Source organism: Aureimonas glaciei (genome assembly GCF_014643375.1).
In the GTDB taxonomy this organism is placed as follows: Bacteria; Pseudomonadota; Alphaproteobacteria; order Rhizobiales; family Rhizobiaceae; genus Plantimonas; species Plantimonas glaciei.
In genome coordinates this window covers 338,251-392,996 of record NZ_BMJJ01000003.1, presented here as the reverse complement: position 1 = coordinate 392,996, position 54,746 = coordinate 338,251, and the positions used below count along the sequence as shown (strand labels likewise).

58 protein-coding genes and 1 tRNA gene (2 of these 59 only partly in view) are annotated in these 54,746 nt (G+C 67.3%); 20 read left to right on the top strand and 39 right to left on the bottom strand.

Annotated features, from left to right (window positions below):
* Nucleotides 1-204: the 5' portion of a cupin domain-containing protein gene (locus IEX88_RS08605; protein WP_188850164.1), read on the bottom strand. It extends 144 nt beyond the left edge of the window; only the first 204 of its 348 coding nucleotides appear in the window; its start codon is at nt 202-204; its stop codon lies beyond the left edge, outside the window.
* Nucleotides 205-330: 126 nt separating this feature from the next.
* On the opposite strand from IEX88_RS08605, the gene IEX88_RS27040 reads away from it, so the two are divergent.
* Entirely contained in the window at nt 331-465 is a 135-nt protein-coding gene (locus IEX88_RS27040; protein ID WP_274604581.1) for a hypothetical protein, read from the top strand.
* Between the two features lie 6 nt (nt 466-471).
* On the opposite strand, the gene IEX88_RS08600 is transcribed toward IEX88_RS27040, so the two are convergent.
* From IEX88_RS08600 to IEX88_RS08580, 5 genes are all read right to left on the bottom strand, one after another.
* Nucleotides 472-1,752 (bottom strand): O-acetylhomoserine aminocarboxypropyltransferase, encoded by a 1,281-nt coding sequence (locus tag IEX88_RS08600; RefSeq protein ID WP_188850163.1) that lies wholly within the window; start codon nt 1,750-1,752, stop codon nt 472-474.
* 184 nt (nt 1,753-1,936) lie between these two features.
* A complete protein-coding gene (locus tag IEX88_RS08595; RefSeq protein WP_188850343.1) occupies nt 1,937-2,437 on the bottom strand; it encodes a CoA-binding protein in 501 nt (166 codons plus the stop codon).
* 23 nt (nt 2,438-2,460) lie between these two features.
* Nucleotides 2,461-3,282, bottom strand: coding sequence for an enoyl-CoA hydratase (locus IEX88_RS08590; RefSeq protein ID WP_188850162.1), 822 nt, complete (start codon nt 3,280-3,282; stop codon nt 2,461-2,463).
* Between the two features lie 121 nt (nt 3,283-3,403).
* Nucleotides 3,404-3,811, bottom strand: coding sequence for a type II toxin-antitoxin system HicB family antitoxin (locus IEX88_RS08585; RefSeq protein ID WP_188850161.1), 408 nt, complete (start codon nt 3,809-3,811; stop codon nt 3,404-3,406).
* Nucleotide 3,812: 1 nt separating this feature from the next.
* Nucleotides 3,813-4,022, bottom strand: a complete 210-nt coding sequence (locus IEX88_RS08580; RefSeq protein ID WP_188850160.1) for a type II toxin-antitoxin system HicA family toxin — start codon at nt 4,020-4,022, stop codon at nt 3,813-3,815.
* 273 nt (nt 4,023-4,295) lie between these two features.
* Here IEX88_RS08580 and rplM point away from each other — a divergent pair, with 273 nt between their 5' ends.
* From rplM to argC, 5 genes are all read left to right on the top strand, one after another.
* Nucleotides 4,296-4,760, top strand: coding sequence for a 50S ribosomal protein L13 (gene rplM, locus IEX88_RS08575; protein ID WP_188850159.1), 465 nt, complete (start codon nt 4,296-4,298; stop codon nt 4,758-4,760).
* Nucleotides 4,760-5,230 carry a 30S ribosomal protein S9 gene (rpsI, locus tag IEX88_RS08570; RefSeq protein ID WP_188850158.1) on the top strand — a complete coding sequence of 157 codons (471 nt, stop codon included), beginning with the start codon at nt 4,760-4,762 and terminating at the stop codon, nt 5,228-5,230. Before rplM ends, rpsI begins: the two co-directional genes overlap by 1 nt.
* Before the next feature lie 164 nt (nt 5,231-5,394).
* A complete protein-coding gene (locus IEX88_RS08565; protein ID WP_188850157.1) occupies nt 5,395-6,525 on the top strand; it encodes an FKBP-type peptidyl-prolyl cis-trans isomerase in 1,131 nt (376 codons plus the stop codon).
* Between the two features lie 122 nt (nt 6,526-6,647).
* Nucleotides 6,648-7,607 (top strand): agmatinase, encoded by a 960-nt coding sequence (speB, locus tag IEX88_RS08560; protein WP_188850156.1) that lies wholly within the window; start codon nt 6,648-6,650, stop codon nt 7,605-7,607.
* 132 nt (nt 7,608-7,739) lie between these two features.
* The gene (gene argC / locus IEX88_RS08555) at nt 7,740-8,795 is read left to right on the top strand and encodes an N-acetyl-gamma-glutamyl-phosphate reductase (RefSeq protein WP_188850155.1); all 1,056 of its coding nucleotides are present in this window, start codon (nt 7,740-7,742) and stop codon (nt 8,793-8,795) included.
* Between the two features lie 66 nt (nt 8,796-8,861).
* On the opposite strand, the gene IEX88_RS08550 is transcribed toward argC, so the two are convergent.
* Nucleotides 8,862-10,034 (bottom strand): COX15/CtaA family protein, encoded by a 1,173-nt coding sequence (locus tag IEX88_RS08550; RefSeq protein ID WP_188850154.1) that lies wholly within the window; start codon nt 10,032-10,034, stop codon nt 8,862-8,864.
* Nucleotides 10,035-10,211: 177 nt separating this feature from the next.
* Between IEX88_RS08550 and IEX88_RS08545 the strand changes: the two genes are divergently transcribed.
* On the top strand, nt 10,212-10,430 hold the full coding sequence (locus tag IEX88_RS08545) for a DUF2842 domain-containing protein (RefSeq protein ID WP_188850153.1): 219 nt from the start codon (nt 10,212-10,214) through the stop codon (nt 10,428-10,430).
* A 54-nt stretch (nt 10,431-10,484) separates the two neighbouring features.
* Here the strand turns inward: IEX88_RS08545 and IEX88_RS08540 are convergent, their stop codons facing one another.
* Complete coding sequence (locus IEX88_RS08540; RefSeq protein ID WP_188850152.1) at nt 10,485-11,579, bottom strand: polysaccharide deacetylase family protein; 1,095 nt, start codon at nt 11,577-11,579, stop codon at nt 10,485-10,487.
* A 182-nt stretch (nt 11,580-11,761) separates the two neighbouring features.
* On the opposite strand from IEX88_RS08540, the gene IEX88_RS08535 reads away from it, so the two are divergent.
* Nucleotides 11,762-12,871 carry a GNAT family N-acetyltransferase gene (locus IEX88_RS08535; protein WP_244640008.1) on the top strand — a complete coding sequence of 370 codons (1,110 nt, stop codon included), beginning with the start codon at nt 11,762-11,764 and terminating at the stop codon, nt 12,869-12,871.
* Nucleotides 12,872-12,908: 37 nt separating this feature from the next.
* Here the strand turns inward: IEX88_RS08535 and IEX88_RS08530 are convergent, their stop codons facing one another.
* Nucleotides 12,909-14,975, bottom strand: a complete 2,067-nt coding sequence (locus IEX88_RS08530; protein ID WP_188850150.1) for a GumC family protein — start codon at nt 14,973-14,975, stop codon at nt 12,909-12,911.
* Between the two features lie 188 nt (nt 14,976-15,163).
* Between IEX88_RS08530 and IEX88_RS08525 the strand changes: the two genes are divergently transcribed.
* From IEX88_RS08525 to IEX88_RS08510, 4 genes are all read left to right on the top strand, one after another.
* Entirely contained in the window at nt 15,164-15,709 is a 546-nt protein-coding gene (locus IEX88_RS08525) for a polysaccharide biosynthesis/export family protein (RefSeq protein ID WP_244639961.1), read from the top strand.
* 117 nt (nt 15,710-15,826) lie between these two features.
* Entirely contained in the window at nt 15,827-17,044 is a 1,218-nt protein-coding gene (locus IEX88_RS08520) for a glycosyltransferase (RefSeq protein WP_188850149.1), read from the top strand.
* Between the two features lie 122 nt (nt 17,045-17,166).
* Complete coding sequence (locus IEX88_RS08515) at nt 17,167-18,702, top strand: undecaprenyl-phosphate glucose phosphotransferase (RefSeq protein ID WP_188850148.1); 1,536 nt, start codon at nt 17,167-17,169, stop codon at nt 18,700-18,702.
* Nucleotide 18,703: 1 nt separating this feature from the next.
* A complete protein-coding gene (locus tag IEX88_RS08510) occupies nt 18,704-19,999 on the top strand; it encodes an O-antigen ligase family protein (protein ID WP_373289561.1) in 1,296 nt (431 codons plus the stop codon).
* A gap of 97 nt (nt 20,000-20,096) precedes the next feature.
* Here IEX88_RS08510 and IEX88_RS08505 read toward each other — a convergent pair whose 3' ends face one another.
* The 5 genes from IEX88_RS08505 to IEX88_RS08485 all read right to left on the bottom strand — a co-directional run bounded on the left by IEX88_RS08505 (nt 20,097) and on the right by IEX88_RS08485 (nt 23,069).
* Nucleotides 20,097-20,552: a DUF305 domain-containing protein gene (locus IEX88_RS08505; RefSeq protein ID WP_244639959.1), complete on the bottom strand. Its 456-nt coding sequence runs from the start codon at nt 20,550-20,552 to the stop codon at nt 20,097-20,099.
* A 91-nt stretch (nt 20,553-20,643) separates the two neighbouring features.
* Entirely contained in the window at nt 20,644-21,225 is a 582-nt protein-coding gene (locus tag IEX88_RS08500; RefSeq protein ID WP_188850147.1) for a DUF3291 domain-containing protein, read from the bottom strand.
* A gap of 107 nt (nt 21,226-21,332) precedes the next feature.
* A complete protein-coding gene (gene fae, locus IEX88_RS08495) occupies nt 21,333-21,872 on the bottom strand; it encodes a formaldehyde-activating enzyme (protein ID WP_188850146.1) in 540 nt (179 codons plus the stop codon).
* A 296-nt stretch (nt 21,873-22,168) separates the two neighbouring features.
* Nucleotides 22,169-22,453, bottom strand: coding sequence for a hypothetical protein (locus IEX88_RS08490; protein WP_188850145.1), 285 nt, complete (start codon nt 22,451-22,453; stop codon nt 22,169-22,171).
* Between the two features lie 454 nt (nt 22,454-22,907).
* Nucleotides 22,908-23,069, bottom strand: a complete 162-nt coding sequence (locus tag IEX88_RS08485) for a DUF3563 family protein (protein WP_188850144.1) — start codon at nt 23,067-23,069, stop codon at nt 22,908-22,910.
* Between the two features lie 323 nt (nt 23,070-23,392).
* Between IEX88_RS08485 and IEX88_RS08480 the strand changes: the two genes are divergently transcribed.
* The gene (locus tag IEX88_RS08480; RefSeq protein WP_188850143.1) at nt 23,393-23,602 is read left to right on the top strand and encodes a hypothetical protein; all 210 of its coding nucleotides are present in this window, start codon (nt 23,393-23,395) and stop codon (nt 23,600-23,602) included.
* Between the two features lie 96 nt (nt 23,603-23,698).
* On the opposite strand, the gene IEX88_RS08475 is transcribed toward IEX88_RS08480, so the two are convergent.
* The 9 genes from IEX88_RS08475 to IEX88_RS08435 all read right to left on the bottom strand — a co-directional run bounded on the left by IEX88_RS08475 (nt 23,699) and on the right by IEX88_RS08435 (nt 31,235).
* Nucleotides 23,699-25,276 carry an aldehyde dehydrogenase (NADP(+)) gene (locus IEX88_RS08475; RefSeq protein WP_188850142.1) on the bottom strand — a complete coding sequence of 526 codons (1,578 nt, stop codon included), beginning with the start codon at nt 25,274-25,276 and terminating at the stop codon, nt 23,699-23,701.
* Between the two features lie 154 nt (nt 25,277-25,430).
* Nucleotides 25,431-26,360, bottom strand: a complete 930-nt coding sequence (locus IEX88_RS08470; RefSeq protein ID WP_188850141.1) for a dihydrodipicolinate synthase family protein — start codon at nt 26,358-26,360, stop codon at nt 25,431-25,433.
* A 429-nt stretch (nt 26,361-26,789) separates the two neighbouring features.
* Nucleotides 26,790-26,866 (bottom strand) — tRNA-Pro (locus tag IEX88_RS08465).
* A 98-nt stretch (nt 26,867-26,964) separates the two neighbouring features.
* Nucleotides 26,965-27,528, bottom strand: a complete 564-nt coding sequence (locus tag IEX88_RS08460; RefSeq protein WP_188850339.1) for a MerR family transcriptional regulator — start codon at nt 27,526-27,528, stop codon at nt 26,965-26,967.
* A 13-nt stretch (nt 27,529-27,541) separates the two neighbouring features.
* Entirely contained in the window at nt 27,542-27,892 is a 351-nt protein-coding gene (locus tag IEX88_RS08455; RefSeq protein ID WP_188850140.1) for an integration host factor subunit alpha, read from the bottom strand.
* 113 nt (nt 27,893-28,005) lie between these two features.
* On the bottom strand, nt 28,006-28,977 hold the full coding sequence (locus IEX88_RS08450; protein ID WP_188850338.1) for a beta-ketoacyl-ACP synthase III: 972 nt from the start codon (nt 28,975-28,977) through the stop codon (nt 28,006-28,008).
* A gap of 7 nt (nt 28,978-28,984) precedes the next feature.
* Nucleotides 28,985-30,049 carry a phosphate acyltransferase PlsX gene (gene plsX, locus IEX88_RS08445; RefSeq protein WP_188850337.1) on the bottom strand — a complete coding sequence of 355 codons (1,065 nt, stop codon included), beginning with the start codon at nt 30,047-30,049 and terminating at the stop codon, nt 28,985-28,987.
* An 89-nt stretch (nt 30,050-30,138) separates the two neighbouring features.
* Complete coding sequence (locus tag IEX88_RS08440; RefSeq protein ID WP_188850139.1) at nt 30,139-30,708, bottom strand: DUF177 domain-containing protein; 570 nt, start codon at nt 30,706-30,708, stop codon at nt 30,139-30,141.
* Between the two features lie 5 nt (nt 30,709-30,713).
* A complete protein-coding gene (locus IEX88_RS08435; protein ID WP_188850138.1) occupies nt 30,714-31,235 on the bottom strand; it encodes a ubiquinol-cytochrome C chaperone family protein in 522 nt (173 codons plus the stop codon).
* A 177-nt stretch (nt 31,236-31,412) separates the two neighbouring features.
* On the opposite strand from IEX88_RS08435, the gene IEX88_RS08430 reads away from it, so the two are divergent.
* Complete coding sequence (locus IEX88_RS08430; RefSeq protein WP_373289560.1) at nt 31,413-31,931, top strand: outer membrane protein assembly factor BamE; 519 nt, start codon at nt 31,413-31,415, stop codon at nt 31,929-31,931.
* A 104-nt stretch (nt 31,932-32,035) separates the two neighbouring features.
* Here IEX88_RS08430 and IEX88_RS08425 read toward each other — a convergent pair whose 3' ends face one another.
* The 14 genes from IEX88_RS08425 to IEX88_RS08360 form a co-directional block, all read right to left on the bottom strand.
* Entirely contained in the window at nt 32,036-34,186 is a 2,151-nt protein-coding gene (locus IEX88_RS08425) for a sodium-translocating pyrophosphatase (protein WP_188850137.1), read from the bottom strand.
* Nucleotides 34,187-34,322: 136 nt separating this feature from the next.
* Entirely contained in the window at nt 34,323-35,546 is a 1,224-nt protein-coding gene (locus IEX88_RS08420) for an MFS transporter (protein ID WP_188850136.1), read from the bottom strand.
* Nucleotides 35,547-35,548: 2 nt separating this feature from the next.
* Nucleotides 35,549-36,034, bottom strand: coding sequence for a transcription antitermination factor NusB (gene nusB / locus IEX88_RS08415; protein ID WP_188850135.1), 486 nt, complete (start codon nt 36,032-36,034; stop codon nt 35,549-35,551).
* A gap of 1 nt (nt 36,035) precedes the next feature.
* Entirely contained in the window at nt 36,036-36,482 is a 447-nt protein-coding gene (locus IEX88_RS08410; protein WP_188850134.1) for a 6,7-dimethyl-8-ribityllumazine synthase, read from the bottom strand.
* Nucleotides 36,483-36,674: 192 nt separating this feature from the next.
* Nucleotides 36,675-37,433 carry an amino acid ABC transporter ATP-binding protein gene (locus tag IEX88_RS08405; protein WP_188850133.1) on the bottom strand — a complete coding sequence of 253 codons (759 nt, stop codon included), beginning with the start codon at nt 37,431-37,433 and terminating at the stop codon, nt 36,675-36,677.
* Entirely contained in the window at nt 37,430-38,110 is a 681-nt protein-coding gene (locus tag IEX88_RS08400; protein ID WP_188850132.1) for an ABC transporter permease subunit, read from the bottom strand. Before IEX88_RS08400 ends, IEX88_RS08405 begins: the two co-directional genes overlap by 4 nt.
* 162 nt (nt 38,111-38,272) lie before the next feature.
* A complete protein-coding gene (locus IEX88_RS08395) occupies nt 38,273-39,034 on the bottom strand; it encodes an amino acid ABC transporter substrate-binding protein (protein WP_188850131.1) in 762 nt (253 codons plus the stop codon).
* A gap of 242 nt (nt 39,035-39,276) precedes the next feature.
* Nucleotides 39,277-39,891: a riboflavin synthase gene (locus IEX88_RS08390; protein WP_188850130.1), complete on the bottom strand. Its 615-nt coding sequence runs from the start codon at nt 39,889-39,891 to the stop codon at nt 39,277-39,279.
* 8 nt (nt 39,892-39,899) lie between these two features.
* The gene (gene ribD, locus IEX88_RS08385) at nt 39,900-40,979 is read right to left on the bottom strand and encodes a bifunctional diaminohydroxyphosphoribosylaminopyrimidine deaminase/5-amino-6-(5-phosphoribosylamino)uracil reductase RibD (RefSeq protein ID WP_244640004.1); all 1,080 of its coding nucleotides are present in this window, start codon (nt 40,977-40,979) and stop codon (nt 39,900-39,902) included.
* 88 nt (nt 40,980-41,067) lie between these two features.
* On the bottom strand, nt 41,068-41,649 hold the full coding sequence (gene nrdR, locus IEX88_RS08380) for a transcriptional regulator NrdR (protein WP_188850128.1): 582 nt from the start codon (nt 41,647-41,649) through the stop codon (nt 41,068-41,070).
* Nucleotides 41,650-41,655: 6 nt separating this feature from the next.
* A complete protein-coding gene (glyA, locus tag IEX88_RS08375) occupies nt 41,656-42,969 on the bottom strand; it encodes a serine hydroxymethyltransferase (RefSeq protein ID WP_188850127.1) in 1,314 nt (437 codons plus the stop codon).
* Nucleotides 42,970-43,165: 196 nt separating this feature from the next.
* Nucleotides 43,166-44,488: a L,D-transpeptidase family protein gene (locus IEX88_RS08370; RefSeq protein ID WP_244639955.1), complete on the bottom strand. Its 1,323-nt coding sequence runs from the start codon at nt 44,486-44,488 to the stop codon at nt 43,166-43,168.
* A 339-nt stretch (nt 44,489-44,827) separates the two neighbouring features.
* Nucleotides 44,828-45,337 carry a transcriptional regulator LdtR gene (ldtR, locus tag IEX88_RS08365; protein ID WP_188850126.1) on the bottom strand — a complete coding sequence of 170 codons (510 nt, stop codon included), beginning with the start codon at nt 45,335-45,337 and terminating at the stop codon, nt 44,828-44,830.
* Nucleotides 45,338-45,524: 187 nt separating this feature from the next.
* Entirely contained in the window at nt 45,525-45,950 is a 426-nt protein-coding gene (locus IEX88_RS08360) for a DUF6163 family protein (RefSeq protein WP_188850125.1), read from the bottom strand.
* A gap of 303 nt (nt 45,951-46,253) precedes the next feature.
* On the opposite strand from IEX88_RS08360, the gene hemB reads away from it, so the two are divergent.
* The 3 genes from hemB to IEX88_RS08345 all read left to right on the top strand — a co-directional run bounded on the left by hemB (nt 46,254) and on the right by IEX88_RS08345 (nt 48,883).
* Complete coding sequence (gene hemB, locus IEX88_RS08355; RefSeq protein WP_188850124.1) at nt 46,254-47,276, top strand: porphobilinogen synthase; 1,023 nt, start codon at nt 46,254-46,256, stop codon at nt 47,274-47,276.
* Nucleotides 47,277-47,406: 130 nt separating this feature from the next.
* Complete coding sequence (locus IEX88_RS08350; protein WP_188850123.1) at nt 47,407-47,871, top strand: RDD family protein; 465 nt, start codon at nt 47,407-47,409, stop codon at nt 47,869-47,871.
* Between the two features lie 187 nt (nt 47,872-48,058).
* Entirely contained in the window at nt 48,059-48,883 is an 825-nt protein-coding gene (locus tag IEX88_RS08345; protein ID WP_188850122.1) for an arginyltransferase, read from the top strand.
* A 506-nt stretch (nt 48,884-49,389) separates the two neighbouring features.
* Here IEX88_RS08345 and IEX88_RS08340 read toward each other — a convergent pair.
* On the bottom strand, nt 49,390-49,842 hold the full coding sequence (locus IEX88_RS08340; protein WP_188850121.1) for a DNA polymerase III subunit chi: 453 nt from the start codon (nt 49,840-49,842) through the stop codon (nt 49,390-49,392).
* Nucleotides 49,843-49,869: 27 nt separating this feature from the next.
* A complete protein-coding gene (locus IEX88_RS08335; protein ID WP_188850120.1) occupies nt 49,870-51,372 on the bottom strand; it encodes a leucyl aminopeptidase in 1,503 nt (500 codons plus the stop codon).
* A 285-nt stretch (nt 51,373-51,657) separates the two neighbouring features.
* Between IEX88_RS08335 and IEX88_RS08330 the strand changes: the two genes are divergently transcribed.
* The 3 genes in view from IEX88_RS08330 to IEX88_RS08320 are tightly spaced (at most 1 nt apart) and all read left to right on the top strand, a layout consistent with a single transcriptional unit that may run on beyond the window.
* A complete protein-coding gene (locus IEX88_RS08330) occupies nt 51,658-52,854 on the top strand; it encodes an LptF/LptG family permease (RefSeq protein WP_188850119.1) in 1,197 nt (398 codons plus the stop codon).
* Nucleotides 52,851-53,930, top strand: coding sequence for an LPS export ABC transporter permease LptG (lptG, locus tag IEX88_RS08325; RefSeq protein WP_188850118.1), 1,080 nt, complete (start codon nt 52,851-52,853; stop codon nt 53,928-53,930). Before IEX88_RS08330 ends, lptG begins: the two co-directional genes overlap by 4 nt.
* Before the next feature lies 1 nt (nt 53,931).
* Nucleotides 53,932-54,746, top strand: partial view of an LPS-assembly protein LptD gene (locus IEX88_RS08320; protein ID WP_188850117.1) — the beginning only. The gene runs 1,627 nt beyond the window's last position; only the first 815 of its 2,442 coding nucleotides appear in the window; its start codon is at nt 53,932-53,934; its stop codon lies off the right edge, out of view.

Genomic DNA, 54,746 nt, shown 5'->3' with positions numbered 1-54,746 from the left:
GATGTGGCAGAACTCCCATTCGGTGTACTCGATCCGCCACTCGCCGGGCGTCGATTCCCAGATGCCGGCGAAGAGGCCGTCGGCGGTCTCCTCGAGGTTCCAGGTGCGGTGGCGGGGGGCGCCCTCCGTCACCTTGGACGGGTCGGGCGCGCCGGGTTCCGGCGCGATGCCGGCAAGGTCGAAGCTCATCAGGAGACGGGCCATGGAAAAATCCTCGCGCAGGGTAGTGAACAAGTTCGGCGAGGCCGCGTTTGTCCTGCAGTGGGGCGCCTGGTCAACTCAGCGCAAGCTTGTGAAGCCATCATGGGCGACCAATCGGAGGAGACGTCCATGACTGCAGGAGACTTTGCACAGTTCGTCGGTTTCTTCGTCGCCATGACCGGGGTCGCCAGCTGTCTCGGCTGCCTCGTCGACCGTGGCCTCATCGCCTGGCGATTGAGCCAACGGGTCGACGAGGAGTACTGACGCCCGTCAGACCTTGGCCAGCGCCTGATCGAGATCGGCGATGATGTCGGCGACGTTCTCGATGCCGACCGAGAGACGCACCACGTCGGGCCCGGCGCCTGCCGCCACCTTCTGAGCGTCCGTCAGCTGCTTATGGGTGGTGGACGCCGGGTGGATGACCAGCGACCTGGTATCGCCGATATTGGCGAGATGCGAGAACAGTTCCAGCGCCTCGACGAAGGTGACGCCGGCGTCGTAGCCGTCCTTGAGGCCAAAGGTCAGCACTGCGCCCGCCCCCTTCGGCGCATAGGTCTGCATCGCCTGATGATAGCGGTCGCCGGGCAGGCCCGCATAGGACACCCAGCCGACCTTGTCGTGACCCTTGAGATAGTCGGCCACTTTCAGCGCGTTGTCGCAATGGCGCTGCATGCGCAGCGGCAGGGTTTCGATGCCGGTCAGGATCATGAAGGCGTTGAACGGCGAGATCGCCGGCCCGAGATCGCGCAGGCCGAGCACCCGGCAGGCGATGGCGAAGGCGAAATTGCCAAAGGTCTCGTGCAGCACGACGCCATTGTATTCCGGCCGCGGCGCCGAGAGCATGGGATAGTGATCGGTCGCCGACCAGTCGAAGGTGCCGGCGTCGACGATTGCCCCGCCCATCGAATTGCCGTGTCCGCCCATGAACTTGGTCAGCGAATGCACGACGATGTCGGCGCCGTGCTCGATCGGCCGGCAGAGATAGGGACTGGCCATGGTGTTGTCGACGATCAGCGGCAGGCCGTGCCGGTGCGCGATCTCGGCGATTCCGGCGATGTCGCAGACGATGCCGCCGGGATTGGCGATGGATTCGATGAAGATCGCCCGCGTCTTGTCGGTGATCGCCGCCTCGAAGCTCTGGAGATCGTCGGGATCGCCCCACTTGACGCGCCAGTCGAACGACTTGAAGGCGTTGGTGAACTGGTTGATCGACCCGCCGTAGAGGCGACGGGAGGCGACGAACTCGTCGCCTGGCTGCATCAATGTCTGGAAGACCAGGAGCTGGGCGGCGTGGCCGGAGGCTACCGCCAGCGCCGCCGTGCCGCCCTCCAGCGCGGCGACGCGCTCCTCCAGCACGGCCTGGGTCGGGTTCATGATGCGGGTGTAGATATTGCCGAACTGCTGCAGGCCGAACAGAGCGGCGGCATGGTCGACATTGTCGAAGACGAAGGACGTCGTCTGGTAGATCGGCGTCGTGCGCGCCCCCGTCGACGGATCCGGCTGCGCGCCGGCATGGATGGCCAAAGTCTCGAAACCGGGCGTCGTCGTCATGGCTCTTGATCCTCCCTGATCATTGGTGGCGCCCGTCGATCTTGGACGCGGGCTTTTCCCAGATGAAGCGGACCAGCGTCCAAAAGGAAAGGGCGACGGGGAATATCTTTGCGCGCCCGGCCTGCCGCCGCCCCCGTCACCCCGCCGGCCGGTACTGTCCGAGGTCATTTGCCGAGGAGTGTTCTCAGCCTTTCGGCGGACGGATGCCAAAGCTCTGGAAGCCGCTGCGCAGGGTCGGCTTCTTCGAGGAGAGGATGCGCGAATTCACCCCGTTCCAGCCGATCTCGCCGGAGAGCCGGGCATATTCGATCTTCGGGCAGCGATCCATGACGACGGCAAGCCCCGCCGCCTCCGCCTTCGACGCGGCCGCCTCATGGCGCACGCCGAGCTGCATCCAGACAACCTTCGGCAAGGGGTCGAGGGCCAGGGCCGCGTCGACGATGCCGGGGACGGCGTCCGGGCTGCGAAAGATGTCGATCATGTCGACCGGCTCCGGGATAGCGGCAAGGTCCGCGTAGCAGGCCTGGCCGAGAATGCTGCCGCCGGCCTGGCCGGGATTAACCGGGATTACCCGGAATCCCTTGCCGAGGAGATAGCGCATGACGAAGTAGGACGGCCGCTGCTCCTTTGGGCTGGCCCCGACCATGGCGATGGTCTTGACGCTCGACAGAACGCCCCGGATCATCTCGTCGTCATAGACGAGCGGCGTCACTGCCCGGTCCACACCGGCTTGCGCTTGCCGAGGAAGGCGGCGATGCCCTCGCCGGCATCCTTCGCCAGCATGTTCTCGACCATCACCCCGGCGGCGTAGTCATAGGCGTCGGCAAGGCCCATCTCGGCCTGGCGGTAGAAGGCCTCCTTGCCGGTCTTCACCGTCAGCGCCGACTTCGAGGCGATGGTGTCGGCGTATTTGTCGACGACGGTGGCGAGATATTCCGGCGGCACGACGCGGTTGACGAGGCCGAAATCGCGGGCCGAGCGCGCGTCGATGGTCTCGCCGGTGAGCAGCATCTCCATCGCGTGCTTCGGGCTCATATTACGCGACAGCGCCACCATCGGCGTCGAGCAGAACAGGCCGATATTGACGCCCGGCGTGCAGAAGGCCGCTTCCTCCGAGGCGATGGCGAGGTCACAGGAGGCGACGAGCTGGCAGCCGGCAGCGGTGGCGAGCCCCGCCACCTCGGCGATCACCGGAACGGGATGGCGCACGATCGCCTGCATCAGGTCGGCGCATTTGCGCATCGTCGCCTCGAAGAAGGCGCGGCCGGCATCCTCGTCGGCACGGTGGGCGGTCATTTCCTTGAGGTCGTGCCCGGCCGAAAACACCCGGCCGGCGGCGGCGATCACCACCACGCGGCAATCGGGATCTTTCGCCGCCTCGGCGAGCGCTTCCATCAGCGCGTCTATCATCGCCATCGACAGCGCGTTCGTCGGCGGGCTGGACAGGCGGATGCGGTGCAGGCCCCGCGCCCGCTCGACGGAAACCGGATGGGCAAGGCCGGCATCCGGCAGTGTGACGATATCGGCCATGTCGTTCTCCTCTGGGCTCACCGGCGCGTCGTGGCAGCCAGTCGGTCGCGTCGCGGACATCTGTAGCCAACCCGCGCCAAAAAGTCGTTCGCCGCGGTTGATCCTAACCGACGCGCGGCGATCAACGCGCGTTGACGATCTTCTCCCGTGCCGCCTGCGCGAGAAAGCCGCTGCGCCCTCCTGGAAAGGTTTTGGCAGCGACGTCGATCGCCTCGAGCAGGTCGCCGTCCAGTGTGATGTTCACCCGCTGTGTCTTGCGGCCGGGAACGAAGGCTGGAACGGATGCCACGATGGCCCCCTCGAAATCGACGGCGAATTCGGGATCGCCGCGCAGCGCATCGAGGCTTCGCGCAGCCGGCACCGTATCGCCGTCTTCCAGCATCAGCGCGATGTGACCGTTGAGGGCGTCGGTGCCGCGCGCAAGCACGTCATCCAGCGTATCGCCGCCGCTGACGCAGCCGGGAAAATCGGGAAAAGAGATGCCGAAGCCGCCGCCCTCGGCCGCGTGGATGACCGCGATCACGCGCATGCTATCTCCTCTGGCCCCAATCCCAGCCGGCCTGGCGATAGATCGAGCGCAGCGTGCCGATCGGGATCGTGTCGACCGGGTGAGTGACCGTGACCTTGCCCGGCTTGTCGGGGGGGACGTAATGGCGATGATCGCCGGTGGACTTGCGGTAGGTCCATCCCTCCGCCTCCAGCATCCGGATCAGCTCCCGGCTCGAAAGCGCCTTCGTCATCGCCACCCCGCACATGATCATACACACGCGAAATTTGTCGGTCAAACACCACCCGTGGACGCCGCGAAAGCCGCCGACTAAATTGCGGTATTATGATACCACTATGGTTATCCCGTTGTTTTTACTGCTATAACCTCTTCTTCAACGCTTAAAGCCGTCTTGACGAATGCCACAACCCCCGCTACAGACCGTCCCAGAGAGCGGCAAGTGCCGCGCTTTTCGTTTGGCGCCCGTAAAGAGCGCCGCATTGACGCTCATCCAAGGGTAGACCTTATGAAAACCTTCTCGCAGAAGAACGAGACGGTGGTGAAGAAGTGGGTCCTGATCGACGCCGAAGGGCTCGTCGTCGGCCGCCTCGCCTCCATCATCGCGCTTCGCCTCCGTGGCAAGCACAAGCCGACCTTCACCCCGCACATCGACGACGGTGACAACATCATCGTCATCAATGCCGACAAGGTGGTGTTCACCGGCAAGAAGTTCACCGACAAGACCTATTACTGGCACACCGGCTATGCCGGCGGCATCAAGCAGCGCAAGGCGCGGCAGATCCTCGAAGGCCGCTTTCCCGAGCGCGTCGTCGAGAAGGCCGTCCAGCGCATGCTGCCAGAGGGCCCGCTCGGCCGCCAGCAGCTGAAGAACCTGCGCGTCTATGCCGGTTCGGAGCATCCGCACACCGCGCAGACGCCCGACACCCTCGACGTCGGCGCGATGAACACCAAGAACCGGAGGGCTGCATAATGGCCGATCTGAATTCGCTCCAGAGCCTCGGCAGCGTCGAGACCCTCGTCGAAGCCCCGGTCCACGTCCAGAAGATCGACTCGCTCGGCCGCGCCTATGCGACCGGCAAGCGCAAGGACGCGGTCGCCCGCGTCTGGGTCAAGCCCGGCTCGGGCAAGATCATCGTCAACGGCAAGGAATTCGCGGCCTATTTCGCCCGTCCCGTGCTGCAGATGGTGCTGCGCCAGCCGATCGTCGCCGCGGCCCGTGACGGCCAGTTCGACATCATCGCCACCGTCGCCGGCGGCGGTCTGTCCGGCCAGGCCGGCGCGGTTCGCCACGGCATCTCCAAGGCCCTCACCTATTACGAGCCGGGCCTGCGCGGCGTCCTCAAGAAGGGCGGCTTCCTGACCCGCGACAGCCGCGTCGTCGAGCGCAAGAAGTACGGCAAGGCCAAGGCCCGTCGTTCGTTCCAGTTCTCCAAGCGCTAAGCTTTCGGGGTTCGAGTTTTGGAGAGGCCGGCGGCAACGCCGGCCTCTTTTTTGTTGATGAGAAGTCCCTTCAGACGGTCTATAAGCCCTCTTGAATTTCCGAACAAAACATGAACATATAGGTGCGCCTGCGGTACTTCGAATGTCTCTCCAGGGAGCCAGCGATGACGCCTGCCGTTCGACTGATCGTCCTCATCCTGATCTCCCTCTTCGCCCTGCCGTCGACGGGTCGGGCCTTCGCCCCCGCCGCGACGCTCGCCGGCGATGCTGGTGGGGCGCGACGCTGCAGAGCAGCCGATCCGCCCGCAGGCTTCGATGAAGTATCCTCCAGCGCGGCGGACTCGAGCAACCGGAGCCTCCGGCGTATCTCCGCGGCAGATGTCTTGAGAAGCTCGCCCCTCGCTCTCGGCAATCCGTTTTACCCCGCCGATATCGTGGCCGCCGAACTCGGCGTTGACGCTTGGGCGCTTGAGAATCTCGATTTGCTGAGCCTCGATGAAATTCTCTGGCGGTGGGATGGGCTCTACGGTTTTTTCCTCTTCCCCGCCGCGGACGACGCCCCCGAGATCGCCCTTGCCATGGGCCGAGCCGGTCTTCAGCGCCAGCGGGCGGCCCTGCAGGCCGCCATGCGGCTGTTCGGAAACCCCTTTCCCCGAGACAGCCAGGAGCGCAGCCGCCGCAACGCCTTCATGACAAGCCCGGCTGGCATCCCCTCGCCTTTCGACATCGCCCTGCGGTTCCAATCGCAAGCCTCCGGCTCGCTCGACGCGTACGACCAGGAACTGGAAGAGGCGATCGCCCGCGACCGCTGTTTATCGGCTGCCGTTGCGGCGCTTCGCGCCATGCTGCGGGATCACCAGCGACTCTTGCGCCTGATTGACTGGCTGTCCCGGGATATCGATGTCGATGCGAGTACGCCGGCCTATCGCGAAGCGGTGCTGAGCCTTCCGCTGGAATTCCGCACGCTTTACCTGGCGAGCAGGCCCACGATGACTCACGCCAGCGGCCTGCAGGGTATGTTTGCCGGCGGCGACGGCGCGCTCGCGCCCGAAATCGCGCAGGCGTTGGAAGACCTCAGACTGGCACAACAGGCCGCAGTCATCCGTGAAGGAATTGCGATGTTCGGACCGAGCTTTCCGATCTCCACGGTGGAGCGGCGGGAGTTGTTCTTCGCCTCCGCCGGGATATCGCCCCTCGACCGCAATCTCCTGGACCTCAGCGCGCGCATCGACCGCGGCGCCATCGTCGACGCAATGGTCCTGCGCGCTCGAGCCGACGGCGTGCTACCGCGCTGACGGGCCGATGATCAGCCGCACCGTCTGGTCCCCGACGACGGCGCGAACGGAAGCCATCGCCCGGCTTCATTCTCCGCCCGCTTTCGGCTACAGCGCGGGGCACCAGCAGCGGAGCGCAGCCCATGGCCTCGAAATCGATCGACAACGCCTTTACCGCCACCGATATTCTCGGCGGCGCCAGCGACCCGACCTATGCCGGCATCGCCTCCTTCATGCGGCGCAAGCTCAGCAAGACGCCTGCAGGCGCCGACGTGACGGTCTGGGGCATTCCCTTCGACGCTTCGGTATCGAACCGGCCGGGCGCGCGCTTCGGCCCCGCGGCGCTCCGGCGGGCCTCGCAGATCTTCGACAACGATCCGCAATATCCCTTCCACCGCGACCTGTTCGAGGCGATGAGCGTCGTCGACTATGGCGACTGCCTCATCGACTACCGCACGCCCGAGACCGCGCATGCGCTGATCCGGGCCGAGGCGCAGGCGATCCTCGACCAGACCGGCTTCCTCCTGACGCTCGGCGGCGACCACTCGATCACCTTCCCGCTTCTGCAGGCGCATGCCGACCGGCACGGCGTGATGTCGCTGGTGCATTTCGACGCGCACCAGGACACCTGGCCGCTGGCGCAATCGGCCGCCGGCGAGCGCGTCGACCACGGCTCCTTCCTGACGGCGGCGGTGAAGCACGGCCTCGTCGATCCCGCGACCTCGATCCAGATCGGCATCCGCACCCATGCGCCCGAGACGCTCGGGCTGGAGATCATCCACGGCAACGCCGTCGAGGATCTCACGGCCAGCGAGATCGCCCGGCGCATCCACGAGCGGACGAAGGGAAGGCCTGTCTATCTCTCCTTCGACATCGACTGCCTCGACGTCGCCTTCGCGCCCGGCACCGGCACGCCCGTCGCCGGCGGCCCATCGAGCGCGAAGATGCTCGGCGTCCTGCACCGGCTGAAGGACCTCGGCATTGTCGGCGCCGACGTGGTCGAGGTGTCGCCGCCCTACGACCATGCCGACATGACGGCCATTGCGGGCGCGACGGTCGCCCTCTATGTCCTCGGCATCCTGGCCGAACGCAAGGCGGGATGACGAATCCACGCAGGCCCTTGCGGGACCGAACTGACAGGCCGATTCACCCTGTTCAGAAACTGATTCAACGGGCTGACCGTCCTGAGTCAGGAAAATCCCGCAACCCATTGATCAGCAAGACGGAGTAAGGCGATGGCGGACAAGATCAGGATCGGCGTGCTCGGCGCCAGCGGCTATACCGGGGCCGATCTCGTGCGCCTCGCCGTCCGCCATCCCAACATGGAAATCGTCGCGCTCACCGCCAACAGCCATGCCGGCAAGCCGATGCGGCAGGTGTTCCGGCACCTCGCCCACGTCCCCCTGCCCGACCTGGTGAAGATCGAGGACGCCGACTGGGGTTCCGTCGACGCGGTGTTCTGCGGCCTGCCGCACGGCACCACGCAGGCGATCACCAAGAAGATCTTCGAGACCTATCCGCAAGTGAAGATCATCGACATGTCCGCCGATTTCCGCCTGCGCGACCCCGCGACCTACAAGGAATGGTACGGGCTCGACCATGTCGCCACCGACATCCAGCCGGAAGCCGTCTACGGCCTCACCGAACACTACCGCGCCGACATCGCGAAGGCGCGGCTGATCGCCTGCCCCGGCTGCTATCCGACCGCCGTGCTCTTGGCGCTGCTGCCGCTGGCGGGCGCCGGTCAGATCGACTTCACCGATCTCGTCATCGACGCCAAGTCGGGCGTCTCCGGCGCCGGCCGCAGCCTGAAGGAGAACGTCCTGTTCTGCGAGGCGGGCGAAGGAATGTCGCCCTACGCCGTCGGCAAGCACCGGCACATGGCCGAGATCGAGCAGGAGATCGGCAAGGTCGGCGGCATTCAGGATCTGCGCGTCAATTTCACGCCGCACCTCATCCCGATGAGCCGCGGCGAGCTGTGCACCAGCTATGTCAAGCTCGTCGGCGGTGCCACCGCGGCGGACCTGCGCAACACGCTCGTCGAGGCCTATGCGGACGAGCCCTTCGTCACCGTCGCCGACGAGGGCGTGCTGCCGCAGACGCAGATGGTGCGCGGCTCGAACTATGTCGTCGTCAACGTCGTGCCCGACCGCATCCCCGGCCGCGCCATCGTCATCTCGACGCTCGACAATCTGGTGAAGGGCTCGGCCGGCCAGGCGATCCAGAATTTCAACGTCGCCTACGGCCTGACCGAGACGACCGGCATCGAGCAGCTGCCGCTGTTCCCCTGAGACCTCGCGGCGTGCCGGGTCCCATGGCCCCGGCACGCCGGTCGAGTCGGGGCCCGGCGGGCCGGTCTACGGCGTCATGCCGGCGGCGTTCTCGATCGGCGCCCGGCGCCCCTCGGTCACCTTCGGTCGCACCCGGCCCGAGGGCCTCGTGTCAACGGCGTAAGGCCCCTTCAAGGCGCGGGCATGGGCGACGGCGAAGCCGAGCACGACCAGCCCGCCGGCCTGGTGCATCAGGCCCCAGCCGATCGGGATCGCGCCTTCCGCCAGCAGGAGCGTGGTGATGCCGATGCCGGCCTGCACCAGCACCAGCGCCAGCAGCACCGCCGAGCGACGGGCATGGGTGCTCTTCGGCGCCTGCCGGAAACTGGCGAAGACATGCATGAGGACGACGGCCAGGAGCAGATAGGCGCCCATGCGGTGCATGAACTGCACCGTCATGACGTTTTCGAAGAAGTTGCGCCAGGCCGGCTGCATGATGAGCAGACCCTCGGGCACGACGGCACCGTCCATCAGCGGCCAGGTGTTGAACGAAAGCCCGGCGTTCAGACCGGCGACGAGGCCGCCGAGATAGATCTGCAGCAGCGCCAGGAACAGGATCAGCAGCGACGCCCGCGCCGACTTCGCCGATGGCGGCGCATCGGGCGAATGCTGCGCAAGGCCGCGCGCCACCCAGAGGGTCGCGGAAAAGATCAGGCAGGCGGTCGTGAGATGCACGGCGAGGCGGTACTGGCTGACATCGGTGCGCAGGACGAGGCCGGAGGCGACCATCCACCAGCCGATCGCCCCCTGCAGGCCCCCGAGCGCCAGGATACCGACGAGTTTCGGCTTTAGCCCGGCGGGAATGCGGCCGCGGATCCAGAAATAGGCGAGCGGCAGCGCGAAGACGAGGCCGACGAAGCGGGCGAGGAAGCGGTGCGCCCATTCCCACCAATAGATCGTCTTGAAGGCCGACAGCTCCATGCCCCGGTTGATCTCCTGATATTGCGGGATCTGACGGTAGAGCTCGAACTCCTCCTGCCACTCGGCGTCCGACAGCGGCGGCACGATGCCGTGGATCGGCTTCCATTCGGTGATCGACAGTCCGGATTCGGTGAGCCGCGTCGCGCCGCCGACGACGACGAGCGCGAAGACGATCGCCGCCACGACATAGAGCCAGATCCGGATCGCGCGGCGATCCCGGCGCGCCTGTGCGGACATGGCCGCGGAATCGGCCGATACGCTCTCGGATGCAGTCGCCATGAGATCCTCGCTCTATCGCTCGCCGTGGCAGCCGGCCTCGGTCCCGGCCGCGGAAGTCCGGGTGATGTGACCCGAACGGCCGGATGATTCAAGCGACACAAGCGTCGCAGGCGCAAGGCTGGTGTTTTCCAACCGACCTGACTAAGCCTCAGATAGCGTCACAGGGGGAAAGAGCCCATGTCCATCCGAATGAAGAAGCTCATCGGCACGGTGGTGATGATCATCCTCGTCTGCCTGTACGCGATCTTCGCGACCGCCTACGCCTCGCTCTATCTGGCCGATTCCAGCGGCCTAACGCACCTGGCCTTCTTCTCGATTTCCGGGCTGCTCTGGGTGGTGCCGGCCATGCTTCTCATCCGGTGGATGGAAGGCTATCGCGGCAAGCCGCGCCCCTGAAGCGGGACGCCGGCCCCTTCCGGGCACGGCCGCAGCCGCGGCGTATCGGCGCCGTCAGCCGGGCAAATGAGGGTCGGTGCCGCGTTCCTTCCACAGGCCGGGCAGACCGGACATCAGCACGTCGACATAGCGCGGGTCCTGATAGTAGCCGTTGAGCGACAGGCGCGGCAGCGCGTGCATGTTGACGGCGGACCGCGCCGTCAGCGCATGCAGCCGTGTGGTGAAGGCGGCGCGGTAGCCGAGGCGCGCGGCCATGTCGAACTCGCGCGGCCCGCAGGCATCGCGGAAGCCGTAGGGGTAGGCGAAGAAATCGGGACGGCGCCCGAGCTCCTGGCCGATGACCTCGCGGGATTTTCCCATTTCCTCCGCGAGGTCCGGCTCCGACAGGCGGGCGAGCCGCGGATGCGTCATGGAATGGGCGCCGATCGTGCAGAGCGGATCCTGCGAGAGCGCCCTCAGCCTGTCCCAGTCCATCACCCGCGCGCCCGGGTCGAGCTCGGCAATGCCATTGGCGGCGGCGATCCGGCGCACCTCGACGTCGATGTCGCGCTCGGCGCAGCGGCTCCTCAGATAGATGCTCAGCTGGTCGAAGACGCCACACTTCTCCGGCGCGGTGCGGGCGGGAAGCGGCTGGGCGGAAAACGGCACCACCACCGCCGGGTTGTCGCGCACGACCTTCTCGATCATTTCCCACCAGGGCAGGATCGAGCCGTCCGAGAGGCCGGGGGCGACGAAGATCGCGTAGGGGACAGCCTCCCGGCGGAAAACCGGCGCGGCGTGCTCGTCGTTGTCGCAATAGCCGTCGTCGAGCGTGAAGGCGGCGAAGAAGCGGCCGGTGTCCCGTCCTTCGGCCTTCGCCGCAACGCGCTGGGAAACTTCGGCAAGGTCGACGAACTCGACGCCGCGGTCGCGGAGATGCCCGATCACAGCCTGGAGAAAGGCCGGCACGACGCGCAGATGCCCGTTCGGCGGGAAATTGCCGTTCGGCTCCGGCGTCACATGGTGCAGCGTGAAGATCGCGCCGAAGGGCCGCGTGCGCCGACGGGCGAGTCCCGCCGCGCCCGACCGCCAGAGGGCGTTCAAGACGCCCCGTCCGCCCCGTGTCTTCCAGTCGGCCATGTCGCCTTCCGAGGCAAGCGATCGCGACATGCGATTCTCCCGCGCCTTTCGCTCTTCAACGTCGTTCCGGCAAGCCGACGGGCCGTTGTGGCTTCGCTCGTCGGCCGATCGCACCCTGAGACCCTAGAAGGCGATTGTTAAAATTTCTATGGCAAGAGAAGTGTCGTCGGCAGCGCAACCTCGGGAGGCAGGCCATCACTTCCTTGCAGGACATGCCGCCCGCCTTCCCCTCGCCGCCCAGACTGCGCTTTCAGGCCGCCGGGCCCAGCGAAAGCTGGCCGACGGCCCCCCTCGCCGGCACGCCGTTCCAGTCGCCCGGCTTCGTCGCCGCGTGGCAGAGGACGCGGGGCGCCGCCATGCGGCGGGCACCGCTGCTGCTTCTGGCGGAAGACGCGGACGGCCTTGCCGCCGCCCTGCCGCTGGAGATCGACCGCCGCGGCCCCTTTCGCGTCGTCCGCTTTCCCGCGGAGACCCACGCCAATGCCAATGGCTGGTGCCTGCGCCCCGGCGCCGGCGCGCCGGTGCTCGACGGCGCCTCGATCGCCGCGGCGTGCGACGCCGCCGGGATTCGCATAGACGCGCTCGACCTGCACCGCATGCCGGACACTTCCAGCCTCGGCCCGGGCTTCGCCATTCGCCCGGCGCCGGAGGAACGTTTCGCCATCTCGCTGGCGGGCGGCATCGAGACCGTCCTGGCGCGGGGCAATGCCAAGCGCAAGCGCAAGAAATTCCGCTCGCAGCAACGTTTCTTTGAGGCGCAGGGCGGCTACGTCTTCGGCGACACGCCGGCCGTGGGCCGGGCGGCGGCGCTCGCGACCTTCTTTGCGCAGAAGCGCGCGCGCTTTGCCGATCTCTCGCTGCCGAACCCCTTTGCCGATCGCGGAATCGAAGCGTTTCTCGCCGACCTGTTCGGCGCCGCCGGGATCGACACGCGGCTCTACACCATCGTCAGCGCCGGCAGCATCAAGGCGATGATGGGCGGGGTCGTCGCGGATGGCGTGTTCTGGGGCATGTTCTCGTCCTTCGCTGACGATGCCGACGCCGATGTCAGCCCGGGCGAGCTGCTGCTCTGGCACCTCGTCGAGCAGCTGTCGGCCGAGGGCCTGGCGCTGCTCGACCTCGGACCGGGGGAAGAGCGCTACAAGCGGTCATGGTGCGACCGGGTGGTGCCGCAATACGATGCCGTGCTGGCCCTGACGACCGCCGGCCGTGCCTATGTCGCGGCCGCCCGGCTGCGCGGCCGGCTGGTCGCGCGGATCAAGTCCGATGCCCGGCTGAAAGGCGCGGTCCAGCGCCTTCGCCGGATCTGGCGCGGCGACTGAGCTTGCTAAGGCCAGCAAAGCCGGCCAGCCCTCGCCGTCACGCGGCGCGGCGGCGCTCGGCGATATCGTCGGGGGCGCCGAGATTCATCAGCACCACGTCGTCGAGGCCGGCGTCGGCGAGTTTCTGCATCATCGCCTCGCCTTCTTCCTGCGCGCCCGGCTCGACCGCGACGATCAGGGCGGCATTGCCGTCCATCAGGCGCAGGAGCGTGTCGACCGGCAGGTAGCCGCAGTCGACCATGGTGCAGTCGTAGACCTTGCCGAGCGCCTCCAGCACCACGCCGACCTCCTCGAAGGCGGCTTCGTCGGTGAGGGAAAGGCCGGCCGAGGACATGACATGGGCCGAAGTCCTGAGGTCGCGGTGGATGAGGTCGGCGAAGGAAGCCGTGCCGTCGACCACGTCGCCAGTGGCGAGCGCGTCGTCCGGAACGCCCATGGCGCGCGCCGCCGCGCTCGTCGGCGTGAGATCGACGAGGATCGTCGCGCGATCGTGCGCGGCCAATTCCCGTGCCAGGACGACGCCGGCGGGCCGGCCTTCCGCATGCGCGGACACCACCAGGACGCGCGGCACCGCGCTGTTGAGCAGGGCCTCGCCGAGCTCTGCGGCATTCGTCAGCTCGCTGTCGGGCGCCGAGGCGGGAGACGCCAGCGGAAGCGGGGCCGCTTTTGCCGTGTCGGCCGACTCGTGGGCCGGCTCCAGCCGGTCGCGGACCGACAGCGGGCTCGGCCTCAGAGCACGGCCGGAGAACAGCTCGCGCAGCAGGAGCGCGATCGAGGCGAACAGGAAGCCGGCGACGCCGGCCGCCGCGGTGATCGGCACGACCTTCGGAAAATAGGGTTCGGCGGGCAGCTGGGCCTGCGAGAAGACCCGCGCGTCGACCGGCAGATAGTCGCGCGAGCCGCGGGCGATGGCCTCGCGGTAGCGCGTCATGTAGGTCGCCAGCAGCTGGCTCTGGGAATCGGCCTCGCGCTCCAGCGAGCGCAGTTCCACTTCCTCGCTGCCGGCCTTGGCGGAATCGGCCTTTAGGCGCTCCATCTCGGCCGTCAGGGCGATTTCGCGCTGGCGGGCGGACTCGGCTTCGGTTTCCAGCGAGGCGCGCACCTTCGCGGCCTCCCGGGCGATCTCGGTGTCGAGATCGCGCCGCTGCGAACGCAGCGAGCGGATCCGGGGATGGTTTTCCAGAAGCGTCGTCGAAAGGTCGGCGATCTCGGCCTTCAGCGCCACCTCGCGCTCGCGCAGCGCCTGCACCGTCGGCGACGCCAGGACCTCGGCGACGGTGTCGAGGGCAAGCCCCCGCTCGATCGCGTCCTGCACGCTGCTCGCGCGGCTCTCCGCGGCCGCGCGGGCGGCCCGGGTCCGCGAGAGCTCGGTCGCGATTTCCGACAATTGCTGCGTCGCCAGGACGTTCTGGTTCTGGCCGACGAGAAGGTCGGAGTTGGCCCGGTAGGCCGCGACCTTGCTTTCGGCATCCTTCACCGAGACCTGGAGATCGGCGATCTCCTGCTCCAGCCAGCCGGTGGCATTGGTGTTGGAGGTCAGGAGCGCCCCCTTCTGCCGGCTGAGATATTCGTTCGCGATGGCGTTGGGGATGTCGCGGGCGAGCGCCGGGTCCTGCGAGGAGAACTCGATGACGAGAACCCGCTGGTTCTCCTTGCGATAGACCTGGAGCTTTTCGCGCATCTTCTCGACGATCTCGCCGGGGGCCGAGTCCGTCTCGGGGCGGACGCGCGTGACGATGCGGTCGATCAGCGAGGTCTCGGGCGCAAACTCCTCGCGCCCGGCGAGCTGGAACTTCTCGGCGACGTCGCCGAGGATTTCCGACGAGGTCATCAGGGAGACCTGGCTCTCGACGCTTTCGGGGCTGAGCGTGCCCTCGGCGGCGTTGGTCGATGTATCGCTTCGGGTGAAGGCGGATTCGCGCGTCTCGATGACGATCTGGGTCTCGGCCTTGTAGACCGGCGGAACGAGCGTCGCGATGGCGAAGCCCGCCCCGGCGAAGGCGACCGTGGACAGGAGCACCGCCAGCTTGCGGGCCCACAGGGCGGACGCCAGGCGGGCGATATCGATGTCGACATCGTTCTGATCTGGTCCAACCCTCGACATCGCTTCTCTCCGGCTCGCTCTAGGCCAAGAAAATCCTCCATTAAGGTAACTGAGTGGTTAACGGCCCTAGTCACTGATCATTTTCGGTGTGGTTTACGATCGATTAACCCTAACGAAGCTATAACGGCTGGCGGCCGGCTGCGGCCTGGGCGGAGAGGACGAGGTTGACCGGTATGGGTATTCGAAGCATGGGACTTCTGTGCCTGATCGGGTCGATGCTCGGCGGCTGCGCCAGCTATCAGCCGACACCCCCGGCCTTCCACGACGTGCTCAACGAGCCCTACCATCTCGACAGCGGTGACCGGGTCCGCGTCACGGTGTTCGAGCAGGACGGGCTGACCAACACCTATGCGGTGGACAAGGGCGGCTATTTCTCGATGCCGCTGGTCGGCACCGTTCCGGCCCGCGGCAAGACGACGAAGCAGCTCGAGACGCTGCTGTCGCAGAAGCTGCGCGACGGCTTCCTGCGCGATCCCGACATCACCGTGGAAGTCGACCAGTACCGCCCCTTCTTCATCATGGGCGAGGTTGGCACGGGCGGCCAGTATACCTATGTCCCCGGCATGACGGTGCAGAACGCCGTCGCCATCGCCGGGGGCTATTCGCCCCGCGCCGAACAGAAGACGGTCGACGTCACCCGTCAGGTCAACGGCAATGTGGTCACCGGCCGGGTGCTGACGTCCGACCCGATCCTGCCGGGCGATACCCTCTTCATCCGCGAAAGACTCTTTTAACCGGTCTCGGACGCGGACTTTAAACGAGTTCGGCGTAGGACTTGAGGGACGGTGCCAGCCTTGGCGCCAAATCGCACATGCGGTTGTCCCGACACTCCATGCCGAGCGACTGGTCCCATGAAGCAGCTCCGTATCGTCCATTGTTTCCGCTCGCCCGTCGGCGGAATCTTTCGGCATGTGCGAGACCTTATCGACGCCCAGATCGCCGAAGGCCACGCGGTCGGCATTCTCTGCGATTCGATCACCGGCGGCGCCTTCGAGGAAGAGCAGATCGCGGCCCTCGCCCCCCGCCTGTCCCTCGGCGTCCACCGGGTCACCATGCGGCGGTCGATCGCTCCGTCCGATCTCGTCGACCTGTTCAAGACCTATCGGCTAATCCGCGACATCGCACCCGACGTGCTGCACGGGCACGGCGCCAAGGGCGGGGCCTATGCCCGGCTGGTCGGCACGGCAATCCGGGTCGGTGGCGGCCGCGCCGCCCGCCTTTACACGCCACACGGCGGCAGCATGCACTACGATCCCCACACGCTGGGCGGCCGCCTCTTCTTCACGCTGGAGCGCCTTCTCGAGCGGATGACGGACCATCTCCTGTTCGTCTCGGAATACGAGAAAACAGCCTATTTCACCAAGGTCGGCCGGCCGGCCGTCGACTCCTGCGTGATCTACAACGGCCTGTCGGAGCCGGAGTTTGCCGCTGCGCCGATCGACCCCAATGCCGCCGACTTCCTCTACATCGGCATGCTGCGCCCGCTGAAGGGCCCGGACATCTTCATCGAGGCGCTCGCCGACATGGCCCGGTCGACCGGCACCCTTCCCACGGCCGTCGTCGTCGGTGCAGGCGAGCAGAAGGCGGAGCTGGTCCGCCGCGCCGAGGCCCTCCTTCCCGGCCGCGTCGTCTTCCACGAGCCGATGCCGATCCGCCAGGCGCTTCCGCTGGCCAAGGTCATGGTGCTGCCGTCGCGGGCGGATTCCCTGCCCTATGTCGTGCTCGAGGCCGTGGCCGCCGACCGGGCCGTGGTCGCCGTCGATGTCGGCGGCGTCCGGGAGATCATTCCGCCGGCGCTGCAACCGCTGGTCAGGCCCGGCGACGCCCCGGCGCTGGCCGCGGCGATGGCCGAACGCCTCCATCAACCTCTCGGCAATCCCGAACCGCTGATGCAACACCTGCGGCAGCGCTTTGCCATAACCAAAATGGCGGCGGACACGATGGCAGCCTATGCGAGGGCGGTCGAGCATTGCCGCAGGCCGGTCGTCCGCAGCCGACCGGTCGTCGCCGCGGTTCGCCTCGAGGAACGGGTGCCGACGGTCCCGGCCCCGCACGCAAAGAAATCTTAGCATGATTGCCTTACGCTCGCGCCGCGACGCCGGCCTCTGCGCCCGCTCCGCTTGTGGGGCCGCGCGGGTCGCCGAGACGTCGGGGGATGGCGGACCGGCGCGCCGGTGCGGGAGGGGTCAGCATGAAACATGACGCAAGCCATCCTTTCTCGCGCGGCGCCATCCAGGCGCTGCCGGCGGAAACCGTGCCGGGTGTCGTCCCGCCGCTGAACAGCTTCGCCGCCCGGACCGCCGCCCAGTTCGAAAAGCAGGTGATGTCGCCGAGCCTTCTCAGCGGCATCTGGCGGCTGGTAGAGTTCGCGCTTCTGCTGGCCACGGCGCAGCTCATTTATGTCGCCTATGTCGGCCCCAGCCACGGCTCGTTCCCGCAGTATTTCCTGGTGTCGCTCCTCGGCGCCGTGATCGGCGTCCTCGGCATCCAGCTCGGCCATGGCTACGAGATCGCGACCATGCGCTCGCGCCTGAAGCAGGTCGCGCGGGTGACGATGGCCTGGTCGGCGACCATCGCGGTCGTCGCCGTCATCCTGTTCTTCCTGAAGGCGCAGTCCGACTATTCGCGCGTGTGGATGGGCGCCTGGTACCTGACGGGCCTGTCGACGCTGATCGCGGCGCGGCTCGTTCTCGGCATGAACATCCGGCGCTGGGCGCGCAACGGCGTCATGGAGCGCCGCGCCGTCATCGTCGGCGGCGGCGAAGGAGCGGAGTCGCTGATCCGGGGTCTCGAGCGCCAGGACGACAACGACATCCGCATCTGCGGCATCTTCGACGACCGCAACGACCGGCGCTCGCCGCCGATCGTCGCGGGCTATCCCAAGCTCGGCAATATCCAGGAACTGGTCGAGTTCGCGCGCCTCGCGCGCATCGACATGCTGATCGTGACGCTGCCCCTGTCTGCCGAGAAGCGCGTGCTGTCGCTCCTGAAGGAGCTCTGGGTGCTGCCGCTCGACATCCGTCTGTCGGCCCATGCCGCCCAGCTGCGCTTCCGGCCGAGGGCCTACTCCTATGTCGGCCAGATCCCGCTCATCGACGTTTTCGACCGGCCGCTGGCCGACTGGGACGTGATCGCCAAGCGGATGTTCGACCTCGGCATCGCCAGCCTCGCGCTGCTGCTGCTGTCGCCGGTCTTCCTCGCCACCGCCATCGCCATCAAGCTGGATTCCAAGGGACCCGTTTTCTTCAAGCAGAAGCGCCACGGCTTCAACAACCGCGTCGTCGAGGTCTACAAGTTCCGCTCCATGTATCACGACATGTCGGACCCCACCGCCCGGCGCGTCGTCACCAAGGGCGATCCGCGCGTCACCCGCGTCGGCCGCTTCATCCGCAAGAGCTCGATCGACGAGCTGCCGCAGCTGTGGAACGTCATCCTCGGATCGCTGTCGCTGGTCGGTCCGCGCCCGCACGCGATCAACGCCGTCTCGAGCCAGAACGAGGCCTTCGTCGAGATCGTCGACGGTTATTTCGGCCGCCACAAGGTGAAGCCGGGCATCACCGGCTGGGCCCAGATCCACGGTTTCCGCGGCGAGATCGACCAGCAGGACAAGCTGAAGGGCCGGATCGAACACGATCTCTACTATATCGAGAACTGGTCGATCCTGCTCGACATCGCGATCCTGGCGATGACGCCGATCAGCCTGCTCAAGACCGAACACGCCTACTGACATGAGTGTCGCCGCTCCCCCGTTCTGGCCGGCCGAGCGCGCTCTGACCCGGGCCGAGCTCGGCCGACGGCAGTTCGCCATGCTGGCCAGCGGATCGATCGGCTTCGGCGTGTTCCTGTCGGGTTTCGTCATTTCGGAACCCGCGCCCTACGAGCTGTTCATGGCCGGGCTGATCGGCCTCTTCGCGCTGACGGGCGCGCTGAAGATCAGCGCCGGCACGGCGCCGCTGCTGGTTCTGCTGCTGCTGTTCAATGCCGGCGGCCTCGTCGCCCTGACCCAGATGGCGACATTGGCCGGCGGACCGATGTACATCGCCGTGTCGACCTTCCTCGCTTTGTCGGCGGTGTTCTTCGCCGCGGTGATCGAGGCCGACTGGCGGCGCCTGAAGCTGATCTACAACGCCTATACGTTGGCGGCGCTGGCCACCGGGACGATCGGCATCCTCGGCTATTTCAACGCCTTTCCGGGCGCCGAGATGTTCACCCTCTACGACCGGGCCAAGGGCGCCTTCCAGGATCCCAACGTCTTCGGGCCTTTTTTGACGCTGCCGGCGGTCTTCCTCGTCCAGCGCATCGTCACCGAACGCCTGGTGACCGCACCGCTGAAGCTCGTTCCGCTCGCGGTGCTGACGCTCGCCGTCTTCCTGTCCTTCTCGCGCGCCGCCTGGGGCCTCTACGCCTTCTCGATCCTCCTCTCGGTCGGCTTCATGCTCCTCAAGGAGCGCTCGTCCGCCTTCCGGCTGAAGATCGCCGCCATCGCCGCGGTCGGCGTGGTCATGATGATCCTCGTCGTCCTCGTGGCGCTGCAGTCCGAGAAGGTCTCCAGCCTGTTCTTCGAGCGCGCCGAACTGGTGCAGTCCTACGATTCCGCCCGGCTCGGGCGCTTCGCCCGGCATCTTCTCGGCTTCCAGATGGCGATGGAGCATCCGCTCGGCATCGGGCCGCTGGTGTTCGGTCCGATCTACGGCGAGGACACGCACAATATCTGGCTGAAGGCGCTGCTCGACTATTCCTGGCTCGGCTTTGCCGCCTGGATCGTCTTCACCTTCCTGACGCTCGGCATGGGACTGAAAATCCTGTTGCGCGAGCGGCCCTGGCAGCCTTTTCTGATGGCCGCCTACAGCGTCTATGTCGGCCACGTCGCCATCGGCAACGTCATCGACACCGATCACTGGCGGCACCATTATCTCATCTTCGGCATCATCTGGGGCTGCATCGCGCTGGAGCGGCGCTGGCAGCGGCGAGGACCGATGCCAGTAGAGCCCGCGCCGAACGGGCGGGCGATGACCGCCGCCTGAACCGCGGCGGCCGTGTCGCGTGCCGCGGCTGCGGCGCCGCGATTGCCCTCCGTCGGCCGCAAAACGTGGCCGGCCGAGAGCGCCCGGCTCTTTGCCGCTACTTTCCCCAGGCTTCGACCCAGGCGGTCATCTCGGCGATTTCCTCCTCCTGCGCCGCGATGATGCGGCTGGCGAGCGCCTTGGACGCCTCGTCCTTGCCCATCTCCAGTTCCACCTTCGCCATGGCGATGGCTCCGGCATGGTGGGCGACCATTCCGCAGTTGAAGGCGAGATCGGCATCCTTGATGGTCGCGGCGCGCATCATCGGTCCGTCCATCACCTGCATCGCCGCGTGATTGGCCGCCTGCACGGGATCGAGATCGGCGCCATGCGCCATCGGCGCCATCGCCGTGTCCTCGCTGGCCGCCAGACAGGCCGCCGGCAGCACGACTTCCGACGCCGGCGCCCCATGATGCATGCCGGCCATGTCCCCCGTGGCGGCCTTGTCCTGCGCCACCGCGGGACCGAGGAGCAGGGCCGAGAAGAGCGTTGCGAGAAGATGCTGTCGTGTCATGCCTGGGTCTCCGGCTTTCGGTGTGATCCCCGCCATATACGCCGCGACCACCGCCCTTCCAGTCCGGCACGTCGCACATGCCGGCAAAGTGTCACAGGGCCGGGAGCGGCAGCGCGGCCGCTGCCATGCCGCGCTGGCGCTCGGCATTGGCCTGAATGAGACGTTTCAGCGCGGCGCGGTCGATGCTCGTCGGCCTGCCGCCGGCGTCGAAGGGCGTCTTGAAATCGAAGGCCGCGGCCGTCGGACCGCGCTCGTGCAGCAGGGCATGACGCGCCACCGCCTCGGTCCAGTCGGGCCGGACGCCGGGCTCGCTCCACCACAGGGCGTAGGGCGGCCACGTCGCCGGCACGAACCACTCGCGGGCATGGCGCATCGCCTCGGCATGGATCGGCCCGTAGGAATAGGCCATGGCCTCGGGAAGATCGCGCCAGAGCGACAGCGTCGAGGGCGACCAGCCATCGCCGCGCTCGACATAGAAGCGCGGATAGACTGGGACGCCCCAGCTTTCCGGCCCGGGCACGTCGGCATAGCCCGAGCGCGCGACAAAGCCCTCGCTCATCTCGGCAGCGCGAAAATTCCGCTCGTTGCGGTCGTAGAAGCCCTGGTTGACCGGTGCATCCGCCGCTTCGCGAAACACCTCGAAGGTATAGACGGCCAGTTTCCGGTCGTTCATCGCAACCCTTTGCCTGTCCCGGGATGCCGGGCGCGATCCGCGCCCGGCCGCGCAGTGGACGGCATTTTCGTAAGCGGAGCTTGCTTCAGCCCGATCCCCCTCCCCGGTCAGTAGTCGACGACGCCCTCGAGCGCGTAGTGCTTGACCGATCGGCGGTTGGCGATCAGTTCGTCGACCGAGGGCGACCCCGTCATGGCGCGCGAGATCGCCAGCTTCGTCGCCTCGTAATTGGTGCGGTAGAGGTCCTTGAGGTCGAGCTCGGCGTGATCGGCGCAGCGCGGGTCGAGCCAGATCATGATGATCATGCAGAGCTCGTCCGCCTCGTCCTTCGGCAGGATTCCCTCGATCAGGCAGTCGACGATGGCGTCCCCGGTCGCGCCCTGCACGACGCCGCCGAGGAGTTCGACATAGGCCAGATCGTGGATCGTCGCCTTCGTCGTCATCATCGTCGCCGGGCGGACCAGCTGGTTCAGATCGCGCACGACGAACATGCGGGTGTGGCCGGCGGTCTGGCCCATCATCGAGGCGAAGGCGGTGCCGACGGGGCCGCGCACCGAGCCGATCAGCACTTCGGGCATGGCGTCAGTGTATTGCCCCTCGGCGGCGAGCACGGTGGCTTCGCCGGTCTTGAACCAGATGTCGGTCATGCGGAAATCTCCTGTGGCGCGTCGTTGCGGACCGCCGTTCCATGCTCGATCGACGCTGCGGCGGCAAGCCCCGGCGGGCGTGGATAGGGCGCGCGGGAGGAGCGGCTTCCAGACGGACGCGGGGCGCGGAGGGTCGGGGCACGGGGCACCGGGCGCGAAACGCAGTCGAAATGCCCACCGCCGTCCTGTTGCCGCCCTTTTGAGAGGGGGCGGCGTCCTCCCACTGCCGGCCACTGGCCAGCCGGTTGTGGCCATCGCGAGGGGAAAGTGAAAAGCGACGACAGCTGCGGACGGCGTCAGAAGCCGGCGCCGGTTCCCAGTCCCATGCAGGCGAGGAAGGCGGAATTTTTCTTGAAATCGGCGGCCGGCTGCGTGCCGCCGCGCACGACCAGGCGCCCCTCTCCGGCGCGGACCGCCGCGATCGCCGCCAGCTCCTCGGAAACCCCTGGCGTTCCGTAGACGTGGACGAGGCACTCACCCTCGCGGCGCTGGCACTGCAAGGCCCAGGCCTTGGCGACGGAGAGGCGCGAGAAGACCCGGAACATCAGGGCTTCGTCGGTTTCGACCTTGACCACGAACATCGGCACCTCCCGCGGGGCAACACGATGAGTGAACCATAAAGAATTGCGGCTGAAAAGCGGCAATCGGGTGGGGCCGCGGAGAGGGCGAGGACGGTGGTGCCGACCCTCGTCCTTCGACAGGCTCAGGATGAGGGTGATGGGTGGGTACCGGAGCAGCTCAGCCGGCGCTGCTTGAGCCGGCAGTACATGAGGCGGCGGCGCCTAAGCCGGCAGTGCTTGAGCCGCCAGAGCTCGAGCTGGCAGTGCTTGTGCCGGCAGGGCCAGAGCCGAAGGTGCTTGAGCGGGCAGCGCCTAAGCAGGCGGTGCTGGAACCGGCAGCGGTTGAGCCGGCAACGCGACCAACGTCAGAACGCCCGCCCCGAAACCCCAAACCCTCATCCTGAGCCTGTCGAAGGACGAGGGTCGGCACGGCGCCCGAACTGCCGACCACCGATGTCTCAATTGGATGGACGTCTCAGAACGAATAGGGGCGGCGGTTGAAGAGGCCCTGGTCGATCTCGTGCTGGCGGCGCTCCAGATCGTCGATCGAGACGGCCTCGTTGAGGTAGTCGAGCGCGCGGTCACGGGGGCTGCGCTGGCGGAAGGCACCGCGAAGGGTGCGGGAAAAGATGTTCATGGAAAGCTCCTTTGCTGACCTGAAGGTAGTTGCCGCCTGTTTATGCTGCAACGCACAAAACTGCATGCAAGCCATGCAGTCCGCTCATTCCGGCGGATGGGGCGCCGAGTGACCGGTGCCCCCAGGACGGCATGGCCATCGCAGATCGGATGGCAGGGCGGCCTGCCCTCTGAACCTGTCCCCTGCCCAGCAAGCGCCGGGGCACCACGCTTCTACCCAGCGTCGCGCTTTTTATACTGATCGATATGATTAACGGTTGACCCGCGGCCTTTCGTTTGGCATGTCGTTTCATATCGAACGGTATGCAATCACGGAGGTGCACGATGAACGAGGACCGGAACGGGACGCAGCAGGCGTCGAACAAGGCACGCTGCGGGCGCCTTGCCCTGTCGATGCGAGCCGACGAGGCAGCCGTGCCGACCGTGGCTTCGCCGGGCCGGATGGACGCGCTGGCGGCCGCCGTGCCGACTCGGCCGTCACGGTTGTCGACATCGGAGCGCCTTCGGCGGCTTGAGGATTTCAGCGCCGCCTGAACGGGCGGGCGGCTCACGCCATCCTTTCCCGAAAACGAAAAACCCGGCGGATCCATCGGATCCGCCGGGTTTTCATTGCGATAGAGGCCTTGAGGCTCAGGCGTTTTCGAGCTTGCCGTCGTGGCGGCGCCAGAGGCCGAGCGGGTTCTCGTCCTTCAGCGCGTCCGGCAGAAGCTCGGCCGGCAGGTCCTGGTAGCAGACCGGGCGCAGGAAGCGGGCGATGGCGAGGCTGCCGACCGAGGTCGAGCGGCCGTCGGAGGTCGCCGGGAACGGACCGCCGTGCACCATGGCGTGCGCCACCTCGACGCCCGTGCCAAAGCCGTTGACCAGCAGGCGTCCGGCCTTGCGCTGGAGAAGCGGCAGGAGCTTGGCGGCGGCCGCGTGGTCGCCGGCGTCGATGTGCAGGGCGATGGTCAGCTGGCCTTCGAGCGCCTCGACGACGCGGCGCAGCGCCGCCTCGTCCGGGCAGCGGACGACGAGCGAGGACGAACCGAAGACCTCGTCCTGCAGCTCGGGATGGGCGAGGAATTCCTCGGCCGTCGTCGAGAACAGCATGGCCTGGCCGCGCAGCGTCTCGGCCGGCAGGCCCTGGCCGACGGTCTTGACGCTCTTATGCGCCGCAAGGCGGGCGGTGCCCTCGCAGTAGGACTTGTGGATCCCGGGCGTCAGCATCACGGCGGCGGCGGCATTGGCGAGCGCGGTCGACGCCGCCGCGACGAAGGCGTCGAGGCCTTCGCCGTCGACGGCCAGGATCAGGCCGGGATTGGTGCAGAACTGGCCGGCGCCGAGCGTCAGCGAGCCGACGAAGGCGGTGCCGATGGCGGCGCCGCGGGCGGCGAGTGCGGCGGGGAAGAGCAGGACCGGGTTGATGCTGCTCATCTCGGCATAGACCGGGATCGGCTCGGCGCGCGAGGCCGCGATCTTCATCAGCGCCGTGCCGCCGCCGCGCGAGCCGGTGAAGCCGACGGCGTGAATGCGGCGATCGGCGACGAGGCCCTGGCCGACGTCACGACCCGAATCGAACAGGAGCGAGAAGACGCCCTCCGCCAGGCCGCAATCCTTGACGGCCTTCTGCACGGCGCGGCCGACCAGCTCGGACGTGCCGGGATGGGCCGAATGCGCCTTGACGATCACCGGGCAGCCGGCGGCCAGCGCCGAGGCCGTGTCGCCGCCGGCGACGGAGAAGGCGAGCGGAAAATTCGAGGCGCCGAACACGGCGACGGGCCCGACCGGCACGTTGCGCAGGCGCAGGTCGACGCGCGGCAGCGGCTTGCGGTCGGGCAGCGCCTTGTCGATGCGGGCGTCGAGGAAGCCGCCATCGCGCAGCACGCCGGCGAAGAGCTTCAGCTGGCCCATGGTGCGGCCGCGCTCGCCCTCGATGCGGCCGCGCGGCAGGCCGCTCTCGGCCATGCAGCGCTCGATCAGTTCGTCGCCGATGGCGAGGATGTTGTCGGCGATGGTCTCGAGGAAAACCGCGCGGGCCTCGAGGCTGGTCTCGCTGTAGGTGTCGAAAGCCTTGTCGGCCAGCGCGCAGGCCGCTTCGAGGTCGTCGAGGGTGGCGCCGCCGAAGCCGGGCTGCAGCTTCTCGCCGGTCGCCGCGTCGAGGCCGAAAATCTCGCCATTGGTGCCCTTGCGGACGGCATGGCCGATGATCTGTTCGCCGAGAATGGTCATGGGTTTCGTCTCCTGAACGGAATGTCTGGCCGCAGCTTTTCGCGCGGCAGGATCGTCTGGATGGCAGTTGAGAGATAGGGCGGGAGAGTCCGATTCCCAAGGTCCCGCCGCAGACTCACCCGGCTATCCGGGGTGTCCGCGGCAGGAGATCCGGCTATTTGCCCCAGTGCATGACCAGCGGATCGAGCTCGCGGGCGAGTTCGAGGAGGCCGGCCTTCGTCTCCGGATGGATCTGGTCGAGCGGGTGGCGGACGACGTCGCTGCGGATTACGCCGCCGGCCGCCATGGCCGTCTTGGCGGCGCGCAGGCCGCACTGGCGGTTCTCGTAGTTGATCAGCGGCAGGATGCGCTCATAGGCCTTGGCGGCGGCCTTGCGGTCGCCGGCCTTGTGGTGCTCGACGACGGGGCGGATGAGGTCGGGCAGGAGCGCGCTCGACATGGTGCCGGTGGCACCGGCGTCGAGATCGGCCATCAGCGTGATGGCTTCCTCGCCGTCGAAGGGGCCCTGCACCAGGTCGCCGCCGGCCGCGATGAGGCCGCGCAGCTTGGCGGCGGTCTGCGGTACCTCGATCTTGAAATAGCGCACCAGCGGCACAGCCTCGGCGATCTTCAGCAGCGCCGGGACGGAGAGCGTGACGCCGGACAGTGGCGCGTCCTGGATCATGATCGGCAGGCCGCTGGCATCGGCGACGCGGGCGAAATGCTCGATCATCGAGGTCTCGTCGATGCGCATGCCGACGCCGTGATAGGGGGGCATCAGCATCAGCATGGCCGCGCCCTGCTCGGCGGCGCGGCGGGCGCGGTCGGCGGCGATGGCGGTGGCGAAATGGCTGCAGGTAACCATCACCGGCACGCGGCCGGCGACATGCTCGAGGCTGAGCTTCGTCAGCGTCTCGCGCTCGTCGTCGGAGACGAGGAACTGCTCGGAATAGTTGGCGAGGATGCAGATGCCGTCGACGCCCTGGTCGACCATACAGTCGAGGACCCGGCGCATGCCGTCGAGGTCGAGGTCGCCGTTCTCCATGAAGGGCGTCGGCGCCACCGGGAAGAGACCGGCGAAGGGAGTGCTTGCAAGATTGGCCATCAGGATTTCCACGCAGCGAAAAGGACGATGGCCGTCGATCGTCGGGCGGTCGACGGCCCCGGGGACGAGAGCGCTCGCCGGTCCGGGCAGGGCCACGGACGATGCGAGATCACGGCGGCGCCAGAACTCAGGAAGTGGAATAGGCCAGCGGCGCGTAAGCGTCCAGCGCTGGCGTGCCGATTCCGGCGGATGTTTGTGCGGGAAGAGCGGCGCCAAACCGGGGCGCGATCGGCGGGCGGCATTCCGCCGGCGTCCCAGGCCTCACTTTATCGAGCGGAACGCGGACCGTTACGCAGCCGCCTTGGCGGCCGACCGCGCGCGCCGTGCTGGCGGACCGCTTTGCTGTCGCGCCGCAATCGCAAAGAAGCGCGGTGACCCGTTGATCGGGGCAGCCGCGATACCGACAGTAACGAGAAAATTCGGGGAAATTGGTCGGAGCGAGAGGATTCGAACCTCCGACCCCTTGGACCCCATCCAAGTGCGCTACCAGGCTGCGCTACGCTCCGACTGAGGCGTTGGTAGTGTTTCTCAGCGCGCCGCGCAAGGGCCTTTCATGCGAGCGGCGAAGAAGCAGGTCAAAAACCCGTTCGCGCGGTCAGCCGGATCAACGGACCTGGTCGAGCAAGCGCTTGCATTCCAGGAGTTCCATCAGCACGTCCTGCAGGGTCTGCGCGCTTTCGGCGGGCATGCCGAGACGGGGCTCGGGATCGCGGCGCAGGAGGCCGGAGAGGCCAAGACGCGGGCGCGCGGGTTCGGGCCTGGCCGGATGCATCAGGACATCCTCCTCGTCCGCCTCGGGCTCGGCGACGATCGCCTCCATGTCGTCGCCGTCGGCCTGGTCGGCCCGGCCGACCTCCAGCGAGTCGAGGCCCGACATGTCGCCCGAGCCCAGCGCCATGACGAAGCGGTTGCCGCTCTCCTTCAGGATGCGCTGCACGCCCTTGATGGTGAAGCCCTTGACGTAGAGGAGGAAGCGAATCCCCTTCAGCAGCTCGACATCTTCGGGCCGGTAATAGCGGCGGCCGCCGCCGCGCTTCATCGGCTTGATCTGCGAGAAGCGCGTCTCCCAGAAGCGCAGGACGTGCTGCGGCAGGTTGAGATCCTCGGCCACTTCGCTGATCGTGCGGAAGGCGTCGATGCTCTTGTCGGCGGTGGATGTCGTGGGAATTTCGGTCAGGGGTCTACTCTGCGGCCTTCAGCATGTCGCCGACGGGCTCGCTGGCCGCGCGGCGCTTGCCGTGGGATTCCAGGATGCAGTCCTTCATGACGTTGGACGGCTTGAACACGGCGACCCGGCGCGGCGAGATCGGAACTTCCTCGCCCGTCTTCGGATTGCGGCCGACGCGCTCGTTCTTGTCGCGCACGAGGAAGGAGCCAAAGGACGAGATCTTGACGGATTCGCCGCGAGCGATGGTCGAGCAGATCTCCTCGAGAACCATCTCGACAAGATAGGCCGACTCGGTGCGAGACAGACCAATCTTTCGAAACACCGCCTCGGCGAGGTCGGCCCTCGTCACCGTTCTGTCACCCATTGCGATCCCCTTGTTCTGCCTGGATTTCTGTCGCCCGCTCCCCAACGTCGACGATCAGTCACCCGGCTAAATCTAAAATACCGATATTCGCTTGTTAATCAAGATTCGATCGGTCACCAGCGCACGACGACGGCGCCCCAGGTGAAGCCGCCGCCCATCGCCTCGAGCAGGACCAGCTGGCCCTTCTGGATCCGGCCGTCGCGGACCGCCCGGTCGAGCGCCAGCGGAATCGAGGCGGCCGAGGTGTTGCCGTGATGCTGCACGGTGATGACCACCTTCTCCGGCGCGATGCCGAGCTTCTTGGCGGAAGCGTCGATGATCCGGCGGTTGGCCTGGTGCGGCACGAACCAGTCGATGTCATCAGGGCCGATGTCGAGGGCGGAAAAGGAATCCTCGATGACGTCGGTGATCATCCCGACCGCGTGCTTGAAGACCTCGCGGCCCTCCATGCGCAGCTTGCCGACCGTGCCGGTGGTGGACGGCCCGCCGTCGACATAGAGCTTCTTCTCGTGCTCGCCGTCGGAACGAAGCCGCGAAACGAGAACGCCGCGGTCGGCGAGCGTGCCCTCGCCCTCGGCCGCCTCGATCACCACGGCGCCGGCCCCGTCACCGAAGAGCACGCAGGTCGAGCGGTCCTCCCAATCGAGGATCCGCGAGAAGGTCTCGGCGCCGATGACGATCGCGCGCTTCACCATGCCGGAGCGGATGTAGAGATCGGCGGTCGTGAGCGCAAAGACGAAGCCCGAACACACGGCCTGGACGTCGAAGGCGAAGCCGTGGCGCATGCCGAGGCGCTGCTGCAGCTGCACGCTCGAGGCGGGAAAGGTGTTGTTCGGCGTGGTCGTCGCCAGCACGATGAGGTCGATGTCGGCGATCGTCAGACCGGCGGCGTCGAGCGCCCGGCGGGCGGCGCCTTCGGCCAGCGACACCGTGGTCTCCCCCTCGCCGGCGACGTGCCGGTTGCGGATGCCGGTGCGCTGGACGATCCATTCGTCGGAGGTCTCGACGACGCCGGCGAAATCCTGGTTCGTCATGATCCTTTCGGGCAGCATCGAGCCGGTGCCGCGAACGATCGATCGGATAATGGTCATTTCACTTGCTCTCCGGCATGCCCGCTGCGGCCTCTTCGGAGACGCGAAGGTAGAAAATGCGAAGATCCTGCTCGATCTTCTCCCTGAGACCGTTCACCGCCATGGCATAGGCGAGGTCGATCGCGGCGGCCATGCCCTCGGCATCGGTGCCGCCATGGCTCTTAATAACGATGCCGTTGAGCCCGAGGAACACGCCGCCATTGACCTTGCGCGGGTCCATCTTGTCGCGCAGGCGATCGAAGGCGCCCTTGGCCAGGAAGTAGCCGGCCCGCGCCATCCAGGTCCGCGTCATCGCGGCGCGGAGGTAGCCGGCGATCTGCTTGGCCGTGCCTTCCGCGGTCTTCAGCGCGATGTTGCCGGTATAGCCCTCTGTGACGACGACGTCCACGGTGCCCTTGCCCAGATCGTCGCCTTCCACGAAGCCGTGATAGATCAGCCCGGGCAGCTCCGTCTCCTTCAGGAGGCGGCCGGCCTCGCGCACGTCGTCCTGTCCCTTGACCTCCTCGACGCCGATGTTGAGGAGGCCGACGGTCGGCCGCTCAATGCCGTGCAAAGCGCGGGCCATGGCGGCGCCCATCATCGAGAAGTCGATCAGCTGCTGGGCGTCGGCGCCGATCGTCGCGCCGACGTCGAGCACGACGCTCTCGCCGCGGATCGTCGGCCAGATCGCGGCGATCGCCGGGCGCTCGATATTGGCCATGGTGCGCAGGCAGAACTTGGCCATGGCCATCAGGGCGCCGGTGTTGCCGGCGGAGACCGCGACGTCCGATTCGCCGGTCTTGACCGCTTCGATGGCCCGCCACATGGACGATTTGTAGCGGCCCTGGCGTAGCGCCTGCGACGGCTTCTCATCCATGCGGATCGACATCTCGCAATGGTGGAAGCTCGAGGCGGCCTTCAGCTGGGGCAGCGTGTCGAGAACTGGGCGGACCTCGTCCTCCTGGCCGTAGAGGACAAAGCGCAGGCCGGGATGGCGCTGCAGGGCGATATTGGCCCCGGGCAGCACGACGGATGGGCCGTGATCTCCGCCCATGACGTCGAGGGAGATCGTGACTCCGGATTTCAGATCCAACGCTGTCTCGCTTTCCTTCGAAGAATGCCCCAAGGCGGCGCGAACATAGCCAATTCCCGCCGAGTGACAACAGGCTTGGGCCGCTAGGGCGCGTCGGGCTTCAGTTTGCGCAGCGTCGCGAAGGGCGAAATCTTGCCGCCCTCGGGCTCCGGATCGGTGTCGAAGGCGTCGAAGCTGGCCCCCTCGGCGCGGGGATAGGGATCGAGGCCGAGCGCCAGGGCTTCGGCCAGAACCGTGCCGAAGTCGATGCGATCGCCGACATAGGTCTCGGGAATATCGTCGCCCTCAGGATCGAGATGCAGCTCGCCGTCCTGCGGCTGGACCATGCGGGCGAGCCTCGAGTGCTCCGGCAGGAAGACAAGGTCGATGTCCTCGTCGATCGTCTGGCTGAGCGGCTCGAGCGTCACCACGTCGGACTGCACGACGTCGGCGGTGAGACGGCCGGTGATCTTCACGCCCTCGCTCCGCCAGCTCTTCACCGTCACGTCCGCCTCCAGCCGGTCGACGCTGGGAATGGCGAGATGCAGGGCGAGCGCCGCCCGCTCGGGCGCCGACGCGGTGAAGCGAACCGGCATCCCGTCCTTGGGAAGCTTGGAGACGATGATCGGGTAAGAAATCGGGGGACCGCCGGCGGCCTTGCCTGTCTCCGTCATGCTGTTCACTCCTCCTTCACGAGCCGGCCGCCGGTGATGGCCTCGGTGGGGACGGCATCGAGGGCGGCCTTCCTGGCCAACATATAGGTGGCGAGGGCGACGCCTGCCTCGGCGGTCGCCGTCGCGGGCAGAGCATGGCGCGACAGGGCCGCGCCGAGGCCGGCGGCGTCCTTGGCCTGCAGCGGCGGATCATAGGCCGCCACCCGCTCATAGAACATGCCCGCCAGCTTGCGCATGCGCTTGGGCACGGAAGGGTCGCCGATGCCGATCTCGCGCAGCGAATCCTCGACGTCGGCGATGAAGCGGTCGACCAGATCCTGCGCCAGCGCCTTCAGACCGGCGTCGTCGCGGCAGCGCGCCAGAAACAGGAAGACATGGATCGACAACGACTCGAACCGGCCCATCACCGTGTCGGGCAGACCGAGATTCAGGTAGAGGTCGGGTTGCCGGGCGTCGACGACGATCGCGGCATAGAGCGTATCGACAACCTGCCGATTGCGCCGGAGCTTCCTGAAACGTTCGAGCATGGGGCTCCCCTGGCCATTCCGGGACGCGGTCGCATGGACCGGAGCCGATTGCAACGCCTCGAAAGGTGCTTTACCTAAGCCGACCCATCCGGATTGCCCAGGGGCACGCCGCGATGTCGCCTTGACCGGCCCCTATGAGTTCCGGGCAGCTTGATGCCGGGCCCTGCCCCACGGGAGATGACACGCGTGAACCGTAGCCACCCAATCCTTCGCCCGGCTCTCGCCTCCATGGCGCTCGGCGCCGCTCTTCTTCTCAGCGCATGCAACACCAGCGAGGTCCTGAACCAGGGCTATATCGTCGACGAGCAGACGGTCGCTCTGGTCCCGGTCGGATCGAGCCGCGAACAGGTGCTGCTGGCGCTGGGCTCGCCCTCGACGACCGCGACCTTCGACAACGAGGTGTTCTACTACATCTCGCAGAAGCGGGTGCGGCCGGTGGCCTTCATGCAGCCGCGCATCGTCGACCAGCGCGTGCTGGCCGTCTACTTCAACGGCACGGGCACGGTCGATCGTCTCGCCAATTACGGCCTGCAGAACGGTCAGCTCTTCGACTTCATCTCCCGCACCACGCCGACCGGCGGCCGCGACGTCAGCTTCCTCGGCCAGATCCTCGAGCCGGGCGCACCGCCGAGCATCGGGCTGCCCGGCGCCGGCGACAACAATCCCGTCGACACCAACCGCGCCGCGGGGCAGTAGGCCGCGCGGCCGCTCCCGCACCCGGCGACAGCAGAACGCAAAAAAGAACCCGCGGGACAGGCGTCCCGCGGGTTCTTTCGTTTCCGGTTGCAGCTTTCGGCCGCTCAGCTGTGCGAGAGCACGGCCAGCAACAGGAGCGCCACGATGTTGGTGATCTTGATCGCCGGATTGACGGCGGGACCGGCGGTGTCCTTGTAGGGATCGCCGACCGTATCGCCCGTCACCGAGGACTTGTGCGCTTCGGAGCCCTTCATGTGGCGGGTGCCGGCCGAATCCACAAACCCGTCCTCGAAACTCTTCTTGGCATTGTCCCAGGCGCCGCCGCCCGAGGTCATCGAGATGGCGACGAAGATGCCGGTGACGATGACGCCGAGCAGCATGGCGCCGAGCGCCGAGAAGGCCTGGCTCTTGTCGGCGATCAGCAGCACGCCGAAGTAGACGGCGAGCGGCGCCAGCACCGGCAGCAGCGAGGGCACGACCATTTCCTTGATCGCCGCCTTGGTCAGGAGGTCCACCGCGCGGGCATAGTCCGGCCGTTCCGTGCCGGCCATGATGCCCGGCTTTTCGCGGAACTGCCGGCGCACTTCCTCGACCACCGAACTCGCGGCGCGCCCGACGGCGGTCATCGCGATGCCGCCGAAGAGGAAGGGGATGAGGCCGCCGAGAAGCAGACCGACGACGACATAGGGATTGGTCAGCGCGAAGTCCGGCTGGACGCCCTGGAAATAGCTGAAGCCGCGTCCGGCATTCGCCTCGCCGACGAAGTACTGGAGATCGTAGCTGTAGGCCGCGAAGAGGACGAGCGCGCCGAGGCCGGCCGAACCGATGGCATAGCCCTTGGTGACCGCCTTGGTGGTGTTGCCGACGGCGTCGAGCGCGTCCGTCGACTTGCGCACGTCGGCGGGCAGGCCGGCCATCTCGGCAATGCCGCCGGCATTGTCGGTGACCGGGCCGAAGGCGTCGAGAGCGACGATCATGCCGGCAACGCCGAGCATGGCGGTGACGGCGATGCCGGTGCCGTAGAGGCCGGCGAGCTGGAACGTCGAGATGATGCCGGCGACGATGACGATGGTCGGCAGCGCAGTGGATTCCAGCGAGACGGCGAGGCCCTGGATGACGTTCGTGCCATGGCCGGAGACCGAGGCCTGGCTGATCGACCGGACCGGCCGGAAGCCGATGCCGGTATAGTATTCGGTGATCCAGACGATCAGGCCGGTGACGACGAGACCGACGACGCCGCAGGCGAAGAGGTTGAGGCCGTTGATGGCGAGGCCGTTGGAGGCGGTGGCGACCTCGCCGAAGCCGACGGTGGCCCAGGTGGCGAGCGCGAGGCCGGCGATCGACAGGATCGTCGTCACCCACAGGCCCTTGTACAGCGCGCCCATGATCGAGCCATTGCGGCCGAGGCGGACGAAGAAGGTGCCGACGATCGAGGTCAGGATGCAGGCGCCGCAGATCGCCAGGGGATAGAGCATCACGCTCTCCAGCACGGGCTGGCCGACGAAGAGGATGGCGCCGAGCACCATGGTGGCGACGACGGTGACGGCATAGGTCTCGAAGAGATCCGCCGCCATGCCGGCGCAGTCGCCGACATTGTCGCCGACATTGTCGGCGATGGTGGCGGGGTTGCGTGGGTCGTCTTCGGGAATGCCCGCCTCGACCTTGCCGACGAGATCGCCGCCGACATCGGCGCCCTTGGTGAAGATGCCGCCGCCCAGACGGGCGAAGATCGAGATCAGCGAGGCGCCGAAGCCGAGCGAGACCAGCGAATCGATGACGACGCGGTCCGACGGCGCGTAGCCCTGATGGCCGGTGAGGACATAGAAGTAGCCGGCGACGCCCAGCAGCGCGAGGCCGGCGACGAGCATGCCGGTGATCGCGCCCGACTTGAAGGCGATGTCGAGACCGGCCGAGAGCGAGCGGGAGGCCGCCTGCGCCGTGCGCACATTGGCGCGGACGGAGACGTTCATGCCGATGAAGCCGGCAAGACCCGACAGGACCGAGCCGATGAGGAAGCCGATGGCGGCGTGGACCGACAGGAGCCACCAGGTGAGCGCGAGAACGACGACGCCGACCATCGCGATGGTCGTGTACTGGCGGGCGAGATAGGCCTGCGCACCCTCGCGGATGGCGCCGGCGATCTCCTGCATGCGGGCATTGCCCTGGTCGGCGGACAGCACCGAGCGCGTCGCCCAGGCCGCATAGACGAGCGACACGAGGCCGCAGAGTAATACGATCGGTAGAATGGCTGGCATGCTGTTCCCTCGCTCCCGCCGACGGGCGACCCCGCGGCTGCCTTGCACACGTTACCGGCGGGGAACGCGTCCCCCCTCCTCCCGGCGGGGGGAGGTTATAGGAGGGTTGCGTTGCGTCAAGGCGTCGCGCCCCGCTTCAGACGGGGGCAATCGCCTTGGAGAACAACCGCTTTTGCAGGAGCAGAGCGAGGAGGCAGACGCCGACGACGGGGAAGACGACGAAATTCATCGTATGCCACCCCTCCGCCACCAGCACGCGGCCGGAGAGGAAGGACGAGAGCGCGACGCAAGAGAACAGGACGAAGTCGTGCAGGCCTTGCGTCTTGTTCTTCTCGGACGGCCGGTAGGTCTCGGCGACCATGGCGGTGGCGCCGATGAAACCGAAATTCCAGCCGAGGCCGAGCAGCACCAGGGAGAGCCAGAAATTCCAGATCTCCTCGCCCTCGATCGCGACGCCTGCAGCGGCGGCGGTCAGAAGAAGGCCGGTCGCCACCACCGTTTCCCTGCCGAAACGGGCGATGATGCGCCCGGTGAAAAAGCTCGGGGCGAACATGGCGAGCACGTGCCACTGGATGCCGAGGACGCCGATATCCTGGGAGAAGCCGCAGCCGACGATGGCAAGCGGCGCGCCGGTCATGACGAAGCTCATCATCGCATAGGTGCCGACGCCGCAGAGCAGAGCGACGATGAAGGCCGGCTGTCGCGCGATCTCGCCGAGGGGGCGGGCCGGCAGGTCGTCCGCCGGCAGTAAGGGCCCGGCCGGCGCGACATCGCGCAGGGCATGGAGCACCAGGGCGCCGGCGAGGGCGAGGCCGGTGACGGCGACGAAGGCGCCGGCGAACTCGATCGGCGCGAACAGGCCGGTGGTGAAGCGCAGCGCCTGCGGCCCGATCACCGCGGCGAAGATGCCGCCGACGAGGACGGTGGCGATGGCGCGCGGCTGGAAGGCTTTCGGCGCGCCGTCGGTGGCGGCGAAGCGGTATTGCTGGACGAAGGCGCCGCCGATGCCGATCATCGCCAGGGCCAGCGCGAAGAACCAGAACTCCTGCCGGAACAGCGCCGTTGCGGCCGCTAGCCCACCGGTGGCGGTCAAGCAGGCGCCGGCGACAAATCCGTGCTTGCGCCCGACGATCCGCATCAAAGCAGCGGCCGGCAGGGCGCCGAGGGCGATGCCGATGTTGAAGCCGGTGACGGGCAGCGTCGCCAGGGACTTGTCGAGGCCGAGCAGCCAGAAGCCGGCCAGACCGCCGCTGGCGATGGTGATGGGCGCTGCCGCCCCGACCAGCGCCTGCGCCGCCGCCAGCACGAAGGCGTTGCGCCGCGCCAGAGCCTGGCCGCCAGGAAGCGCCGCGGCCGTCATCGTCAGCTCGTGCCGCGGCCTTCGCCCCGCGAGCGGCGGGCGATGCGGTCGAGCACGGCATTGACGAGGCGCGGCTCGTCCTCTGAGTAGAAGGCCTTGGCGACGTCGACATATTCGGTGACGATGACGGCGACCGGCACGTCCTTGCGGTTCATCACTTCGTAGGTGCCGGCGCGCAGGATCGCCCGAAGCGTCGTGTCGAGGCGGGCCAGCGGCCAGTCCGGCGTCAGCGAGGTGTGGATCAGCGGGTCGATCTCGGTCTGGCCGCGCACGACCCCCGAAACGACATCGCGGAACCAGGCTGCGTCCGCCTCGCGATAGGTCTCGCCATCGACCTCCTGCCCGAGGCGGAAGGATTCGTATTCGGCGACGATCTCCAGCAGCGGCGTGCCGCCGACATCCATCTGGTAGAGCGCCTGCACCGCGGCGAGGCGCGCGGCGCCGCGCTTGTTGGCGGGCTTGACGGGTTTGGCGTCGGCGTCGGACATCTCAGCCTCCCAGTTTTTCGCGCAGGGCGATCATCGTCAGGGCCGCTTGCGCCGCGGCGCCGCCCTTGTTCAGCCGCTCCGGCAGCGCGCGCTCCAGCGCCTGCGCCTCGTTCTCGACGGTCAGGATGCCGTTGCCGATGGCGAGACCTTCCTGGAACGTCAGGTCCATCAAAGCGCGCGAGGATTCGTTCGAGACGATCTCGAAATGATAGGTCTCGCCGCGGATGACGCAGCCGAGCGCGACGAAGCCGTCATAGGCGGCGCCGCCCTCCTCGCCGCCGACGAGGGCGAAGCTGATGGCGGCGGGAATCTCCAGCGCGCCGGGCACCGTCACGACGTCGTAGGTCGCGCCGGCCGCGCCGAGCGCCGCCTTGGCGCCGGCCAGCTGGGCATCGGCGATGTGGTCGTAGAAGCGGGCCTCGATGACGAGGAGATGCGGAGCGGACATGGGTGACCCTTTGGCGTCGATGCTGGCGGCGGCGGGGCATTGCCCGGCGGCCGAAGCGCAGTCCTTACCTCAAGTCGGGCGGAAGGGATATCGAGACGTCGAGGGATATTGTCCGAGCGAGCCTCAGTTGCCGCGCGGGGAGCCCCGGCCCGGGACCCCGCTCTGCCCCCGCCGCCGCCCTGCGCCAGGCCATCAGACCGCCTGCGGCGTTCCCAGCAGCGTGCGGACGAAACGAATGGTGCGCGGATCAGTCGGGTGGCGGAAGATTTCCTCCGGGGGGCCGTGTTCGACGATCGTGCCGCCGTCGAGAAAGGCGACGCGGTGGGCGATCTGGTCGGCGAGGCGCAGGTCGTGCGTCGCCATCAGCATGGTCATTCCCTCCCCGGCCAGCTTGCCGAGAACCTCGACCACCTCAGCGGCGAGTTCCGGATCGAGCGCCGAGGTCGGCTCGTCGCACAGGAGAAGTTTTGGCGAGGCGGCGATGGCGCGGGCGATGGCGACACGCTGCTGCTGACCACCGGAGAGGGTCGCCGGCCAGGCGTCCGCCTTGTGGGCCATGCCGACCTTGTCGAGGAGGTCCATGGCATGCGCCCGGGCCTTGTCCGCCGACCACTTCCAGACGGTCACGAGCCCCTCCGTCACATTGTCGGCGACGCTGCGATGGGGAAAGAGCTGGAAATTCTGGAAGATCATGCCGGTCCGGCGGCGCATGGCGAGGATTTCCGCCTGCGGCGGCTTTCGGTCCGGCGCGAAGACGATGCGGGCGTCGCCGATCTCGAGCGTCCCGGCTTCGGGAATCTCGAGAAGGTTCGCCGTGCGCAGCAGCGTGCTCTTGCCGCTGCCGGACGGGCCGATCAGCGCCGTCACCTCTCCCTCCGGGATGTCGAGGTCGACGCCATTCAGGACTGTGTTCTCGCCAAAACGCTTGACGATGCCGGTGAGGCGGATCATGCGCCCTGCTCCAAAAAGCCGCCCTGTCGCCCGAACCGTTTTTCCAGCCGCCCCTGCAGCGCGGAGAGGACGGAGGACAGGATGAGATAGAGCAGCGCCGCCTCGACATAGAGGATCAGCGGTTCGTAGGTGACGGCGACGATGCGCTGCGCCTGCTGGAACAGCTCCGGCACGGTGATCGCGGCGGCGAGCGAGGTGTCCTTGACCAACGAGATGAAGGAGTTCGACAGCGGCGGCACGGCGACGCGCACCGCCTGCGGCACGATCGTGCGCCGCAGCGCCTGGCTCTGCGTCATCCCGACGGCATAAGCCGCCTCCCACTGCCCCTTGGTGATCGACGACAGCGCCGCCCGGATGATCTCCGACGTATAGGCGCCGACGCTGAGGCTGAAGCCGATCAGCGCCGCCGGAAAGGCGTCGATCAGGATGCCGAGGCTCGGCAGGCCGTAGAAGATGACGAAGAGCTGGACGAGCAGCGGCGTGCCGCGGATGAACCAGACGTAAAATCTGGCCATGAGAGCGATCGGCTTCGGCCCGAACAGGCGGGCGATCGCGATGAGGAAACCGAGCGTCAGGCCGAAGGCGAAGGAGAGAATCGCCAGCGGCACGGTGAAGGTGATCGCGGCTTGCACCAACGGCAGCAGCGAATCGAGCATCAGTTGCAAGGCGGGGGGCAAAGCGGTCCGTTCCTGTCGCACCGGGCACTCGGCCCGCGATGACGGCTCGTCGCAAGGGTCGGCGCTCCGCCCCTCACCCCGCCGTCTTCGTTCGTGTTCTCAAACTAGGGCGGCCGCGGCAGAGGTCACCCTCCGCCGCGGCCGAGCAGGAAATGCGCGGCCTTACTGCGAAACGTCGGTGCCAAAATACTTGTCGGAGATCGTCTTGTAGGTGCCGTCGGCGCGGATCGCGTCGAGCGCCGCGTCGATCGCGGCGACGAGCTCGGGATTGCCCTTCTGCACGATGATGCCCGAGGCTGCGGCCTCGTCCTGCGTCGCCACGATCTTCACCGGCGCGTCCGGCTTCTGCTTCTTGAAGTCGAGGAAGGAGAGGTTGTCGTTGATCGTCGCATCCGCGCGTCCCGTCAGGACGAGCTGGATCGACTGGTCGAAGCCGTCGGTGCCGACGAGGCTTGCGCCCGCCGTCTCGGCGATCTTGCCGTAGTTGGACGTCAGCGACTGCGCCGCGCGCAGGCCCTTGAGATCGGCGAAATCCTTGATCGCGTCATTGTCCGCCTTCACGATCAGCACGGCCTTGGAGACGATGTAGGGCTTCGAGAAGTCGAAGCGCGCCTGGCGCTCCTCGGTGATGCCAACCTGGTTGATGACGGCGTCGTAGCGGTCGGAGGCCAGGCCGGCAATCAGGCCGTCCCACTTGCCCTCAACGAACTCGGCCTTGACGCCGAGCTCCTTCGCCACGGCCTGGCCGATCTCGACGTCGAAGCCGACCAGCGCGCCCGAGGCGTCGTGGAAAGTGAAGGGCGCATAGGTGCCCTCGGTGCCGATGCGCAGCGCGCCGGCGGCCTTGACGTCGTCGAGGCTGCCAGCCGAGGCGGCGGTGCCGAGCGCGAGCAGGGCGAAGGCGGTAGCGAGAATGCGGGTCATGTCGGTGATTCCTGAATCCAGAGGCGCATCAAGCGCGTTGCCCGGAAACTCGGCATTTCGCTGCCCATTCTCAAGGCATGAATTGTCGTCGAAAGGCCAAAGGGGGGACGTTTGTTTCTCCCCAGCGGCTGCGACCGTGGCGCCGTCACGCTGGAAATGACGAGCGCAATTGCAGGCCGATGCCTAACCCTCTGGCCGAAGAGCGCTTGTCGTTCGGACCGGCTCAGACCGCGTCCGGCGCCTCAGCCGGCTTCGCGCGCGGCAAACAGCCGCTCGGCATAGCGGGCGATCTGGTCGATCTCGAGATTGACGCGGTCGCCCGCCTGCCGATCGCCCCAGGTGGTCACCGCGAGCGAGTGACGGATGAGGAGGACGTCGAAGAGGTCGTCGTCGACGCCGTTGACGGTCAGCGACGTGCCGTCGAGGCAGACCGAGCCCTTTTTCGCGATGTAGCGCTTGTGCGCGGGGTCGGCGCGGAGGGTGAAGCGGGTCGCTTCCCCTTCTTCCTCGCGCTTCACGATGTCGGCCATGGCGTCGACATGGCCGGAGACGAGGTGGCCGCCGAGCTCGTCGCCGAGCTTCAAAGCGCGCTCGAGGTTGATGCGTGTCCCCTCGCCCCAGTTGCCCGCCGTCGTCAGCCGCAACGCCTCTTCCCAGGCCTCGACCTCGAACCAGCGCTCGTTGCTGCCATGGTCGGGCAGCGCGGTGACGGTGAGGCAGACGCCGCTGCAGGCGATCGAGGCGCCGATGGCGATGCCCGCAGGCTCGTAGGCGGTCTCGACGCGCAGACGCTTGCCTTCGGCCAGCGGCGTGACGGATGCGATGCGGCCGATGTCGGTGACGATGCCGGTGAACATGGCACTTCCTAAAAGGTTCGGCGCTCGTATTCGCGCCAGAGGTCGGGGCCGAGCTGCAGCTGGCGGCCTGCCCGGAAGTCTGCCGGCATATCGGACGGGACGAGCGGCGATGCAATGCCGCCGGCGCCGACCAGAGTGTCGCCCGTGACGAGCACAATGCGGTCGACGAGGTTCTGCTCGAGGAAGGAGCGCGCCGTCTGCGCCCCGCCCTCCACGAGAAGGCTCGATATCCCGCGTGCGGCGAGATCGTCGAGCAGTTCCTCGAGCGCGATCCGGTCGGTGCCGGGCTCGGCCTCGCAGGCGATGAGCTCGCAGCCGGCGGCGCGAAAGGCAGCCGCGGCGGCGGGATCGCCGAGCACGGCGAAGGCGGTCGGCGTCTCGCTCGCGGTGCGGACGAGCCGCGACGACAGCGCCGTGCGCAGGCCGGCGTCGAGCACGATGCGCAGCGGCGAACGGCTTTCGAGGCCCGGCAGCCGGCAGGTCAGCGCCGGATCGTCCTCGTGGATGGTGCCGGCGCCGACGAGGATCGCGTCGTGGCGGGCCCGCAAGAGATGCGTCTGCGCATTGGCGACAGGGCCGGTGATCGCCACCTGGCCGCCGCCGCGGCGTCCGATCATGCCGTCGCGCGAGACGGCGAGCTTCAGCGTCACTTCCGGGCGCTTGCGCGTCAGTCGGGCGAGGTAGCCGGACATCGGCTGGCGGGCTTCGTCGGCCAGGAGATGGGGAACGACCGAAATGCCCCCGGCCCGCAGAATGGCGTGGCCGCGGCCGCTGACGCGCGGATCGGGATCGCCGGCCGCCGCGACGACGCGGGCGATTCCCGCCCGCACCAGAGCTTCCGCGCAGGGCGGCGTGCGGCCGTGATGGGCGCAGGGCTCGAGCGTGACATAGGCGGTGGCGCCGATGGCCAGGTCCCCGGCCTCCGTCAGCGCGATGGTCTCTGCATGCGGCCGCCCGCCCGGCGCGGTGATGCCGCGCCCGACGATCACAGGCCCGTCGCCGTCGTCGCGCACGATCAGCGTGCCGACGGAGGGGTTGGTGCCGGTCAGACCGACATGGCGTTCCGACAGGCGGATGGTCGCGGCCATGAAGCGGCGGTCGAGATCGGTGACGGGCGACGCGCGGCCGCTCTCCTCAAAACCAGGCTCGGCGGACGGACCGGCGCCATCGGTCCCGTCAGCCGGCGTCATCGGGTTCCCGCTTCGCAAGACCCGGATCCCCGGCTCCGGCCGTCTCGGCCGCGCCACTGTCGGCCAGCGCGGTCCCGGCCAAGGGCGGCAGCGACACCTCGGCATCCGGCGCCGGCACCGACCCGGCCAGTTCGCCGATCACGGCGGCGAAATCCTTCGCCTCGCGGAAATCGCGGTAGACCGAGGCGAAGCGGACATAGGCGACGTCGTCGAGCCCGCGCAGCGCCTCCATCACGAGGAGACCGATGTGGTCGGACTGGATGTCCGACTCACCCGTCGATTCCAGCTGGCGGACGATGCCCGAAATCATCCGCTCGATCCGGTCGGGATCGACCGCGCGCTTGCGCAGCGCGACCTGCACCGACCGCGCCAGCTTGTCGCGGTCGAAGGCGACGCGCCGGCCGGATTTCTTCACCACCACCAGCTCGCGCAGCTGCACGCGCTCGAAGGTGGTGAAGCGGCCCCCGCAGTCCGGGCAGACCCTGCGGCGGCGGATCGCGCCGCCATCCTCGGCCGGGCGCGAATCCTTCACCTGGCTGTCGAGAGAGCCGCAATAGGGGCATCGCATGCCGGCTTAGCCGAGGCCGTCGTAGATCGGGAAACGGGCCGTCATCGCCAGGATCTTTTCCTTCACCTGCGCCTCGACGGCGGCATTGCCCTCGTCGGAATTGGCGGCCTTCAGCCCGTCCAGCACCTCGACGATGAGCTTGCCGACCTCGCGGAACTCCTCGGTGCCGAAGCCGCGCGTGGTGGCGGCGGGGGTGCCGAGGCGGATGCCGGACGTGACCGCCGGCTTTTCCGGATCGTTCGGCACGGCGTTCTTGTTGCAGGTGATTCCGGCGCGGCCGAGCGCGATCTCCGAGGCCTTGCCGGTGAGGTTCTTCGGCCGGAGGTCGACCAGCATCAGATGCGTGTCGGTGCCGCCGGAGACGATGCCGAGGCCGCCCTCGACCAGCGTCTCGGCGAGCACCTTGGCGTTCTCGGCGACCGCCTTGATGTAGGTGCGGAAGCCCGGCGTCAGCGCCTCGCCGAAGGCGACCGCCTTGCCGGCGATGACGTGCATCAGCGGGCCGCCCTGCAGGCCGGGAAAGATCGCCGAGTTGATCTTCTTGGCGATCGCCTCGTCATTGGTCAGCACCAGGCCGCCGCGCGGGCCGCGCAGGGTCTTGTGCGTCGTCGAGGTCGCCACATGGGCATGCGGGAACGGGCTCGGATGCTGGCCGCCGGCGACGAGGCCGGCGAAATGCGCCATGTCGACCCAGAGAATCGCGCCGACCGCGTCGGCGATGGCGCGGAAGCGGGCAAAGTCGATCTGGCGGGAATAGGCCGAGCCGCCGGCGACGATGATGGCGGGCTTGGACTCCTGCGCGAGGCGCTCGACCTCGTCATAGTCGATGAGGCCGGTGGCCAGATCCAGGCCGTACTGCACGGCATTGAACCAGCGGCCGGACATGTTGGGCTTGGCGCCGTGCGTCAGATGGCCGCCGGCGTCGAGGCTCATGCCGAGCAGCGTCTCGCCGGGCTTCGACAGCGCCAAGAGCACCGCCTGGTTGGCCTGGCTGCCGGAATTCGGCTGGACGTTGGCATAGGCGCAGCCGAACATGGCCTTGGCGCGCTCGATCGCCAATTCCTCGACGACGTCGACATATTCGCAGCCGCCGTAGTAGCGGCGGCCCGGATAGCCCTCGGCATACTTGTTGGTGAGAACGGAGCCCTGCGCCTCCAGCACGGCGCGCGAGACGATGTTCTCTGAAGCGATCAGCTCGACCTCGTGGCGCTGGCGGTTCAATTCGCCGCGCATCGCTTTGAACAGGGCCGGATCGCTGGTCGCGATGCCATCGGTGAAGAAGCCGTCGAGGACGGTCGAGGTGTCGATTGCCGCGGACATTCCGGTCACTCCGAGTTCGGGGCGGGATCGCAAGTCGGCCCGCCGGATGCATTGAGGCGGATAACACATGTCCCGGATGCTCGCCACTCGTCCCGTCGCGACGGGGGCGGGCCGCAAACGGAACGGCCGGAGACGTTTCCGTCCCCGGCCGTGGGTTCAGGTGCCGGTGACGGCTCGGCAGACCCGTGTCAGCAGGTCAGTAGGGAATCTCTTCCGCCACCGCCATGCCGGCAGGCGCCGTCTGATCGTTCATCGCCAGGAGCTCGGAGCCGTCGCGGCGATAGATGTCGTCGCGGAACTGCACCACCGACGGATCGGTCGCCCAGGCGGAGATGTAGGTGAAGTAGACCGGCACCGGGTTCGACAGGTCGATGTCCTGGCGCTCGCGCGTCGCGATCACCTGCTCGATGCGCTGGCGATCCCAGCCCGGCACGTCGCGCGCCAGCCAAACGACGAGGTCGCGCACGTTCTGGACGCGCACGCAGCCCGACGATTCGAAGCGCATCAGCTTTGAGAACAGGCTCTGCTGCGGCGTGTCGTGCATGTAGACAGCATGCTCGTTCGGGAAGTTGATCTTCACCGAGGACATCGCGTTGTTCTTGCCGGGGTTCTGGCGGAACAGATAGCGCGTCGCATCCTCCGAATTCCAGTTGATCGTCTCCGGCGGGATCTCGCTGCCGTCGGGGGCGAAGATGTGGATGTCGTTCTTCGCCAGATACGTCGGATCCTTCTGCATCAGCGGAATGATGTCCTTGCGGACGATCGAGACCGGCGCATGCCAGTAGGGATTGAGGTTGAGGTTGGTGATCTTGGAATTCAGGATTGGCGTCTGACGGTCGATCTTGCCGACGACAGCGGTGTGGCGCTGCACGACGCGGCCGTTCTCGACCGCCTCGATCGCCGCGGCCGGGACGTTGACCATGACGAAGCGGTCGCCGAGCGGGCCGGACATGGACTGCAGGCGGACGATGTTGGTCTGCAGCTGGCCGAGGCGAATGTCGGCCGGCACGTTCAGCGCCTTGAAGGTATAGGTCGAGACGACGCCGTCGTCGGGCAGGCCGTGACGCGCCTGGAAGCGCTTGGCGGCGGCATCGACATAGCTGTCGAAGGCAGGCGACATGCCAGCCGACTGCGCGAGGTCGCCGGAGACCATCAGGCGCTGGCGAAGCGTGGCGACCGAGGGATCGACCACGCCGAGCTGCAGCTTCGCCTGGTCGGGCACCATCGGCCAGCCACCGGCCGAGACGATGCCGCGATAGGTCTCGAGCGCCTGCTGCATCGAGCCGACGGTATTGGGCGAGAAGACCGGCTGGTTCGAGGCGACCCTGACCGTGGTCGATCCGCCGGTGTCGAACTGATCTTTCCAGTTGCCGCGGCGCGGCGCGGCCAGGAGGCCATCGAGAGCGGACTGCGCGTGACCGGCAACCGGCAGCATCGCGGCACCGGCCGCCGCCGCGCCGGTGAAGAAGGTGCGGCGCGACATGCCTCGCGTGCCCATGCCCTTGGTGGCTTTCGTCATATCTACCTCGTCAATGCTGCGGCCCTGGTCGGTCGCGTGTCGGCACGCACTATCGCGCCGACGTGGTAAACGGAAAGACAACGCCGCCGAGAGGCCCGTCTTTCGCGCATCCCGCGCCGTTGACCCGTGAAAAGTCACGGCAATATGGCCAAAGCGTGAATCGCGGCGAAAGGCGCTGGCACCTCTTCGTGAAGACGCTGCCGAGCCTTCCGGCAACGCGCACCGACGCCTTCTTCGAACGCAAAAAACGCGGCCTTCGAACGCAAAAACGCGGCGCCCGACGAGGACCGGCAGAAGCCGTTCCTCGTCGAAGCGCCGCGCGCGGAGAGAGTCTTCGTCCTACAGGCGGTAGAGGATCTGGTCGTTCCAGAACCGGTCGAGCAGCTGCAGCGACTTGTTCATCTTCTGGAATTCCTGCTCGTCGAGGCCGCCGACCTTGTCGATCGAGCCGATGTGGCGGTCGTAGAGCTCGGCGACCATGGTCGCGACCTCGGCGCCGGCCTTGGTCAGCTGGACGCGGACGGCGCGGCGGTCGACGCGGGAGCGCTGGTGGTCGATGAAGCCGAGGTCGACCAGCTTCTTCAGATTGTAGGAGACGTTCGAGCCGAGATAGAAACCGCGGGAGCGCAGCTCGCCGGCGGTGAGGACGCTGTCGCCGATGTTGAAGAGCAGCAGGGCCTGCACCGCGTTGATGTCGGTCCGGCCGGCGCGGTCGAACTCGTCCTTGACCACGTCGAGCAGGCGGCGGTGCAGCCGCTCGACCAACTGCAGGGTCTCGAGATAGAGCGACTTCAGTTCCAGCTTCGGGGCGGCAGGCGCTGAGGCATCATGCCTGATCTGCGTCTTCATGTGTATTCTCCGCTGTTTTCTTTTGATGAGTGCTCTTAACTCGGCTTCATCTTGAGACCAACATTACGGGGCGCATCTAAAATTCGACTTAAAACCCAGGCTTAATGCAGTCTTACCTGGCAGCATCACGCGACTTGCTTAATGAAATCAGTTCGATTCCTTACCGTTTTATTGCAAAGGCCGGGGATCAAGGGCGGCGCAGGCGGCGCCAGCGCTCCCACCAGGCGATGGTCCTGAGAACGACGTAGAGCGACAGGCCGACGAGGTGAAACAGCAGCCAGGGCGTCGGGGGCCCGAACAAAGCGGGAAAGCCGAGATGCATGAAGGCCTCGACCAGGGCCACGATCACCCAGATCACGACGCCCCAGGAAACCGTCATCCACAGGCCGACGCCGGCCACCGGCGCCAGCACGGCGAGCATCGTTGCCGCCGCCTTCCACCAGATCGGCATCAGGTCGAATCGCCAGAGCGGGCCGTCATAGATGCCGACCAGCCGGATCCAGTAGAAGACGCCGATCACGAACAGCACGATGGCCGAGAGGCGCACCAGCCAGATCGACAGCACGCGGTTGCGCCGTTCCGCCCTGTCCGGCGCCGAGGATTCCAGTGTCATGCGGCCTTTCGAACGGGGTGCGGCATCGGACGCCTCTCCTGGCAAAGCTGGGGCGCCGGGGCCGCGTGGCTCGGCCGGGTCGATCAAACCGCAGCGCCGAGTGCGCCTTGGGCGGGAGGCCAGACGCTAAGGGTGCCCGCCCGTCCCGTCAATCGAGCCCCCCTCGCGGACCGCCGCCGCGACCGGCTTCGACCGCGCGGCGGTTGAAGCGCCCCCCCGCTATCGCCTAGAAGACAGGCGGAGCGACATTTCCTGTGAAGACTTCGCGGGCCGGAAGGCCACGCGAGAACAAGGACCCACCCCATGGCCAAGCGCAGCGACATCTCCGAGAAGATCGACAGCGCGACCGGCGGGCTGCGGCTGCGGCGGCTGCGCCAGAACGACTGGACGCGCCGGCTGGTGCGCGAGACGAAGGTCTCGGTCGACGATCTCATCTGGCCGATCTTCGTGCGCGACGGCGACGGCGAGGACCAGAAAGTGGACTCGATGCCGGGCGTCTTCCGCCTGTCCGTCGCCCGCTGCGTCGATGCGGCGAAGGAGGCGCGCGACCTCGGCATTCCGGTGATCGCGCTGTTTCCCTACACCGAGCAGGCGCAGCGCGACGAGCGCGGCACCGAGGCGCTGAACGAGGGCAACCTCGTCTGCACCGCCGTCCGCGCGATGAAGGCGGCGGTGCCGGAAGTCGGCATTCTCTGCGACGTGGCGCTCGACCCCTACACCAGCCACGGCCATGACGGCATCCTGCGCGGCGACTGCATCGACAACGACGAGTCGGTGGAGGTGCTGTGCCAGCAGGCGCTCGTCCAGGCGCAGGCGGGCTGCGACATCATCGGCCCCTCCGACATGATGGACGGGCGCGTCGCCTGCATCCGCTCGGCGCTCGACGGCGCGGGCCTGCGCGACACGCTGATCATGTCCTATGCGGCGAAATACGCGTCCGCATTCTACGGGCCCTTCCGCGACGCGGTCGGCTCGGGCGGCATGCTGAAGGGCGACAAGCGCACCTACCAGATGGACTACCACAATGGCGACGAGGCGATCCGCGAGGCCGAGCTCGACATCGCCGAGGGCGCCGACATGATCATGGTCAAGCCCGGCATGCCCTATCTCGACATCGTCTCGCGCCTCGCCCGGGAGTTCGAGATGCCGACCTTCGCCTACCAGACCTCGGGCGAGTATTCGATGATCATGGCGGCTGCCGGCAATGGCTGGATCGACGGCGAGCGCGCGATGATGGAGAGCATCACCGGCTTCAAGCGGGCGGGCGCCGCCGGCGTCCTCAGCTATTTCTCGCCGCGCGTCGCCCGCAAGCTGCGCGAGGGCTGAAACCCGCGCGCCAATATTGCAGATTTGTCGCTGCGATCCCACTTGAAGACAGAACGGTGAGAGCTTTTGCTCTCCCGCCTCTGCAGCGCGCAGGGCGGCGGCCGGAACGGATCAGGAGATCGAGACAGAGATGAGCGAGCACAGTGCGCAGTTCCAGGAACGCGACGCCTACACCGCCGACCGTCTCTATGACGGCGTGCGCCGGCGCCGCATGGCGGCGTTCGTCCTCGACTACGCCATCGTCCTTCTCCTGTCGGTGCCGACGGCGCTGATCGTCTTCCTGTTCGGCATCGTCACCCTCGGCCTCGGCTGGCTGCTCTACGGCATCCTCCTGCCGGTGATCGCCATCGTCTATATCGGCACGACCATGGGCGGCCGATCGCAGGCGACGCTCGGCATGCGGATGGCGGGGCTGCGGCTGGTGCGGCTCGATGGCGTTCTGGTCGATCCGATCCTGGCGATCCTGCACGGCGTGGTGTTTTGGGCGTCGAACGCCGTGCTGACGCCCTTCATCCTCCTCGTCGGCTTGTTCACCCCCCGCAAGCAGCTGCTGCAGGACCTGTTGCTCGGGACGGTCGTCGTCCGCGATCGATAACCGGCAGGCGGCCGCGGGCGCCGATGCCGTCCTCGCTCTCGCAGCGTCGTATCGTCGCCCCGGTCGCCAGGAGCCGTTTAGGCCATTCGGGCGGCGTCGATGGATGTTTCCTTCGGGGCTGCGGTGTGATTAGTATTTCGACAGACCGGATCAGTGAGCGGTTGCAGGGAAGGAGACTGGCGTGCTGATGACGGCGCATCCTCAGACACCGCAGTTCTTCCTGACCTCTCCGACCCCCTGCCCCTATCTACCCGGCCAGCTCGAGCGCAAAGTCTTCACCCACCTCGTCGGGGAGAAGGCGCCCGAACTCCTGGACCTCTTGACGCAGGGGGGCTTTCGCCGCAGCCAGAACATCGCCTACCGTCCCGCCTGCGAGCGTTGCCGTGCCTGCATGTCGGTGCGGATCGTCGTCGACGAGTTCGAGCCGACGAAATCGATGCGCCGCGTCATGGCCCGCAACCGCGACATCGTCGGTCGGATGGACGCCGCCGTTCCTTCCAGCGAGCAGTATTCCCTGTTCCGCCGCTATCTCGACGACCGCCACGCCAAGGGCGGCATGTCGGAAATGTCGGTGCTCGACTATGCCATGATGGTGGAGGACAGCCAGGTCGACACGCGCCTCATCCAGTACCGGGTGCGCGGCCCGGATTCGAGTTTTACCCGCGCCTCGGACGGCGCGCTGATCGGCGCCGCGCTCAGCGACGTGATGGGCGACGGCATGTCGATGGTCTATTCCTTCTTCGAGCCGGGGGAACACGAGCGCAGTCTCGGCACCTTCATGATCCTCGACCATATCGAGCGCACGAAAAGGCTCGGCCTGCCCTATCTCTATCTCGGCTACTGGGTGAAGGGTTCGCGCAAGATGGACTACAAGGTCCGCTATCAGCCGCAGGAGCACCTGCAGTCGAAGGGCTGGGAGCGTTACAAGCCGGGCGGCGCGGCACAGCCGGACCGCCGCGACGCGGAGACCGGCCCCGCTGACGGCTCGAGAATTGCCCCCGCCGGATTGTAGGCAGCCCAGGGCCGAAGGACTGTTCGAGGACGACGCTGCCGTCTCGATGGTGGCCATCCGGATGGCTCTGCTCTCATCGTCATCCTCGCGCGCAGCGCAGGGATCCATGCCCGGACTGATCAGACTTTGCGTCCAGCATTGCGGTCGTTCCTGAGCCGCAGCCATGGCCTCAATGTCCGGGCATGGATCCCGGATCAAGGTCGGGATGACTGTTCGGAAGAAACAGTGCTTCGCGCTTTGCAGGCCATGAAGCTTCCTGCGACCTTCTCAGTCTAGTCATCCCGGGCTTGACCCGGGACCCATGCCGAAACGGTGTCGCGGCCCCATCGGGTCAGGATCGGGAATGTCCGCCGTCCTCGATTTTGTTCAGCGATTTGAAATGGGTCCCGGATCAAGTCCGGGATGACGATTCGTTGAGGACGGTGCCTCGCGTTCGGCAGGCGGTGACACCGTCTGCCATCCTCCAACATCCGTCATCCCGGGCTTGACCCCGTACCAATGCTGGCTCAGGCCTTCTTCACCCAGCGCCGATCCTCGCTCTGCTGCCAGTAGGTGACCGCGTGTCCGGCTGCCTTCTCGCTGGTCCAGCGGGCTCTGGCCCCGGCCAGCTGCTCGGTGTCGTGGCCGTCGAAGAGGTAGACGCCGCGCACATAGGGTTCCAGCGAGGCCGGCACCGCCCCCTCGACCATGAAGCGGACTTGCGGATCGTTGCCGGCCTGCGCCGGGTCGATGGTGAGGAGGATCGGCTGCAGCGCGCCGCTGGAATCGGCGTCGGTGCCGTGCGGCAGGAAGGATTCCTCGCGAAACGTCCAGAGATGGTGGTCGAGCGCATCGCGGCGCTCAGGCGTCACCGCCTGGACGACGACGCGCCAGCCCCGCGCGAGGCTCTTCTCGAGGAGGTCGGGCAGCGCCTCCTCGAGCCGGCTTTCGGTGAGATGATAGAAGAGGACTTCGGCCACCCCCGCCTCCGCTTCCGCCCTTCCGGGCTATTTCGCCTCGTAATGCGTCTCGACCAGCCGGTTCAGGAGGCGCACGCCAAAGCCCGAGGCCCAGGACTGGTTGTACTCGTTCGCCGGCGAGCCCATGGCGGTGCCGGCGATGTCGAGATGGGCCCAGGGCACGTCGTTGACGAAGCGCTGCAGGAACTGCGCCGCGGTGATCGAGCCGGCGGCCCGGCCGCTGCCGACATTCTTGATGTCAGCGAACTTGCCCTCGATGAGCTTGTCGTATTCCGGCCCCAGCGGTAGCCGCCAGACCTTCTCGCCCGTCACCTTGCCCGCCGCGTGCAGGCGCTCGGACAGCTCGTCATTGTTGGAGAAGAGGCCCGCCTGATGGTTGCCGAGCGCCACGATGACGGCGCCGGTCAGCGTCGCCAGGTCGATCATGAATTTCGGCTGAAAGCGGTCCTGGCAGTACCAGAGCGCGTCGGCGAGGACGAGCCGGCCTTCCGCATCCGTGTTGATCACCTCGATCGTGGTGCCCGACATCGCCGTGACGATGTCGCCCGGGCGCTGCGCCTTGCCGTCGACGGCATTCTCGACGAGGCCGACGATGCCGATGACGTTGACCTTCGCCTTGCGCCCGGCGAGCGCGCGCATCAGCCCGACGACGGCGGCCGAGCCGCCCATGTCGCCCTTCATGTCCTCCATGCCGCCGGCCGGCTTGATCGAGATGCCGCCGGTGTCGAAGACGACGCCCTTGCCGACGAAGGCGATCGGCGCCTCGCCCTCCGGCCCGCCCCACCAGCGCATGACGGCGAGGCGCGCGCCGCGCTCCGAACCCTGGGCGACGCCGAGCAGCGCGAACATCTTCAGCTTGGTCATCTCGGCCTCGCCGAGGATCTCGACGTCGATCCCCTGCGCCGCAAGCCCCTTGATCTGCTCGGCATACTCCACAGGCCCAAGAACGTTGGCGGGCTCGTTGACGAGATCGCGGGCGAGGATGACGCCCTCGACGATGGCCGCCTCGATCTCGAACGCGGCGCTCGTGGCGGCGACGTCGCCGACGGCGAGCGTCACGGCGGTGGCGACGTCGGCGTCGTCCTCCTCGCCGTTCTTCTTCGGCTTCTTCGACTTGTAGCGATCGAAATCATAGGCGCGCAGCAGCACGCCGGCGGCGATTCCGGCGGCGGCCTCGGGCGGGAGCGCGCCGTCCGAGCCATCGCACCAGATCGTGACCGCCTCGGCCTTCTTGGTCTTGGAGGCCACAGTGCCGCCGAGCTTCAGCCAATCTTCCTCGCCGGCCGCAGTGTCGCCCTTGGTGCCGACGACGAGCAGGCGCTCGAAGGCGACCCCGGCCGGCGCGACGATGTCCAGCGTCGACAGGCGCTTGCCCGTGAACTTCTGCGAGGCGGCGGCCCGCGCGACGGTCTCGGCGATCGCCGCCGGCACCGAGGCCGAAAGCGCCGCGCCCTCGCCGGCGAACAGGGCCAGCACGCCCTTCCCGGTCAATTCCATCGTGGCAAAGTGGACGGACGGGCGTATCGACATGGAGACTCCGATCGGGAAGCGTTCGCGGGGGCCGGCGACTTCGGCGCCTGGCCTGGGATGGCTTAGGACAAGCGTGATGCGTTGGCCACAGCCTCTATCATGGAAACATGCACCCGCTTTGCAAGGGACGCGGCGGGGGGTAAGAATTTGTTAACCGTGTTCGTTGGCCCTTCTTTAGCCAAGCTGCTGCAGTCTGCCGGCGAGCAGTGAATGATCGTCACCATCGGGGTGTTCGCCCGTCTCACCGTCCCACCAGCCGAGAAGTACCCTTGAACCGATGACGCCATGAGCCTTCTCGAGCGCTATATCTTCAAGCGGGCCCTGGGCTTCAGCCTGGCGTCGCTGATGTCGCTGGTGCTGATCGTGTGGGTCGTGCAGGCGCTGCAGCGCATCGATATCGTGCGCACCAGCGCCTCGGCCGCGGGCAACATCTTCTGGATCGCCCTGATGCTGGTCCCGGACCTGGCCGCCGGCGTCGTGCCCTTCGCCATCATCATCGGCGCCATCCAGGCGCTCAACGCCCTGAACGCCGACAGCGAGCGCGCCGTGATCGCCGCCAGCGGCGCCTCCAGCGCCGTGGTGGTCAAGCCGATACTGGCACTCGGCATGGTGGCCGCCCTGCTTCTGCTGGTCCTGTCGCATGTCGTCGGCCCCGCGGCGCAACGCGGCTTCTACAATGGTCTCCGGACCATCAACGCCGACGCCATCACGCTGTTTCTGCAGCCGGGCCGCTTCGTCGAGATCCAGGACGGCCTGATCATCAGCATCGGCGCCGTGAACGGCTCGACCGTCGACAGCCTGTTCCTGTCCGACCTGCGCGATCCGACCGCCGATCTGACCTACTTCGCCAAGCAGGCGCAGATCCTGCAGCGCGACCAGGCCTCCTATCTCCTGCTGATCGACGGCCAGCTGCACCGCAAGACCGTGGCGGACGGCGCCACGTCGATCATCCAGTTCCAGACCTACGCCTTCGATCTCGCCAGCCTGAAGCCGGAAGGAAGCGACGACTGGGTCCGCACGTCGGAGCGGCCGACGGGCGAGCTTCTGTTTCCCGATCTGAACGATCCCGACTACCAGAGCAAGCCGGCGAGTTTCACCAAGGAACTGGCGCAGCGGTTTAGCGACTGGCTCTACCCGATCGCCTTCGCGCTCTGGGCCCTCGTGGTCGCCGGCCACCCGCGAACCAATCGCCAGGGCGCTGGCCCGGCGATGGTGCTCGGCCTTTCCGGCGCCCTCGTGCTGAAGGCGCTCGGTTTCGTCTCGCTGTCCCTCGTCGACCGCAATGTTCAGTTGCAGCTGGTGGTCTATCTGGTACCGCTGGCCTCGATCGCCTTCAGCATCCTGTTGCTCTACGCCAATGTGAACGTCTCGGATCTCAGCCTCGTGCGCCGGACGGGCGACGCCGTGCGGGCGATCGCCCAGAGCGGCGCCGCGCTCTGGCCGGGCGCGAGCCCGGCGGGCGGAAAGGCGGGCCGGCGATGAGAGCGACGCTGAACCAGTACTTTTTCCGGCGCTACATCGTCAGTTTCTTCTCGTCGATCGTCGTCGTCTTCGCGCTGATCTACCTCATCGATATGATCGAGGTGTCGCGGCGGGGCCGCTTCGCCGATGTCGGATTCACCACGATCGCGCTGGTTTCGGCGCTGCGGGTGCCCTCCTTCGTCGAACAGGCCTTTCCCTTCATCGTCCTGTTCTCGTCGATCTTCACGCTGCTGTCGCTGAACAAGCGGCTGGAACTGGTCGTCGCCCGGGCGGCCGGGGTCTCGGTCTGGCAGATTCTGACGCCTTTCGTCCTCGGCTCCGTCCTTCTCGGCGTCGCGGCGACGCTGGCCTACAATCCGCTCGCCGCCCTCGCCCAGGCGCAGTCCGCCCTCATCGAGACATCGCTCGCCCGCGGCGACACCACCTCGGACGACGATTCGCCGCCCTGGCTCCGTCAGACCGGCGAAGGCGTCGATTCCATCATCGGCGCCAAGTCTGTGGCGCGGGGCGGACTGCAACTGGGGGGCGTGACCGCCTTCATCCTGGGAACCGACGGCGCGGTGCGCGAGCGCATCGACGCCCCCAATGCCGTGCTCGAGAACGGCGCCTGGGAACTGTCCTCCCCCGTTCTCAGCCGAGTCGGCTATGCGCCGCGCAAGCTCGACAGCTACCGCCTGCCGACGACGCTCAGGCCGGAATATGTCGAGCAGAAACTGGCCGATCCGCAGGCGATCCCGATCTGGGACCTTCATGCCAAGATCGAAGTGGCCCGGAGTCTCGGCTACAACTCCGATGCTTTTTCGATGCATTACAACACTTTGATCGCCAAGCCGGCGCTGTTCGTGGCGATGACGCTCCTGGCGGCCACAGTCGCGATGCAGTTTGCCCGTACCGGGCAGTCGACACGCACGATAGTCGGTGGCATCGCTGCCGGCTTCGTGCTTTACGTCGTAACGTTCCTGGCTCAGGCGCTGGGAAGCAATGCTGTGGTACCGCCGGTCATCGCCGCGTGGTTCCCGGTCGTGGCGGCGGGATTGTTCGGGGTGACGATCCTGCTGCACCAAGAGGATGGTTAGTATGACAGCGAGGGGAAACTCGCGCCGGATCGATCGCCGAGTTCAGCGCCTCGCATTTTTTGCGGGTGTGGCGCTGTGCGCGCTTTCGGCCGGCATCACCGCCGCGCAGGCGCAGGAGCCGCTCGGCGCCCTCGGCGCCGGCGTGGACGTGCCGAGCGATGCACAGCTCTTCCTGGAAGCCGACACCGTCACCTATGATCGCGACGCCGCGGTCGTCACCGCCGACGGCGGCGTGCAGATCGACTATGGCGGCTACAAGCTCGTCGCCCGGAAGGTCGTCTACAACCAGAAGACCAAGCGTTTGCTGGCTGTCGGCGATGTCGAGTTGCAGCAGCCCGACGGCAACAAGATCTATGCCGACGGCGCCGACATCACCGACGACTTTGCCGACGGCTTCATCAAGGCCATGCGCCTGGAGACCCCGGACAATACCCGCTTTGCCGCGACCGGCGCGGTGCGCGAGGAAGGCAGCGTCACGACCTTCGAACAGGGCGTCTACACCGCCTGCGAGGCGTGCGCGGAGCATCCTGACCGCGCCCCGCTGTGGCAGGTCAAGGCCCGCAAGATCGTCTGGGACCAGAAGAAGAAGCTCATCTACTACTACGGCGCCAAGTTCGAGATTTTTGGGCAGCCGATCGCCTATTTCCCCTATTTCCAGCAGGCCGACCCGACGGTAAAGCGCAAAAGCGGCTTCCTGCCGCCGGAGTTCAAGTCGTCGGACTCGCTCGGCTACGGCCTGCGCGTGCCGTACTTCTTCGCGCTCTCCGACAGCTACGACGCGACGGTCGCCGGCACCTATTACAGCAAACAGGGATT

Excerpts from the sequence above, each read along its gene's own strand:
- IEX88_RS08510 (WP_373289561.1), top strand. The coding sequence starts at position 18,704 with ATGAGTGTCGCCGCTCCCCCGTTCTGGCCGGCCGAGCGCGCTCTGACC.
- speB (WP_188850156.1), top strand. The coding sequence starts at position 6,648 with ATGGCCTCGAAATCGATCGACAACGCCTTTACCGCCACCGATATTCTC.
- ldtR (WP_188850126.1), bottom strand. The coding sequence starts at position 45,337 with ATGAAGACGCAGATCAGGCATGATGCCTCAGCGCCTGCCGCCCCGAAG.
- IEX88_RS27040 (WP_274604581.1), top strand. The coding sequence starts at position 331 with ATGACTGCAGGAGACTTTGCACAGTTCGTCGGTTTCTTCGTCGCCATG.
- IEX88_RS08335 (WP_188850120.1), bottom strand. The coding sequence starts at position 51,372 with ATGTCGATACGCCCGTCCGTCCACTTTGCCACGATGGAATTGACCGGG.
- nrdR (WP_188850128.1), bottom strand. The coding sequence starts at position 41,649 with ATGCGATGCCCCTATTGCGGCTCTCTCGACAGCCAGGTGAAGGATTCG.
- IEX88_RS08545 (WP_188850153.1), top strand. The coding sequence starts at position 10,212 with ATGTCCATCCGAATGAAGAAGCTCATCGGCACGGTGGTGATGATCATC.
- IEX88_RS08440 (WP_188850139.1), bottom strand. The coding sequence starts at position 30,708 with ATGACGGAGACAGGCAAGGCCGCCGGCGGTCCCCCGATTTCTTACCCG.
- IEX88_RS08425 (WP_188850137.1), bottom strand. The coding sequence starts at position 34,186 with ATGCCAGCCATTCTACCGATCGTATTACTCTGCGGCCTCGTGTCGCTC.
- IEX88_RS08350 (WP_188850123.1), top strand. The coding sequence starts at position 47,407 with ATGAGCGAGCACAGTGCGCAGTTCCAGGAACGCGACGCCTACACCGCC.
- IEX88_RS08410 (WP_188850134.1), bottom strand. The coding sequence starts at position 36,482 with ATGTCCGCTCCGCATCTCCTCGTCATCGAGGCCCGCTTCTACGACCAC.
- IEX88_RS08405 (WP_188850133.1), bottom strand. The coding sequence starts at position 37,433 with ATGATCCGCCTCACCGGCATCGTCAAGCGTTTTGGCGAGAACACAGTC.
- rpsI (WP_188850158.1), top strand. The coding sequence starts at position 4,760 with ATGGCCGATCTGAATTCGCTCCAGAGCCTCGGCAGCGTCGAGACCCTC.
- IEX88_RS08370 (WP_244639955.1), bottom strand. The coding sequence starts at position 44,488 with ATGACGAAAGCCACCAAGGGCATGGGCACGCGAGGCATGTCGCGCCGC.
- nusB (WP_188850135.1), bottom strand. The coding sequence starts at position 36,034 with ATGTCCGACGCCGACGCCAAACCCGTCAAGCCCGCCAACAAGCGCGGC.
- fae (WP_188850146.1), bottom strand. The coding sequence starts at position 21,872 with ATGACCGACATCTGGTTCAAGACCGGCGAAGCCACCGTGCTCGCCGCC.
- argC (WP_188850155.1), top strand. The coding sequence starts at position 7,740 with ATGGCGGACAAGATCAGGATCGGCGTGCTCGGCGCCAGCGGCTATACC.
- IEX88_RS08330 (WP_188850119.1), top strand. The coding sequence starts at position 51,658 with ATGAGCCTTCTCGAGCGCTATATCTTCAAGCGGGCCCTGGGCTTCAGC.
- ribD (WP_244640004.1), bottom strand. The coding sequence starts at position 40,979 with ATGGCCGCGACCATCCGCCTGTCGGAACGCCATGTCGGTCTGACCGGC.
- IEX88_RS08475 (WP_188850142.1), bottom strand. The coding sequence starts at position 25,276 with ATGACCATTCTCGGCGAACAGATCATCGGCCATGCCGTCCGCAAGGGC.
- IEX88_RS08600 (WP_188850163.1), bottom strand. The coding sequence starts at position 1,752 with ATGACGACGACGCCCGGTTTCGAGACTTTGGCCATCCATGCCGGCGCG.
- IEX88_RS08540 (WP_188850152.1), bottom strand. The coding sequence starts at position 11,579 with ATGTCGCGATCGCTTGCCTCGGAAGGCGACATGGCCGACTGGAAGACA.
- hemB (WP_188850124.1), top strand. The coding sequence starts at position 46,254 with ATGGCCAAGCGCAGCGACATCTCCGAGAAGATCGACAGCGCGACCGGC.
- IEX88_RS08395 (WP_188850131.1), bottom strand. The coding sequence starts at position 39,034 with ATGACCCGCATTCTCGCTACCGCCTTCGCCCTGCTCGCGCTCGGCACC.
- IEX88_RS08590 (WP_188850162.1), bottom strand. The coding sequence starts at position 3,282 with ATGGCCGATATCGTCACACTGCCGGATGCCGGCCTTGCCCATCCGGTT.
- IEX88_RS08535 (WP_244640008.1), top strand. The coding sequence starts at position 11,762 with ATGCCGCCCGCCTTCCCCTCGCCGCCCAGACTGCGCTTTCAGGCCGCC.
- IEX88_RS08595 (WP_188850343.1), bottom strand. The coding sequence starts at position 2,437 with ATGATCCGGGGCGTTCTGTCGAGCGTCAAGACCATCGCCATGGTCGGG.
- IEX88_RS08530 (WP_188850150.1), bottom strand. The coding sequence starts at position 14,975 with ATGTCGAGGGTTGGACCAGATCAGAACGATGTCGACATCGATATCGCC.
- IEX88_RS08550 (WP_188850154.1), bottom strand. The coding sequence starts at position 10,034 with ATGGCGACTGCATCCGAGAGCGTATCGGCCGATTCCGCGGCCATGTCC.
- IEX88_RS08480 (WP_188850143.1), top strand. The coding sequence starts at position 23,393 with ATGAACGAGGACCGGAACGGGACGCAGCAGGCGTCGAACAAGGCACGC.
- IEX88_RS08390 (WP_188850130.1), bottom strand. The coding sequence starts at position 39,891 with ATGTTCACCGGCATCGTCACCGACATCGGCCGCATCGCATCCGTCACG.
- IEX88_RS08470 (WP_188850141.1), bottom strand. The coding sequence starts at position 26,360 with ATGGCCAATCTTGCAAGCACTCCCTTCGCCGGTCTCTTCCCGGTGGCG.
- IEX88_RS08520 (WP_188850149.1), top strand. The coding sequence starts at position 15,827 with ATGAAGCAGCTCCGTATCGTCCATTGTTTCCGCTCGCCCGTCGGCGGA.
- IEX88_RS08420 (WP_188850136.1), bottom strand. The coding sequence starts at position 35,546 with ATGACGGCCGCGGCGCTTCCTGGCGGCCAGGCTCTGGCGCGGCGCAAC.
- IEX88_RS08515 (WP_188850148.1), top strand. The coding sequence starts at position 17,167 with ATGAAACATGACGCAAGCCATCCTTTCTCGCGCGGCGCCATCCAGGCG.
- IEX88_RS08435 (WP_188850138.1), bottom strand. The coding sequence starts at position 31,235 with ATGCTCGAACGTTTCAGGAAGCTCCGGCGCAATCGGCAGGTTGTCGAT.
- IEX88_RS08580 (WP_188850160.1), bottom strand. The coding sequence starts at position 4,022 with ATGACGAAGGCGCTTTCGAGCCGGGAGCTGATCCGGATGCTGGAGGCG.
- IEX88_RS08565 (WP_188850157.1), top strand. The coding sequence starts at position 5,395 with ATGACGCCTGCCGTTCGACTGATCGTCCTCATCCTGATCTCCCTCTTC.
- IEX88_RS08360 (WP_188850125.1), bottom strand. The coding sequence starts at position 45,950 with ATGACACTGGAATCCTCGGCGCCGGACAGGGCGGAACGGCGCAACCGC.
- IEX88_RS08485 (WP_188850144.1), bottom strand. The coding sequence starts at position 23,069 with ATGAACATCTTTTCCCGCACCCTTCGCGGTGCCTTCCGCCAGCGCAGC.
- IEX88_RS08500 (WP_188850147.1), bottom strand. The coding sequence starts at position 21,225 with ATGAACGACCGGAAACTGGCCGTCTATACCTTCGAGGTGTTTCGCGAA.
- lptG (WP_188850118.1), top strand. The coding sequence starts at position 52,851 with ATGAGAGCGACGCTGAACCAGTACTTTTTCCGGCGCTACATCGTCAGT.
- IEX88_RS08490 (WP_188850145.1), bottom strand. The coding sequence starts at position 22,453 with ATGTTCGTGGTCAAGGTCGAAACCGACGAAGCCCTGATGTTCCGGGTC.
- rplM (WP_188850159.1), top strand. The coding sequence starts at position 4,296 with ATGAAAACCTTCTCGCAGAAGAACGAGACGGTGGTGAAGAAGTGGGTC.
- IEX88_RS08345 (WP_188850122.1), top strand. The coding sequence starts at position 48,059 with ATGACGGCGCATCCTCAGACACCGCAGTTCTTCCTGACCTCTCCGACC.
- IEX88_RS08525 (WP_244639961.1), top strand. The coding sequence starts at position 15,164 with ATGGGACTTCTGTGCCTGATCGGGTCGATGCTCGGCGGCTGCGCCAGC.
- IEX88_RS08430 (WP_373289560.1), top strand. The coding sequence starts at position 31,413 with ATGACACGCGTGAACCGTAGCCACCCAATCCTTCGCCCGGCTCTCGCC.
- IEX88_RS08505 (WP_244639959.1), bottom strand. The coding sequence starts at position 20,552 with ATGACACGACAGCATCTTCTCGCAACGCTCTTCTCGGCCCTGCTCCTC.
- IEX88_RS08585 (WP_188850161.1), bottom strand. The coding sequence starts at position 3,811 with ATGCGCGTGATCGCGGTCATCCACGCGGCCGAGGGCGGCGGCTTCGGC.
- IEX88_RS08455 (WP_188850140.1), bottom strand. The coding sequence starts at position 27,892 with ATGGGTGACAGAACGGTGACGAGGGCCGACCTCGCCGAGGCGGTGTTT.
- glyA (WP_188850127.1), bottom strand. The coding sequence starts at position 42,969 with ATGTCCGCGGCAATCGACACCTCGACCGTCCTCGACGGCTTCTTCACC.